Below are 56783 nucleotides of genomic sequence, written 5' to 3' on the forward strand. Positions count from 1 at the left end.
CAGTACGGCTCGCGTGATGGTGGGCGTCCGCCGTTCAACCGTGACGACCGTGGTGGGCGTCCGCCGTTCAACCGGGATGACCGTCCCGGTGGTGGTTACCGGGACAGCCGTGGTGGGGAGCGCCGGTCCTACGGCGACCGTGACGGCGGTGGGCGTCCGCCGTTCAACCGTGACGACCGTGGTGGGCGTCCGCCGTTCAACCGTGACGACCGTGGCGAACGGCCTTTTGGCAGCCGTGACGGTGGGTTCCGCGGTGAAGGGGAGGGTTCCCGTACCCGTTACAGCCGGGACGACCGGTTTACCGGCCGCGAAGAAGCCCCCAGCCGGGAACGTGAGGAGCTTCCCCCCCTCGCTCCAGACATCACCGCGGAGGAACTCGACAAGGAGGTTAGGGAAGAGCTGCGTTCTCTTCCGCTCGACCTCGCTGATCTGATCTCTCGCCACCTCGTCGCGGCCGAGCGTGCTCTGGGCGAGGGCGAAGCCGAGCAGGCCTATGAACACACCAAGGTCGCTCGCCGCTTCGCAGCCCGGATCGGTGTCATCCGCGAGGCCGTGGGCATCGCCGCCTACCACGCCGGGCACTTTGCCGAAGCACTGAGCGACCTGCGAGCGGCGCGTCGCATGACGGGTTCTGACGCGTTCCTGCCGATCATGGCGGACTGTGAGCGCGGCCTTGGTCGTCCTGAGCGCGCCCTCGACCTCGTCCGTTCCAAGGAGGCCGAGCGTCTCGATCGGATTGGCAAGATCGAGCTTGCCATCGTGGAGTCCGGCGCCCGCCGGGATCTCGGTCAGAAGGATGCCGCGGTCATCACTCTGCAGCGTCTACCGGAACTGCGCGACACCCGTCCGCAGCCCTGGTCGGCACGTCTGGCCTTCGCCTACGCCGACGCCTTGGCCGATGCCGGCCATGAGGAGCCTGCCACCGAATGGTTCGGCCGTGCCATGGCGTTCGACGAGGACGGAGAGACCGACGCGGCCGAGCGTTACGCGGAGCTGACCGGCGCTGTCATCGAAGACCTGGAGGAGGACGACGAGGACGCCGACGATCAGCTGGACATCGAGGACGCCGGCGACCTCCTGGACGTTGACCTCGACCTTCAGGACGAGGACATCGACGAAGAGGCGGACATCAAGATTGACGATGTCGCCACTCTCGACGCTGAGATCGAGGCAGAGGACGATCTCATCGATGGGCTCATCATCGACGAGCCCATCGTTGACGATGCTTACCAAGACGAGGCTCCGGCCGTCGAGGAAAAGGTCCACGACAAGCCCGAGGAGAAGGTCGAGACCGGTGTCGGCCCAGCCTTCATCGAGCCTGACTTCGGTGACATCCTCGACGATTCCGCTGATGGCGATGTTGACGCCGAGGAAGACAAGTCCGAGAAGAAGTAACCCTTCCCGTCTCGGGTGAACGGACCCGTTCACCCGAGACGGGAGTTTCCTACGGCTGGACCCGATCCAGCCAGTGCAGGATCCCTGCCACGTTGGATGGCGCGCCGCTGAGGAGTTCGAACTGCTCCGCGGTTGCGTCGTCGGCACTCAGCGCCGCGTAGCGTTCCCGTGTGCGCTCCTTGACCATGGCCACCGCGTGGTCCAGGTCCATGCCCTCTGAGCGTGCCTGGCGGGTCAGGTCGACCCAGATGCGCAACTCCTCCGCCGAGCGCCCCAGAGTCTCCTCGACGTCCGTCACCGGCCCGTAATGGCTGAAGAGTAGCCGCTGCGGACCAAGTGCTTCGAACAGGCCGATCGAGCCCAGTGCGGTCTGCAGGTCGAAGTCCGGTGGCGGTGTGGCGGGCCTTAGGTCGCCCGTCTGGGGGAGATACACTCCGGCGGCATCGCCAACGTAGAGATCGCCGGTGCCCGAGTCGATCAGCCCCACATGGTGCTTGGCGTGGCCGGGAGAGTAATGGCTGTCCAGCGTGCGCCCGTTACCGAGATCGACAACCCCTGTGTCGCCGAGGGCACGGATCCGTGAGGACTCCGTAGGCGACAGTTCACCGAACAAGGTATCCAGTTTGTCACCCCAGACCATCCGCGCGCTGGCCATCAGCCGGGATGGATCGGCGAGATGTCGTGCTCCCTTCTCGTGAACCACGATCTCCGCCTGCGGGTAGAACCCGGCGATGTCGCCGACTCCGCCCGCGTGGTCCAGATGGATGTGCGTGACGACGACTGTGGCGAGGTCGTTCGGACCCACTCCCAGGGAGGTCAGGGCGTCGCGTACCACCGGGGCGGAGGTGGAGGTGCCCGTCTCCACCAGGCAGGGGCGGTCTCCAAGGATCAGGTACCCCGCTGTGATACCAGAGTATCCGGCCATTCTTGTATCGATCTCATAGACGTCTCCGCCAAGATCGGTGATGTTGTCCACAGGCCACCTCAAAACTGGAACCGGCATCCCCAGAACGGCGTTCAGGCCACCTGGGCATATCTCACATCGTAAAGAGTCGTCCTCGATCGGCAGAGATCGGAGGAGGATTCGATGGATCGCAACGAGGTCATCCTGGTAGGCCGTCTGCCTGAGGTGGCGCGGATCAGGTCGCTGCAGAGCGGGAGCATGTTCGGCAGCTGGAGGGTGATCGTCCGGCGGCGACAACGCGGTCGAGGGACCCGCGTGGACACCATTCCCTGCGTGTCCTTCGAGCCCGAGGTCACCAGGACCGTAGCCGAATGGCTCCCTGACGACATGGTCGAGGTGGTGGGCTCCTTGCGCCGCCGATGGTGGGAGAGCGATGGATCCAAATCCTCCGGTTACGAGGTAGAGGTCCGCTCGGTGAGAAGTTTCGAACACCGGGCCACCACGCTTTCGGCCGGCGACGAGAGCATCCCGGCTCCGGTTCCCATCCCGCCGAGGCCGGTGCGTTCGCTTGTGCGAACTGAGGCCGGTGCGACAGGGGAGGAAAGGGCGCTCGGGGCCGATCGACTCCGAGCCGTTCCACGCCGCTGAGGAAAACGCGTCGGCGTCCGTCCTGAGCTTGGAGAAGAAAGGAGACCGGTCGACAACAGGTCAGTCGAAGGCGAACGTGCGCAGGACCAGTCCGGTGCGGGGTTTCGGACCGAAAGAGGTGGACTTACGAGGTACCCGCTCCCTCTGAGCCGCGACTGCGAGCACGTCGTCGACGGTCAACGGGTTCAGTAGCACCGCTGTCCCTCCGGACTCGCGTGCGAGCCGTACCGCTCTCTCCGGATCGTGGTGCACTATGCGTACCGACTGCTCGTCATCGTTCATCCCCCAGATCTTCGGCAGCAGGAACTCCGAGAGAACGGAGGTGTTCAACGCACGCCATCGGGCTGACCGGTCGGTGGGCATGGCCTGCTCCACCTGGTCCGGATCCGGGTTGGTGAGGAGGTGTGCCGCGCCTCCGGCGGACAGCAGGTAGGCGGGCCCGGTGGAGTCCTTCAACGCGGCCAGGCCCTCGGCCAGGCCGACATGCTCGTGCACCTGCCAGGCCCGCTTGGCCCTGGCCAGTGCCTCCTCCAGCGGCAGCCCCGGGATGACCCTGTGAATGGCCTTCAGGTCCGGCGGATAGGAGGTGGAGTCCACCAGGAGTGCCAGGCCGAAGTCCCAGGGGCCTGGCCGCACCGGAGGCTCGGGCGTGGTCGCGTCGTTTGCGCCGTCCGCCGAGGCGCGGTGCCCTCGCCTGAGGGTGTGGTGCTCGCGCTGAAGGGCGAGGTAGGTGGCGTAGCGATGATGGCCGTCGGCGATGAGGGCCTGACGGGTCCGGAGATCGGCGTTGAGAGAGGCGAGTTCGCGAGGGTCGGTGATGGCCCACAGCCGGTGCCTTACCCCGTCACCGGTCTCCGCTTCGATCAGTGGCGGCTGGGAGGCGGCAATCCGGTCCACGAGGAGGGTGGCCGTACCACCGTCGCCTTCGTAGAGCAGGAAGATGGGCTCCAGGTTGGCCTCGGTGGTGCGCATGAGTGCCAGCCGGTCGGCGACCGGTCCGGGCATGACGTCCTCGTGCGGCAGGATGACATGCTGCTCCGGGGTGGTCAGGCCAACGTCGCCGATAAGCCCTCGCTGCAGGACTCCCGGGCCGGTCTGCTCGTAGACGTACACGGCGGGTGTCTCGTCTGCGACCAGCACGCCGGAGGAGAGCCAGGTTCGAAGGGTCTCCCGTGCCTCGGCGTATCGATGGTGGTCGGCGCCGGGAAGGATGAGGCGCACCACGTTGTTGGGATGGGAGTCGAGCAAGTCTCGTACGTCGGCTTCGGTGATCAGGTCATAGGGCGGAGAGGTCACCTTGGCCAGGTTGTCAACTGTGAAACGTAGGCCATGAAATGGACGCAGCACCAGCCCGTCAGGCACCGGCAGTTCAGGATTCGCCATAGAGGGCATGCTGCCATAAAGGCCTGAAACGTCCGGGGACCGCTCCGATGGCGTAGCGGTGTCCGGGCCGTCAGGAAATCGGTCAGATCCGTCGTCTGTCGATGAAGGAGGCCTCACGTATGGCCCAAGGACGTAGCGGTCCGTCTGATTCCCCCCGCCCCGAGACGGGCGCTCCGGCCGGGGACGTCTATGACTGGTTCCAACGAGGAATGAAGTTGCTGGCCGAGGGGAGTCCGGCAGCGGCTGTCGCGCTACTGGGGCGTGCCGCCGATGCCGAGCCCGAGTCGCGGAGCATCCGAGAGGCACTCGCCCGCGCCCAGTTCAACTCCCGGCAGTACACCGACGCCGTCCACAGTTTCCGCTGGATCGTCGATGCCAATCCGACCGAGGACTACGCCTATTTCGGCCTCGGTCTCGCCCTGTGGCGTACCGGCGACATGGAAGGAGCTCAGGAGCCTCTGGCCATCGCGGTGGCCATGCGTCCCGACCAGCGGCATTACGTGTCGGCGCTGAAAAGCGTCCGGGCCACGTTACGTGCCCGCCGGATGTGACTCTGCGGAATGATGAAATGGGCATGTGGACGTAAAGACGCTGATTGACCCTTATGACACCCTTCTCCTCGATCTCGATGGGGTGGTGTATCTCGGGCGCGATGCCGTACCGGGGGCTCCCGGCGCGTTGCGTGCGGCGGTGGAACGTGGGGTGCGGCTCGCCTACGTCACCAACAACGCCTCGCGTACTCCGGGGGCGATAGCCGACCACTTGAGCGAGATCGGAGCACCGGCGACGCCAGAGGATGTGGTCACCTCGGCCCAAGCCGCCGCGCGGCTGGTGGCCGAGCGGGTCGAGCCGGGCGCGGCGGTACTGGTGGTCGGAGGGATGGGGCTGCGCAGCGCCCTGCGCGCGCACGGTCTGTGCCCGGTCAGCACCGCCATGGACGATCCGGTCGCGGTGGTGCAGGGCATCGCCCCGGGCCTCTCCTACGGTCTGCTGTCGGAGGGCGCGCTGGCCGTGCGGCAGGGGGCGCTGTTCGTGGCGGCCAACGCCGACTCGACCATGCCGACCGGCCGGGGTGAACTACCGGGAAACGGCGCGATGACCCGGGTGATCGCCACAGCGACCGGGGTGGAGCCGATCGTCGCGGGAAAGCCCGAGCCGCCACTGCACCGCGAGTCGATGCTCCGGACCGGATCGAAGCGGCCTCTGGTGGTCGGCGACCGTCTCGACACCGACATCGAGGGGGCCACCAACGCGGGAGTGGACAGCCTGCTGGTGCTGACCGGCGTGGCGAGCCCTCTTGATCTGCTGACCGCCGGCCCCCGGCACCGGCCCACCTACGTCGCCGCCGATCTGTCGGCCCTGCACAGGCCCTACCCGCGGGTACGGCGAGACGGGGACGGATGGGCCTGCGAGGGGTGGACCGCCCGATGGGAGGGCCGTCTCCGCCTCGAAGGACAGGGGGATCCGATCGACGGGCTCAGGGCGGCCGCCGCCGCGACCTGGGAGGCCGTCGGAGAGGGACAGGCGGATGAGGACGCGGTGAAGGCCGTGCTCGACTCCGCACGTGCCGGCCGTACGTCACCCCGCTGATTCCTCCGAGCGGCATCTTTCAGAGGAGCTTGCGGAGGCGGAGGAGATCGCCGAAGCTGGCGTCGACCTTGACCCGGCCACTGAACACGGCGCGTCCCATGTCGAGCTCGCCGTTTACCAGGGAGACCAGGTCATCGCTGCCGATGGTCAGCTTCACCTCTGCGGGCCTGCCGTCGGCAGGTGGCAGATCATCGAAGGGGCCGAGGCCGCCGTGGTGGATGCGGCCGTAGAAGGTGACGCCGAGATCGCGAATGTGGCAGCTGACGCTGCGCTCGACCACGTGCCTGCTGCGGCTCTCCTGGTCAACCTCCTCGAACTGCTCGGCGAGTTTGCGTAGTGCCACCCGGCACTCGTCGACGGTCGCCATCGCGCGGCGCTCCTTTCTGTTCGGACCGGCCCGAATCCCTTGAGCCTACGGACGGTAGCGTTCCACATGAATACAACCTGCGATCCGGCACGCAGGGAATGCGCCGGGGAGGAATCTTCTGTCATGGTGTTCGAAACGCTGCAACGATACGCGCAGGCGGCGACCGGTCTCACCGAGATGACAACGTGCGGAGCCCGTGCGGTGGTTCGCAGATCGCCTGCCTCCGGGACGACGAGTTTCGCGGCTTCCGATACGGTCAAGGCGTCCACGGGCAGAGTCGGCCGCGCGCCACGTGCCCGTGTGACCACCAAGACGACCAAGAACATCTGCGGAGGGGGCGCATGACGGACCTGCCGGAAGAGATCGGCGAGGAGCGGGTCGACACCGCGCTGGGCGGGCTTGCCCGGCTTGGTGCGATGCCCGTCTCGGCGCACGTGGGCGTGTTCGAGGAGGTGTTCATCGGGTTGGAGCAGACGCTCGCCTCGGTGGACGGTACCCCGGACCGGCAGCGGTGAGCCGGCGGACGCGTCTCGACAGCGAGCTCGTGCGCCGGAAACTGGCCCGTTCCCGGGAGCAGGCCGCCCAGCTCATCGAGGCAGGCAGGGTCAGCATAGGCGGCCGGTTGGCGTCCAAGCCCGCAACGCAGGTGGACACCGCCTCCGCCATCGTGGTCACCGAGGCCGCCGAAGGCCCCGACTACGTCTCGCGGGGGGCGCACAAGCTCCTCGGCGCACTGGAGGTCTTCGGCCCCCGGGGCCTGACCGTCGCGGGGCGGCGATGCCTGGACGCCGGGGCCTCCACTGGGGGCTTCACCGATGTGCTGCTCCGTAACGACGCGGCGCACGTGCTCGCAGTCGACGTCGGGTACGGTCAGCTCGCCTGGTCGCTGCGGACCGACGAGCGGGTCACGGTCATGGAGCGGGTCAACGTCAGGGATCTGACACCTGACATGGTCGGAGAGGCTCCCACGCTGGTCGTCGGCGACCTGTCCTTCATCTCGCTGCGCCTGGTGCTGCCCGCCCTGACCCGGTGTGCCGCCGAACGCGCCGACTTCGCGATGCTCGTCAAGCCGCAGTTCGAGGTCGGCAAGGAGCGGGTCGGCGCGGGTGGGGTCGTCCGTGATCCCACACTGCGGGCGCAGGCCGTGCAGGATGTGGCTGAAACCGCGCAAATGCTCGGCCTGACCGTGCGGGGCGTTACCGCGAGTCCGCTGCCGGGCCCGTCGGGCAACGTGGAGTACGTCATCTGGCTGGGCAAGGGAGAAGGCGCGCCGCCTGTCTCGGACCTCGGCGCCGAGATCGAACGCGCGGTGGTAGAGGGCCCTCAGTAGTAGTTATCCCCCTGAAAGAGTGAACATGACTACGAAGCGCACCGTACTGGTCACTGCCCATACCGGACGGGGTGCGGCCGTGGAGACCGCTCGGGTGGTCATCGGCCGGCTGGTGGATGCGGGGCTGAACGTGCGCATCCTCAACGACGAGGCGGACGCCATCGCGTGCGCGGGCGCCGACGTGGTGCCCGCGAGTGCCGCAGCCGCTCAGGACGCCGAGATGATGATCGTGCTCGGTGGTGACGGCAGCCTTCTGCGCGCCGCCGAACTCGCCCGTCCGGCCGGGGTGCCGCTGCTGGGCGTCAACCTCGGGCACGTCGGTTTCCTGGCCGAAGCCGAGGTGGAGGATCTGACGGTCACGGTGAACTGCGTGGTCCAGGGCCGCTACGACGTGGAGGAGCGGATGACCATCGATGTCACCGCCCGCCTCAACGGGCAGCTGCTGGCCGACACCTGGGCACTCAACGAGGCCACTGTGGAGAAGAGCGACCGGATGCTCGAGGCGGTCGCCGAGATCGACGGGAGACCGCTGTCGCGCTGGGGGTGTGACGGGATCATCTGTGCCACGCCGACCGGTTCCACTGCCTATGCTTTCTCAGCCGGTGGGCCGGTGGTCTGGCCGGAGGTGGAGGCGCTGCTGCTGGTTCCGATCAGCGCCCACGCACTGTTCGCCCGGCCGCTGGTGATCTCTCCCCGTTCCACGCTGGCGCTGGAGGTCCAGCCGGACACGGCCGGAGCGGTGCTGTGGTGCGACGGCCGCCGCCGGTTCGACCTGCCCGCCGGAGCGAGGGTCGAGGTCCGTCAGGGCGAGGTGCCCGTACGGCTGGCGCGGCTCCACGGCCTGGAGGACACCGGGGCGCCGTTCACCGACAGGCTGGTCGCTAAATTCGATCTTCCTGTGCAGGGGTGGCGTGGCCGTGCGCGGCCTTAGTGCGTCCGGGCGATTCCTGTCCCAAGCGCGTAGGATCGTGCCCGCGTACCGCACTGATGTTCGGTGAATTCGATGTGACGGGAGGGACCAGTGCGACCCAGGGTCGAGGAGGTCCGCATCCAAGGGCTCGGTGTGATCGATGAGGCCGTCCTGGTGCTGTCGCCGGGATTCACCGTGCTCACGGGCGAAACCGGTGCGGGCAAGACCATGGTGGTGACCGGACTGGGGCTACTGTTCGGTGGCAGGGCCGATCCTGCCCGCGTCCGCCCCGGCTCGGACAGGGCCACCGTCGAGGGCACCCTCATGGTCAACCCGGCGGGCCGGGTGGCTCAGCAGGTGCAGGATGTGGGCGGCGTGGTCGAGGACGGAGCGTTGATCATCTCGCGTACCGTCTCCGCCGAGGGGCGCAGCCGCGCCTGGCTGGGTGGCCGCGCCGTCCCCGTGGGCACGCTCACCTACCTCGCCGAGGACCTGGTCGCCGTGCACGGCCAGATGGACCAGCAGCGGCTGCTCCAGCCGGGCCGTCAGCGGGCCGCCCTCGACCGCTACGCGGGTGAGGACCTGGTCAAGCCGTTGCGGGCGTACGAACACACTTACAGACGGCACAAGCAGGTCGCCGACCAGCTGGCCGAGCTCACCGCCAGGGCACGGGACCGTGCTCAGGAGGCCGACCTGCTCAGGTTCGGGCTGGAGGAGGTCGAGAGGGCCGACCCCAAGCCGGGCGAGGACGCCGAGCTCCGCGAGGAGGTGGAACGGCTCTCCCACGCCGACTCCCTCAGGAACGCGGCGGAGACGGCGCACAGGGCACTGCTCGGCGATCCCATGTCCAGTGAGCAGGCCATGCAGGACGCCATCACGCTGGTCGGTCAGGCCCGCACGGCCGTCGAGGCGGTCCGGGAGTTCGACCCGGTGCTGGCCGGAATCGCCGACCGGCTCGCCGAGGCGGGCTATCTAATCTCCGATGTCGCCACCGAGCTGGCCGCCTACGCCGAGTCGGTCGAGGCCGACCCGGTCCGCCTTTCGGTGGCGCAGGAGCGTCAGGCCGTGCTGGCCGGCCTCGTGCGCAAGTACGGCCAGGACACCGGGGTGGTGCTCGCCTGGGCGGCCCAGGCCGCGCTGCGCGTCGCCGAGCTCGAAGGCGACGACGAGCGGATCGGTGACCTCACCCGAGAGCACGAGGAGCTCACCGGACGGCTCACCGAGCTGGCCGCGGAGCTGACCCGGGTCCGGTCCGTCGCCGCAGAACGGTTCGGGCGGGCCGTCACCGAGGAGCTCACCGCGCTGGCCATGCCGCACGCCCGGGTGGTGGTCAGCCTGACGGACGCTGGCGACTTCGGCCTGCACGGCGTCGATGAGGTGGAGCTGCGGATGTCCCCGCACCCCGCTTCTCCGCCGCTGCCGCTGAACAAGGGCGCGTCCGGTGGTGAGCTGAGCCGGGTGATGCTCGCCATCGAGGTGGTGTTCGCCGGTGCCGACCCGGTGCCGACATTCGTGTTTGACGAGGTCGACGCGGGTGTGGGGGGCAAGGCCGCGGTGGAGATCGGCCGCCGGTTGGCGCGGCTGGCCCGCACCGCGCAGGTGATAGTCGTCACTCATCTGCCCCAGGTGGCGGCATTCGCCGACCAGCATCTGGTCGTGGAGAAGGCCGGTGACGGCAGCGTGGTGCGCAGCGGCGTGGTCGCCCTCGACCAGGACGGCCGGGCACGGGAGCTTTCCCGTATGCTCGCGGGTTTGGAGGACTCGGAGCTGGGCCGTGCGCACGCGGAGGAGCTTCTCTCGATCGCCGCTGCGGACAAGGCCTGAGAAGGACTGTTTTACCTTTTTTGGGGGAGCGGCAACCTGTGGATATCTTCCATGACGGACCTGGCATATCGCCGGGGGTGGGCTTTCCTGGTCAATCGCTCTGGCAGGATGGTCGTGATGAAGGTGCCGATTGACGGGCTTCGAAGCAAGCTCAACGGTTACCTCCGCCAAAGGAAGGTCACAGACCTTCCCGGGGTGACGGCGGTGGCGAGAATCGACAGGCGGACCAAAGGGCTGACCAAACGCCTGCGGTCCGGGGAAATCGCGATTATCGATCACGTTGACGTTGACCGGGTGAGTGCGGAGGCGCTTGTCGCGTGCGGCGCGGCAAGCGTGATCAACATTGCCGCGGGCATCAGCGGCCGCTACCCCAACCTGGGCCCGCAGATCATCGTCGAGGCGGGGATACCGTTCATCGACAACGCCAGCCCCGAGCTGTTCGATCAGATCAAGGACGGCGATCTGGTCCGGGTGCACGAAGGGGTGGTCTACCTCGACGACGAGATGGCCGGCAAGGGCGACGTCCAGACGGCCGAATCCATCGAGGCCGCGATGGCCGAGGCGAGAGCCGGGCTGACCGTCCAGATCGAGGCGTTCGCGGCGAACACCATGGAATACGTCCGGCGCGAGCGCGACCTGCTCATCGACGGAATCGGGGTGCCCGACATCCGGACCGTCATGGAGGGGCGGCACGTCCTCATCGTGGTGCGCGGTTACCACTACAAGGAGGACATCGCCGTCCTGCGCCCCTACATCCGCGAATACAGCCCGATCATGATCGGCGTGGACGGCGGCGCCGACGCGCTCATGGAGGCCGGCTACCAGCCCGACATCATCGTGGGCGACTTCGACTCCGTCTCCACCAAGGCCCTCACCTCCGGAGCTGAGCTGGTCGTGCACGCCTACCGGGACGGCCGGGCGCCCGGCCTGGAGCGGGTTCAGCAGCTCGGCTGCGACGCCGTGACCTTCCCGGCGATCGGTACCAGCGAGGACATCGCGATGCTGCTCGCCGACGACAAGGGCGCCGACCTGATCGTCGCCGTCGGCACCCATGCGACCCTGGTGGAATTCCTCGACAAGGGCCGCTCCGGCATGGCCAGTACCTTCCTCACCCGGCTCCGGGTGGGCAGCAAGCTCGTCGACGCCAAGGGCGTCAGCCGGCTCTACCGCAGCCGTATCTCCACTCCCTCGCTGCTCCTGCTCGTGGCGACCACGCTGATCACCATGGGAGTCGCGATCTTCTTCTCCCCAGTGGGCAAGATCTGGGTGGACAGCGTCCGCGACGGCTGGAACGGCTTCATCTTCTGGCTGGTCGGACTTTTCTCGTGATCGATTTCCGTTATCATCTCGTCTCCATCGTGGCGATCTTCCTGGCGCTGTCGGTCGGCATCGTGCTGGGCACCAGCTTTCTGGAGGATCCCGCCATCAAGACGGCCCAGGCACTCGCCGAGCGTCTCAGCAAGGGAAACGACGAACTCCGCGGCCAGATCGAGAGCCTGCAGAAGCGTGAGGCGGGCACCGACGCCCTCATCGCCGCCGCGACCCCTCGCCTCGTCCAGGACGCGCTCGCGACCGAGCGTGTGGTGATCGTGGAGGCCCCCGGCGCCACGGCGGGCATGCGTGAGGCGGTGCAGGAGGTGATCGCCAAGTCCGGGGCAACGGTGACCGGCCGCGTCGTCCTGGCCGACACCTATGTCGACGCCACCCAGTCGGCCGCCATCGACAAACTGGCCACCGACGCCAAGCCCGCGGAGATGACCTTCGTCCCCGATGCCACGCCCTACGAGAAGACGGCGGCTGTCCTGGCCAGTGCGATCATGACCAGCGACCCCGGTCAGTTGGGTAAGGAGAACCCGGTCGCAGCCGGAGTTCTCGACGCCTTCGAGAACGGGGGCCTGCTCACCGTCAGCGGCCAGCCGGCCAAGCGCGCGGACCTGGCCGTGCTGGTGGCCCCGGCGGAGCCGTACACGGGGGAGAACGCCGTCCAGCAGGCGGGTGCGATCACGGCGATGGCCGTCGGCCTGGACGATGCCGGGCGAGGTGCCGTGCTGGCCGGTGCCCTGCCCGCCGCCGCGACCGGCGGGGTGATCGCCGCGCTGCGCGAGGACACCGCCGCCGCGGAGAAGGTGTCCACCGTGGACACCGCCGATATGCCCGCAGGCCGGGTCGTGGTGGTCTACGCTCTGCGGGAGCAATTGTTCGGTGTCGCCGGGCAGTACGGCCTCGGTTCCGGCGCCTCGGGGATCGAGCCCAGCGCGCCGCCGACCCCCGCTCCCGTTCCCACGGCCACCTCCGGAGGATGACCCGATGGCCCGTCGCGCTTTTCTCGGAGCTCTGGCCGGCGCCTTTCTCGGCGCGGTGGCCGCCCGTGCCGCCTATACCGCCTTCACCCGCAGGCCGCCGGTCGGAGACGCCGAGACCTGGAACCGGACCAACCACCGGGGTGAGCCGATCACCTTGCTTGAGGGGCCGGCCTTCGTCGCGGGTGCCGGTGCGGCCGCTGCCGCGGTTCCGGGGCTGCCCGGCAGGGTCCGCGCGGCCGTCCTGCTGGCCGTGGCCGGCGGCGGTGGTCTCGGGGCCTACGACGACCTGTACGGCACGACGTCGTCCAAGGGCTTCAAAGGTCACCTGAGCGCTCTGGCCAAGGGCGAGGTGACCAGCGGTGCCGTGAAGATCATGGGCATCGGGGTGACGGGTCTGGCCGCCGCCGCGCTGACCTCCCGCGGTCCTGTCGACACCGTGGTCAACGGCGTGCTGGTCGCGGGGGGCGCCAACCTGGCCAACCTCTTTGACCTGCGCCCGGGCCGTGCCATCAAGGTCGGCCTGCTCGCCGGCGCACCCCTGCTCGCCGTGGGCCTCTACCGGAACGCTCCGGTCTCGGCCACGCTGGCCGCGCTGCCGATCGGCGCGGCGGTCGCGCTCCTGCCCGAAGACCTCGGCGAGCGAGCGATGCTGGGTGACGCGGGGGCGAACGCGCTGGGCGCGCTGCTCGGCCTGGCCGCCTCCCTCACCCTCGGCCGCCCCGGTCGCCTGGCCGTGCTCGGCACCGTGGTCGCGCTGACCGCGGCCTCGGAGAAGGTCAGCTTCACCAGGGTCATCGCCGGTCACCCCGTGCTCAACCGCATCGACATGCTCGGCCGTCGTCCCGTGGAGCAGGCACCCGTCAACTGATGATCAAAAAGATCGGGCAGGGGATCGCCGGGGCGGCACTCCTCATCGGGATCGTGACCGTGGCGGCCCGGTTCGTCGGCTTCGGCCGCTATCTCGTCCAGTCGGAGACCGTCGGCAACCTCTGCCTGAGCACCTCCTACAACACTGCCAACTATGTGCCCAACATCGTCTTCGAGCTGGTGGCCGGTGGCGCGCTGGCCGGGATGGTGGTGCCGGTGCTGGCCTCCGCGGCGTCCCGGGCCGATACCGATCCCGAGGCCAGGGCGGAGGTCGGCTGGACCACGTCGGCGCTGCTCAGCTGGGTGATGATCGTCCTGGTGCCGCTGACCCTGCTCATCGCCGCGTTCGCCGGGCCGATCGTCACACTGCTGACCGGCAACCCCGACATGTGTGATGTGGCCCAGGTCGTCGAGGTCGGTACCAGCATGCTCGTCGTGTTCGCCCCTCGGATGATCTTCTTCGGCGTCGCGGTGGTCCTGTACGGCGTGCTCCAGGCTCACCGGCGGTTCATGGGGCCCGCCCTGGCGCCGCTGGTCTCCAGCCTGCTCATCGTGGTCTCCTACCTGCTGTTCGAACCGGTCGGGAACGGAGCCGCCGATGACCTGTCGAATCTCTCGACGGCGGGGCAGTTGACGCTCTCCCTCGGTGCGACGGTCGCCGCCGCGGCGATGGTGCTCACCGTGGTCGGCCCGGTGGCGCGGCTCAGGCTGCGGCTGCGGCCCTCGCTGTCCTTCCCGCCGGGTGTCGCGGCCCGGGCGCGGCGACTGGCCACCGCGGGGATCGCCGTGCTGATCACCCAGCAGCTCACGCTGACCGTCGTGGTCCGCCTGGCCAACAATCTGGGCGGGGCGGGGGCGACGGGGGTCTACACCTATGCCTGGGCGCTCTACCAGCTCCCCTTCGCGGTGCTCGTGGTGCCGATCGCCACCAGTTCGTTCCCGGTGCTGTCCGCCCGGGCCTCCGACGGCGACCGGGCCGGTTTCGACAGCCTGGCCTCCTCCGCCACGCGGGCGATCCTGCTGGTGACGGGGCTGGCGGCCGGGGTGATGGCGGCGGTCGCCATGCCCGTGTCCCGGGTGTTCCTGGAGGGCACACCGGGCGGGGAGCCCACGGAGATGGCCAGAGCCGTCGCGCTGTTCGCGCCGGGCCTGGTGGGATACGCGTTGATGCTTCACCTCGCGCGGGTCCTGTATGCCCACGGCCGGGGCAGGCCGGCGGCGGCCGCCTCGGTGGCGGGATGGGGTATCGCTTTGCTGTCCCAGATTCTGCTGGCCCACGCCGCCCAGGCTCCGCCGGACGTCGTGGGACAGCTCGCGCTGGGCAGCACCGTGGGCATGACCGTCGGCGGGGTCCTGCTGGTGCTCGCGGTGCTCAGAGCCGTAGGCGCGGCGGCGCTGGAGGGAACGTGGCGGGCGCTGCTGGCGGCCGTGCTCGGTGCGGCCGCCGCCTACGGGACCGGGCTGGCCGTGGTCACGGCCTTCGGCGATGTGTCACGGTGGATGTGTGTGGCGGTCGGGACGGGCGCCGCGGTAGCCGGCTCGGTGGCGTTCGCGACCGTGGCCGCGATGATCGACCGGCCGGATGCCAGGGCGCTGCTGGGACGGTTCAAGCGGGTGCCCATTCCAGAAGGGAGCCGTTCCAGTGGCTGACTCGGATACACGACTGGCGTTCGTGCTGGGGACCAGCACGGGCGGGGTGGGACGGCATGTGGCCATGCTGGCCGGAGGGCTGGTGCGAAGGGGGCACCAGGTGGTCGTGGCTGGGCCGCCGGATACCGAGGAGGCCTTCGGGTTCGGCCGGCTCGGAGCGCGGTTCGTGCCGGTGCCGATCTCGGATCGGCCTCGTCTGCGCGGAGACCTGCGCGCGGTGCGTGCCCTGCGGGCGCTACGCGGGGCGCACGCCGTACACGCTCACGGGCTGCGGGCCGGGGCGCTGGCCGCGCTCGCCCTGACCGGAACCCGGACCGGCCTGGTGGTGACTCTTCACAACGCGGCCACCGCGGGCGGTGCGATCGGCGCGGTCTACGGGATCCTGGAGCGGATCGTCGCCCGCCGCGCCGATCGGATCCTGGTGGTCTCTCCCGATCTGGGGGAGCGGATGGCGGGGCTGGGCGCCGGGTACGTCGAGGCGGCCGTCGTCCCCGCGCCCGCGCTGGTGCCGTCCGGGCGCCTGCCGGAGGAGGTCCGCGCCGAGCTCGGTACGGGGGACAGGCCCGTCCTCCTGACGATCGCCAGGCTCGCCCAGCAGAAGGGCCTGGAGGTCCTGCTCGACGTCGCCGCCACTCTCGGTCCGGGTCGCGGGCCGGCCGAACCCGCGGTCCGGGCGGTGTTCCTGGTCGCCGGGGACGGCCCGTTGCGCGAGGAGTTGCAGGGACGCATCGACAGGGAGAACCTGCCGGTGCGGCTCCTGGGTAACCGTGAGGACGTCGTGGACCTGCTCGGGGTCGCGCGAGCCCTGCTGGTGCCCAGCCGGTGGGAGGGGCAGCCGCTCAACGTGCAGGAGGCGCTGCGGGCGGGGACACCGGTGATCGCCACCGCGGTGGGGGGTATCCCGTCGATGGTGGGGGAGGCAGGGCTCCTGGTGCCGTACGGGGACGTTGCCGCGATGCGCGAGGCGGTGGGGAGGGTGCTCGCCGACGACGACCTCGCCAGGGCCCTGGCCGAGGCGGCGGCCAGGCGGGGCGGCGAGCTGCCCGGGCAGGAGCAGGCGCTGGATGCCGTACTGGCGGTGTACGGCGGCATCTCACGGGTCCGGTGAGGTGCAGGAACATTGGATTATGCCTGATTGTCTGATTAGGCGTAGCCAGTCCTCATACCTATACTGGCGGGGTTAGGAGGGGAGTATCCCTTCGTGACAGTCTCGTCATCACGGTGCTGCCTCGCTCCACGAGGCCCCCGGGGCTGTCGGTCCGCGCCATGTTTCCGCGGGCGGGAGAGACCTTCGGCAGTCATTTTTGCGTGCCGCCGGAGGGTTGTTGATCGTGGTTGTTCCTTTTTGGGCCTGGACTTCTGTCATCGTCGGTCTGATCGTCGTCCTCGCCCTGGACCTCTGGATCGTTGACCGGGGTGGGCCCCGCGAGTTCTCCCTGAAGCAGGCGGGTTACTGGGTCAGCTTCTACATCACGCTCGCCGTCGTCTTCGGCATCGGCTTGTGGATCCTCGTCGGGCCGACCCCCGCAGGCCAGTTCTTCGCCGGCTACATCACCGAGTACAGCCTGAGCGTCGACAACCTTTTCGTCTTCTACATCATCATGACCCGCTTCGCGGTACCGAAGATCCATCAGCACAGGGTGCTGTTGGTCGGCGTCCTGATGGCTCTGTTCATGCGCGGTGCCTTCATTGCCGTCGGGGCCGCCGCGCTGGCCAGCTTCGGGTGGCTGTTCTACGTCTTCGGCCTGTTCCTGATCTACACCGCGGTACAGATCATCCGCCAGCACGGTCAGGACGAGAGCGAGTTCACGGAGAACGCGGTCCTGCGCTGGGCGCGGCGGATGCTGCCGCATACCGACGACTATGTGGGCTCCAAGATCACCGTTAAGGTCGACGGCAAGCGCATGGTCACCCCCCTGCTGATCGTGATGGTCGCCATCGGCACCACCGACCTGCTGTTCGCGCTCGACTCGATTCCCGCGATCTTCGGGCTCACGACCGACGCCTTCATCGTCTTCAGTGCCAACGCGTTCGCCCTGATGGGGCTGCGCCAGCTCTACTTCCTGCTGGGCGGTCTGCTGCAGCGCCTGGTCTATCTGAGCTACGGTCTTGCGGTCATCCTGAGTTTTATCGGGGTTAAGCTGATTCTCGAGGCGCTGCACTCCAGTGGCGTGTCCTGGGCACCTGAGGTGCCGATCTGGCTGTCGCTGTCGATCATCGGCGTCACTATGGTGATCACTACTGTGACCAGTCTGATCAAGATCCGTCGCGACGGACGCGAAAGCAAGGGAATCACCCCCTCCGCGAGTGGTACAGAGGGCTAGCGGATCGGGACGTGAGAGGCTTTGCTTGTCTGGTTGCGCCATATAAGGGCAGAGAAGATGGGTAGCATCCTGCCTCAAGGTAGGTAGACATGCCGGTCTAATGCCGCAAGACATGACAAAAGGTTCCCCGTGTCCCACGATTCTGCAAGCCATCAGCCAGGCCGGATACGGCTGGCACGTGGCGTCTCCCCGTGGCTGCTCCCGACCGTGGCCGCCGCCGCAGCGACCTCGCTGCTCAGCCGCCGTGACCGGCGCTGGGCGCTGGCGGCGGCTCCCCTGACCGCGCTCACGGGTGGCATGCTCTGGTTCTTCCGCGACCCCGAGCGTACGCCGGGTCCCGCCCGGATCCTGTCGCCCGCCGACGGAGTGGTGCAGAGCATCGATCCCTGGCCGGACGGCCGCACGAGGGTGGCCATCTTCATGAGCCCCCTCAACGTGCACGTCAACCGTGCGCCGCTGGCCGGTACGGTCACCTCGGTGGAGCACGTGGCCGGAGGGTTCCTGCCCGCCTTCAACAAGGACAGCGACAAGAACGAGCGGGTCGTCTGGCACCTGGACTCCGCGCTCGGCGACATCGAGCTGGTCCAGATCGCCGGTGCGGTCGCACGTCGCATCGTGCCCTATGTGACGCCGGGGACGAAGGTGGCCAAGGCTGAAAGGATCGGTCTCATCCGGTTCGGCTCGCGCGTGGACCTCTACCTTCCCGAGGGAATCGCTCCTGCCGTGTCGGTCGGGCAGCGGACCGTCGCGGGGGTGACCGGACTTGACCACGGCTGACGCGAGCTGGCCACTGGATGAGACGGACGACGAGCCCCGGGGGCCCGTCGGCAAGGCGTTCCGGCTCTCGGCGGCGGACTCCCTCTCCCTCGGCAACGCCCTGTGTGGCTTCCTCGCCGTCTGTGTGCTGGCCTGGTCGGCGATCAACCAGCTGCAGACGGGCGGGAAGTTCGCGGCTGTCCCCCAGTTCTTCGGCACCGCGGTGGTGCTGCTCCTGATCGGTGCCACCTGCGACCTGTTCGACGGCCTGGTGGCCCGGAAGTTCCGCGCCTCGGCCATGGGAGCCGAGCTGGACAACCTGGCCGATGTGATCAGCTTCGGCTTCGCCCCCGCCTTCATGGTGGTCATCTGGGGTGGCTTCACGCATACGGTGCCGTTCCCGCTGGTGATGGTCGCCGCCGCGTCGGTGCTGCTGACCGGCGTCGTCCGGCTGGCCCGCTTCGCCTGTGTGAAGACCAAGAGCGGTGACTTCATGGGGCTGCCCATCCCGATGGGCGCCATGACGGTGGTCTCGATCGTGCTGCTGTTCCCGCCGTCGGTCGTGACCCTGCTGCCGATCTTCGGTGTGGCCTACCTCATGGTGAGCCGGATCGAATACCCCAAGCCCACGGGCAACCTGGCCGCCGCGGTGCTCGCCTGGATGATGATCAACGTCGCCTGCCTGACCATCTGGGCCGCGGGACTGGCCGGCGGCGACACGCTGATCAAGGTCGGCGCCGTCATGCAGGTGACCATCGTGGCCGCGATCCCGCTGCGCGTCCTGATGTTCAAGAGGGAGAAGCGCAGGGAGCGCAGGGAGTCCGAGAGCCTCACCTGACGAGCACGGTCGACACACGGCCTCCGACGCGGACCGTCGTGTGCCGATGCCCGTACGGCCGGCGCAGAGGGACGTTCACGGGCCGATCCGCACGGCTGACGCATCGCGCGCCGGCCGTGCGACGGCAGATGGCTACCAGCCGCGCTTCCGCCACTCCGGCAGGGAGGGCCGTTCGGCGCCCAACGTGGTGTCCCTGCCGTGCCCCGGATAGACCCAGGTCTCGTCGGGCAGCCGGTCGAAGATGCGCTCCGACACGTCCGTGAAGAGCTGGTTGAAGCGTTCCGAGTCCTTGTTGGTGTTGCCGACACCGCCGGGGAACAGCGAGTCTCCGGTGAACAGGTGGCCGGGGTGGTACAGGGCGATCGAACCCGGCGTGTGCCCGCGCAGGTGGATCACCTCCAGTGTGACCACACCGACGGTGACCTCGTCGCCGTGTTCGACCTCCAGATCCACCGGAACCGGCAGCGCGGCCGCGTCGAGCGGATGCGCGATCACCGTCGCGCCCGTCGCCCTGGCGACCTGCTCCAGGGCCTGCCAGTGGTCGCCGTGCTGATGGGTGGTGACGATCTTGCTGATCGGCCGGTCGCCGATCAGGGCCAGCAGCCGGTCGGCGTCGGCGGCGGCGTCGATGAGCACGCCGTCGCCGGTGTCGTTGCACCGCACCAGGTAGGCGTTGTTGTCGAACGGGCCGACGGCCAGCTTGGAGATCGTCAGGGCGGGCAGCTCGCGCACGTCGGCGGGGCCGCCGACCTGCACGTCACCGGTGTACGTCACGGATACTCCTCGGGAGGGACAGCGGGCAGGTGAGGAGGCGCGGGCATGGTCAGCCACGGCGGCGGCGCGGGCAGCGGCCCGGCGTCGACTCCGGCGGCCCGGTGGTCACGCGTCCCCTCCGGCATCACCCTAAGCCCCGCCCCCGCTGAGCGGCCGGTCAGCCACCCCAGCAGGGTCCAGGCATCGCCCTGCACCACAGGTCCCGATCCGAGTTCTCGCCAGACCTGAAGGTGCTCGTCGCCCTCCTTGACCTCCTCGACCACGATCTCGCTGACCGTGCCGAGCTCGCGTGGCCAGGACACCATCGCGTCGTGCAGCTCCCTGCGGACGAACACCTCCGGCCAGTCGGCGCACCCGTAGCCCGCCCCCAGGTCAACGTGGTGGATCTCGACCTCCCGCAGCCGGCGGACCAGCACGTACCAGGCCGGATGGGCGGGCGGGCGCATGCCGGAGACCATCGTGGCCCACCTCTCGGCGGGGACCGTGCCGATCGCCTCTGCCAGCCGCTCAGCGCTCTCCTCCAGGTCGGCCAGCTGCTCCTTCACGGGCCGTGCGGCTCCCGCCTCGACCATGGCGTCGCGCACCGCCGTACTGCTGTACTGCGGGGTCTCGACGCCGGTTCTGGCCCATGTCACGAGGTTGACGTGGCTGTCGGCGTTGCGCGCGATGTGGGCGAGCACATGCCCCCGGGTCCAGCCGGGCAGCCGGGAGGGCGCCGCGACGTCGTCGTCGGACAATCCGGCGGCGGTGGCGAGCAGACGGGTGGTTGAGACGGCCAGCTCGGCCTGAAGCGCTTTCAGAACGTTCACCAGGACTCCTTGAACGTGAGCCCCCACCTTCGGGCGGGGATGATGTCGCCTCTCCACTCCATCATCCGGGCAGGGTGCCGGGCCAGGGCATAAACGATCGTGTTCCCGTGGTTGGAAGATGTGGTTGCGACATCAGGCGGCCTGTATGACTTGTGGGGAGACCGTAGTCTGGAGACGGCGGGGAAACCCTTGACCCTCCGGACGCTGTTCCGAAAAATTGTCGGACCCCGTCGCTAGTCTTCCCGCGACCGCTCATAACCTTCTACATCGACGTCGGGATTGCTGTGGCTGACCGCCTCATCGTGCGTGGCGCACGCGAACACAACCTCAAGGACGTCTCGCTGGACCTGCCGCGAGACTCTCTGATCGTCTTCACCGGACTGTCCGGTTCGGGCAAGTCCAGCCTGGCCTTCGACACCATCTTCGCCGAGGGGCAGCGCCGCTATGTCGAGTCGCTGTCGGCGTACGCCCGCCAGTTTCTCGGGCAGATGGACAAACCCGACGTCGACTTCATCGAGGGGCTGTCGCCCGCGGTGTCGATCGACCAGAAGTCGACGAGCCGTAACCCGCGCTCGACGGTCGGCACGATCACCGAGGTCTACGACTACCTCCGGCTGCTCTGGGCGCGCATCGGCAAGCCGCACTGCCCGCAGTGCGGCCGCACGATCGCCCGGCAGAGCCCGGAGCAGATCGTCGACCGGGTGATGGAGCTTTCGGAGGGCACCCGCTTCCAGGTGCTCGCCCCGGTGATCCGCGGCCGCAAGGGCGAATACGCCGAGCTCTTCAGCCAGCTCCAGGCCAAGGGTTTCGCGCGGGCGCGTGTCGACGGCACGGTGGTCCGGCTGGACGAGCCGCCGACGCTGAAGAAGCAGGAGAAGCACGACATCGAGGTGATCGTCGACCGGCTGGCGGTCAAGGAGAGCGCGCGCAGCCGTCTCACCGGCTCGGTGGAGACGGCCCTGCAGCTTTCGGGCGGCACGATCACGCTGGAGTTCGTCGACCTCCCCGAGGACGACCCGAACCGCGAGCGCTTCTACTCCGAGCACCTCTACTGCCCCTACGACGACCTGTCGTTCGAGGAGCTGGAGCCTCGTTCGTTCTCCTTCAACTCGCCCTTCGGCGCCTGTCCCGAGTGCACCGGCCTCGGGGTGCGGATGGAGGTCGACCCCGAGCTGATCGTGCCCGACCCGGAGAAGGCGCTGGACGACGGCGCGATCTCCCCGTGGGCCGGTGGGCACACCAGCGACTACTTCATCCGCCTCGTCGAGGCCCTCGGCCTCACCATGGGATTCACGATCACCACCCCGTGGGAGAGGCTTCCGAAGAAGGCGCAGAACGCCCTGCTGCACGGCTACGGCGAGCAGGTCCACGTCCGCTACAGCAACCGCTACGGCCGTGAGCGCTCCTACTACACCACCTTCGAGGGGGCCATCCCCTGGGTGCAGCGCCGCCATGCCGAGTCCGAGAGCGACGGCATGCGGGAGAAGTACGAAGGCTACATGCGGGAGATCCCCTGCCCGGCCTGCAAGGGGGCCAGGCTCAAGCCCGTCTCCCTGGCCGTCACGGTGGACGGCCGCTCGATCGCCGAGGTCTCGGCGATGTCGATCGGCGACTGCGCGAGGTTCCTGGCCGGGCTGGAACTGTCCGACCGGGACATGCAGATCGCCGAGCGGGTGGTCAAGGAGATCAACGCCCGGATGGGTTTCCTGCTCGACGTGGGCCTGGACTACCTGACCATGGACCGGGCGTCGGGCACCCTCGCCGGTGGCGAGGCCCAGCGCATCCGGCTGGCCACCCAGATCGGCTCGGGTCTGGTCGGCGTGCTCTACGTGCTCGACGAGCCCTCCATCGGCCTGCACCAGCGTGACAACCAGCGCCTGCTGGAGACCCTGATCAGGCTGCGGGACATGGGTAACACGCTCATCGTGGTCGAGCATGACGAGGACACCATCGCCGCGGCCGACTGGGTGGTGGACATCGGTCCCGGCGCGGGTGAGCACGGCGGCCAGGTCGTCGTCTCCGGCACGGTGGCGGACCTGCTGGCCTCCGAGGACTCGATGACCGGCGCCTACCTGGCCGGACGCAAGAGCATCGCCATCCCCGCCCAACGTCGCAAGCGCGACAGGAAACGGCAGATCACCGTGAAGGGCGCCCGCGAGCACAACCTCAAGGGCGTGGACGTGGAGTTCCCCCTCGGAGTGTTCACCGCGGTCACCGGCGTCTCGGGATCCGGCAAGTCCACGCTGGTCAACGACATCCTCTACAACGCCCTGGCCAAGGAGCTCAACGGCGCGCGCACCGTCCCCGGCCGTCACTCGAGGGTCAACGGGATGGACCTCGTCGACAAGGTCGTGCACGTGGACCAGTCACCGATCGGCCGCACCCCCCGCTCCAACCCGGCGACCTACACCGGTGTCTTCGACAAGGTCCGCGACCTGTTCGCGCAGACCACCGAGGCCAAGGTCCGCGGCTACCAGAAGGGCCGGTTCAGCTTCAACGTCAAGGGCGGCCGCTGCGAGGCATGCTCGGGCGACGGCACCATCAAGATCGAGATGAACTTCCTGCCGGATGTCTACGTACCGTGTGAGATCTGTCACGGTGCGCGATACAACCGGGAGACCCTGGAGGTTCACTACAAGGGCAAGACGATCTCCGAGGTGCTCGACATGCCGATCGAGGAGGCCCTCGGCTTCTTCGACGCGATCCCGTCCATCAAGCGTTATCTCCAGACGCTCAACGACGTCGGCCTGGGCTACGTCCGGCTGGGCCAGCCGGCCACGACGCTGTCCGGCGGTGAGGCGCAGCGGGTCAAGCTCGCCTCGGAGCTGCAGCGCCGTTCCACCGGCCGGACGATCTACGTGCTGGACGAGCCGACCACCGGCCTGCACTTCGAGGACATCCGGCGACTGCTGGGCGTGCTCGGCAAGCTCGTCGACGGCGGCAACACGGTCATCGTCATCGAGCACAACCTGGACGTGATCAAGACCGCCGACTGGCTGATCGACATGGGCCCCGAGGGGGGCTCCCGAGGCGGCAGCGTTCTCGCCACCGGTACGCCCGAAGAGGTCGCCCTGGTCGACGACAGCCACACCGGCCGCTTCCTGCGCAAGATCCTCGGCACCTGAGGCCGGAGGGAGAAGCGGGCTACCCCGTCAATACCCTTGACGGGGTAGCCCGGTTTGGCGGGGGACGTTGCGAGAAGGGCCGCGATGAGCAGCAGTGAAGATTCCACCATGCCCACACGCAGGCATGTGATCGGCGCCACGGCCGTCGTGGCCTGCGGGGCGGCGCTCACTGGCTGCGCCGGCGGCGAACCCCGTCCCGGCATCGTGCCGCCGGGCATCAAGGGCAAGGTCATCGCCCAGACGGCGGACGTGCCGGTGGGTGGCGGCAAGGTCATAACCGAATGGAAGATCGTGATCACCCAGCCCTCGGCCGGGGTGTTCAAGGCGTTCACCGCCAGCTGCCCGCACAAGGGCTGCTCGGTCGGCCGGATCGCGGACGGGATCATCCGCTGCCCCTGCCACGGCAGCGAGTTCGCCGCCGACTCCGGCAAGTGCCTCAAGGGCCCGGCCGAGGCTCCGCTGGTCGAGTTCGCGCTGAAGGTCGACGGCGACGGCATCGTGATCGTCTGATCCTGTCGCCGGGGACATGGTCGCAGACGTGCCGGAGACGTCATTCCTCACAGTTTTCCGACAGGGGATACGACATGCTGAACCGGAAGTGGGGTGCCGGCCGTGTCTGAAGGTGAGGATGAGGATTCTGGAGGACGACCATGCATGATGCGACGCGCCGTGCGGTGATACTGGGCGCGGGAGGTGCGGGAATGGCGGCGGTGCTGGCCGCGTGCGCGGGTGACGGCGAGCCGGTCGCCGACGGCGCGCCCGCCACCGCGCCCACGGCACCCCCGTCCGCCCCGGGGGCGGGTCCGGCCGCGGAGGCGGACTCGGGGGCGAAGGCGCTGGCCAGGGCCGGTGACATCCCCGAGGGGGGAGGCAAGGTCTTCAAAGATGCCAAGGTGGTGGTGACCCAGCCGAAGGCCGGGGAGTTCAAGGCCTTCACCTCTGTCTGCACCCATCAGGGGTGTGATGTCGCCACCGTCTCGGGGGGCACGATCAACTGTCCGTGCCACGGCAGCAGGTTCAGGATCGAAGACGGCTCCGTCGCCAACGGTCCGGCCGGTAAGCCTCTGGCCGAGAAGGCCATCAAGGTCGACGGCGACTCCATCACCCTGGCCTGAGCACCGATCCCCGCGCCGGCACCACGGGGGCGGGTGCGGGGACCGCACGGCGCCGAAAGCCCGGGCCAGGTAGGGGCTCCGGCCCGGGCATCCTGTCGGTGCGGGCCGATAGGCTTTCCATGTGGCGAGATCTGTGGTTGGTCCGGTGAGTTTCCGGCCGAGTCCGGGGTCGATCCCCGAGTCACCCGGCGTCTACCGGTTCAGGGACGCCGATGACCGGGTCATCTACGTGGGCAAGGCCAAGAACCTGCGCCAGCGGCTCAACTCCTACTTCGCCGACTTCGCGGGCCTCCATCCGCGCACCCAGACCATGCTCATGACCGCCGTCGACGTCGACTGGACGGTCGTCGGCACCGAGGTCGAGGCGCTCCAGCTCGAATACTCCTGGATCAAGCAGTACGATCCGCGGTTCAACGTCAAATACCGCGACGACAAGTCCTATCCGTATCTCGCGGTCACCATGGGGGAGGAGTTCCCCCGGGTCCAGGTGCTGCGCGGGTCCAAGCGCAAGGGCACCCGTTACTTCGGCCCCTACTCCCACGCCTGGGCGATCAGGGAGACGGTCGACCTGCTGCTGCGGGTGTTCCCGATCAGGAGCTGCTCGGCGGGGGTGTTCAGGCGCGCCGGCCAGATCGGCCGCCCCTGCCTGCTGGGCTACATCGACAAGTGCTCGGCACCCTGCGTCGGCAGGGTCACCGCCCAGGAGCACCGGACGCTGGCCGATGACTTCTGCGACTTCATGGCGGGCAACACCGGCCGGTTCATGAAGCGGCTGGAACGCGAGATGCGTCAGGCGGCCGCCGACCAGGAATACGAGAGGGCCGCCCGGTTGCGCGACGACATCCAGGCGCTGCTGCGGGCGATGGAGAAGCAGGCGGTGGTGCTGGGGGAGGGCACCGACTGCGACGTGATCGCGCTGGCGGAGGATCCACTGGAGGCGGCGGTCCAGGTGTTCTACGTCCGTGGCGGCCGCATCAGGGGCCAGCGCGGCTGGGTGGTCGACAAGGTCGAGGAGGCCGGGCCCGGCGAGCTGGTCGAGCAGTTCCTGCTGCAGATGTACGGCGACGCGGCTCCCGAGGCGCTGCCCAGGGAGGTGCTGGTGGCCGCCCTTCCGCCCGACGCGGAGGCGGTCACCGAGCTGCTCAGCGAGCACCGCAGAGCCCGGGTGGAGATCCGCGTCCCGCAGCGCGGAGACAAGAAGGCGCTGCTGGAGACCGTGTGGCGCAACGCCATGGAGGCGCTGAAGCAGCACAAGCTCAAGCGGGCCAGCGACCTGACCGCGCGGAGCAAGGCGCTACAGGAGGTCGCCGACGCGCTCGACCTGGACCAGGCACCGCTGCGCATCGAGTGTTACGACGTCTCTCACATCCAGGGCACCGACGTGGTGGCCTCCATGGTGGTGTTCGAGGACGGCCTGGCCCGCAAGAGCGAATACCGCAGGTTCTCCGTCCGTTCCACCGAAGGTGACGTAGCCTCGATATATGAGGTGATTTCGCGCCGGTTCAAGCGTTATCTGGAGGAGCGCTCGGCCACCGGGGAACTCGACGCCGGAGCCGGGGCCGGACCGGGCGTCGACCTGGAGACCGGCCGGCCGCGCAAGTTCGCCTACCCGCCCAATCTGGTCGTCGTGGACGGCGGCCCGGCTCAGGCGGCGGCGGCCCAGCGTGCGCTGGACGGACTGGGTGTGGACGACGTGGCGGTCTGCGGCCTGGCCAAGAGGCTGGAGGAGGTCTGGCTCCCGGGAGAGGACCTGCCGGTAATCCTTCCCCGGGCGAGCGAGGCTCTTTACCTCCTGCAGCGTGTGCGTGACGAGGCCCATCGATTCGCCATCACCTACCATCGTTCGAAGCGGTCGAAAAGCGTCAAGGAAAGTGCCCTGGACGAGGTTCCCGGGCTCGGTCCGGCCCGCAGGCAGGCCCTGATCAAGCACTTCGGATCGGTGAAACGGCTGCGGGAGGCAACCGCGGCGCAGATCTGCGAGGTTCCCGGGATCGGCCCCGCTACGGCTGAGACGATCGTGTCGGCGTTGAAGGGGGAGAACCCATGAAAGGAAGAGAGACCGCGTTCGTCATCGTCACCGGAATGTCGGGGGCGGGACGGAGCACGGCGGCCAAGGCATTGGAGGACCTGGGCTGGTTCGTCATCGACAACCTGCCGCCGGGCCTGCTGTTCGCCATGGCAGAGGAGGCCGGGCGGGTCAAGCTGGCCGCCGACAAGGTGGCCGCGGTGGTCGACGTGCGCAGCCTGGCCTTCACCACCGACCTGAACGCCGCGATCGGGGAGCTCGACGGCCGAGGCGTCGCCGTACGCGTGGTGTTCCTGGAGGCCAGTGACGAGGAGCTGGTCCGCAGGTTCGAGAACGTCCGCCGCCCGCACCCGCTCCAGGGAGACGGCAGGCTGGTCGACGGGATCGCCCGCGAGCGCGGCATCCTGCGCGAGGTCCGGGCGGACGCCGACCTGGTCATCGACACCTCCAACCTCAACGTCCACGAGCTCCGCGGTAAGATCGTCGCCTTCTTCGGCGGCGAGGACCGGCCGGGCCTGCGGGTCAACGTGGTCTCCTTCGGCTACAAGTACGGCCTGCCCGTCGACGCCGACCTGGTCGTCGACTGCCGGTTCCTGCCCAATCCGCACTGGGTTCCGGAGCTGCGCCCGATGAACGGACTTGACGCCCCGGTGCGGGAGTACGTTCTCAACCAAGCGGGTGCGAAGGAGCTCCTGGACGCCTATGAGGAGGTGATCGGCATCATCGCGGCCGGTTACACCCGCGAGGGCAAGGGATATGCCACACTCGCCGTCGGCTGCACCGGCGGCAAGCACCGCAGTGTCGCCATGGCCGAGCAGATCGGTGGCCGACTGCGGGACCGGGGTGGTATGGAGGTACAGGTAAGCCACCGGGATGTGGGCCGGGAGTGATCGAAAGTCTCAAGGTCGTCGCGCTGGGTGGAGGGCATGGGCTGTACGCGTCGCTGTCGGCGCTGCGCAGGGTCACCTCCGAGGTGACGGCGGTGGTCACGGTGGCCGACGACGGGGGATCGAGCGGGCGGCTCCGCCGCGAGCTCGGCGTGCTGCCGCCGGGAGACCTGCGGATGGCCCTGGCCGCACTCTGTGGTGACGATGAGTGGGGACGGACCTGGAGCGAGGTCGTCCAGCACCGTTTCCGCAGCGAGGGCGACCTGCACGGGCACGCGGTCGGCAACCTGCTGATCGTGGCGTTGTGGGAGAAGCTCGGCGACACGGTCGCCGGGCTCGACTGGGTCGGGCGGCTGCTCGGCGCGCACGGACGGGTGCTGCCGATGGCCTCGGTGCCGCTCGACATCGCCGCGGAGGTCGAGCTGGACGGCCGGGTGAGCACCGTGCACGGCCAGGTGGCCTGCGCGCTCACTCCCGGCCGGGTCCAGGCCATCTCGCTGGTTCCCGAGGATCCGCCCGCCTGCCCCGAGGCGGTCCAGGCGGTCCTGGACGCCGACTGGGTGGTCTTCGGCCCCGGATCGTGGTTCACCAGCGTGCTGCCCCATCTCAAGGTGCCCCAGCTGGCCGAGGCTCTGCACGCCACCGAGGCACGCCTCCTGGTGGCGTTGAACCTGGCGCCGCAGCCGGGGGAGACCGACGGTTTCTCTCCCCAGGAACATCTGGAGGTGCTGCGCCGGCACGCGCCCTCCCTGGAGATCGACGTGGTGCTCGCCGACACCGGGGTGGCCGAGGACCGGGGGGAGCTGGAGAAGGCGGCGGCCGAGCTCGGCGGGCGGCTCGTCCTGGCCGCCGTGGCCGATGGGGACGGCTCGCCGCGGCATGATGCGCAACGTCTTGCCTCCGTCCTGGACGAGATTTTCCGTGAGAAGCGTTGATCCTGGTCAGCGCTGCTCAGGAGTGCGAGAAACTTCTGTGAGCCTGGTTTATCTCGGGCCGCATGAGGTCTGTATGGGGGAGGACGAACGCACATGGCGATGACAGGTGTGGTCAAGGACGAGCTGAGCAGGCTGCCGGTCCTGAAGCCTTGCTGCCGTAAGGCCGAGGTGTCGACGCTCCTGCGGTTCGCGAGCGGGCTGCACCTGGTGGGCGGACGGATCGTGATCGAGGCGGAACTGGACACCAATGTCACGGCCAGGCGGCTCATCAAGGACATCGGCGAGGTGTTCGGCCACAAGGCGGAAGTGCTCGTCCTGGCCCCCGCGGGACTGCGCAAGGGGTCCCGCTACGTGGTGCGCGTCTACCGCGACGGGGAGGCCCTGGCCCGTCAGACCGGACTGATCGACAACCACGGCCGCCCGGTCCGCGGTCTGCCGCGCCAGGTCGTCGCGGGGGCGACCTGCGACGCCGAGGCCGCCTGGCGCGGGGCCTTCCTGGCGCACGGCTCGCTCACCGAGCCGGGCCGTTCCATGTCACTGGAGGTCACCTGCCCGGGACCGGAGGCCGCGCTCGCGCTGGTCGGGTCCGCCCGCCGGCTGAAGATCCATGCCAAGGCCCGTGAGGTCCGCGGTGTCGACCGGGTCGTGGTCCGCGACGGCGACGCGATCAGCGCGCTCCTGACCCGGCTGGGCGCCCACGACAGTGTGCTGGCCTGGGAGGAGCGGCGGATGCGCCGCGAGGTGCGGGCGACGGCCAACCGCCTGGCCAACTTCGACGACGCCAACCTGCGTCGTTCGGCCCGGGCCGCGGTCGCCGCCGGGGCGCGGGTCCAGCGCGCACTGGAGATCCTCGGCGAGGACGCCCCCGAGCACCTGGTGATCGCCGGCCGTCTCCGTGTCGAGCACAAGCAGGCCTCCCTGGAGGAGCTCGGCCAGCTCGCCGAACCGCCGCTGACCAAGGACGCCATCGCCGGACGCATCCGCCGTCTGCTCGCCATGGCCGACAAACGTGCCCAGGACATCGGCATCCCCAACACCGAGGCGAACCTCACGGTGGACATGCTGGCGCCGTAGGCCCGTGCGCGCGCGGGCCCGGAGCGACGTCCTCCCGCTCCGGAGCGACGTCCTCCCGCTCCGGAGCCGGACCGCCTCCACCCCACGATTCCTTCATATCACCGCAGGTCCTGCGGGTGCTGGGGACATCTGGAGTGACGATTCGGGCACCCCGCTTTAATGGTGCGATACGTGCCCATGGACTAAGCGACAACACACTTCACCCCACCAGTGGTCTACACCAATTTGGGTCCGATAGGGTTTGGGTTGAGGTTTCAGCCCGCCCAAGTCGCCGGTCAGGTGGACCGGCGCACCGACGTACGAGGAGATCGGCACCGTGACCATCCGCGTAGGCGTCAACGGATTCGGCCGTATCGGCCGCAACTTCTGGCGTGCGGTCGCTGCCAGCGGCAAGGACATCGAGATCGTTGCGGTCAACGACCTGACCGACAACGCCACGCTCGCCCACCTGCTCAAGTACGACAGCATCCTCGGCCGTCTGCCGTACGAGGTGAGGAGCACCGCCGACGAGATCGTCGTCGACGGCAAGTCGATCAAGGCTTTCGCCGAGCGCGATCCCGCCAAGCTGCCCTGGGGTGACCTGGGAGTGGACGTCGTGGTGGAGTCGACCGGCTTTTTCACCGACGCCAACAAGGCCCGGGTGCACGCCGACAACGGCGCCAAGAAGGTCATCATCTCGGCTCCGGCCAAGAACGAGGACGTCACCATCGTGATGGGCGTCAATCACGACACGTACGACCCGGCCAGCCACACGATCATCTCCAACGCGTCGTGCACCACCAACTGCCTGGCTCCGATGGCGAAGGTCCTCAACGACACCTTCGGCATCGAGAAGGGCCTGATGACCACCATCCACGCCTACACGCAGGACCAGAACCTGCAGGACGGCCCGCACAGCGACCTGCGCCGTGCCCGTGCCGCCGCGCTGAACATCGTGCCGACCTCCACCGGCGCCGCCAAGGCCATCGGCCTGGTGCTGCCCGAGCTCAAGGGCAAGCTCGACGGTTTCGCGCTGCGCGTGCCGATCCCCACCGGTTCGGCCACCGACCTGACCGTGGAGGTGGGTCGCGAGACCACCGTCGAGGAGGTCAACGCCGCGATGAAGGCCGCCGCCGAGGGCGTGCTCAAGGGCTTCCTGACCTACACCGAGGACCCGATCGTCTCCAGTGACATCGTCACCGACCCGTCCTCCTGCATCTTCGACGCGGGCCTGACCAAGGTGATCGGCAACCAGGTCAAGGTCGTCGGCTGGTACGACAACGAGTGGGGCTACTCCAACCGTCTCGGCGACCTCATCGAGCTGGTCGGCGCCGACCTCTGATGAAGGACCTCTCTGAGTTCGACGTGAAGGGTCGGCGCGTACTCGTCCGCGCCGACCTCAACGTCCCCCTCGACGGGGACGTCATCACCGACGACGGCCGTATCCGGGCCTCGGTGCCGACGATCAGGGAGCTCGCCGGCAAGGGCGCGCGCGTGATCGTCTGCGCTCACCTGGGGCGCCCGAAGGGTGAGCCCAACCCGAAATACTCGCTGGCCCCCGTGGCCCAGCGGCTCGGCGAGCTGCTGGGCGCCGAGGTCGCCTTCGCGACCGACGTGGTCGGGGAGTCGGCCCAGGGCATCGTGGAGGCCCTCCAGGACGGTCAGGTGGCCCTGCTGGAGAACCTGCGGTTCGAGCCGGGCGAGGAGTCCAAGGACGACGTCCGGCGCAGGGCCTTCGCCGAGCGGCTGGCCGCCCTCGCCGAGATCTACGTCGGTGACGGCTTCGGCGCCGTGCACCGCAAGCACGCCAGCGTCTACGACGTTCCGCTGCTGCTGCCGCACGCGGCGGGCAGGCTCGTCGTGGCCGAGGTCGAGGTGCTCAGGAAGCTGACCGACGACCTCGCCAGGCCGTACGCCGTGGTGCTCGGCGGCGCCAAGGTCTCCGACAAGCTCGGCGTCATCGGCAACCTGCTGACCAAGGTCGACCGGCTGCTCATCGGCGGAGGCATGGCCTACACCTTCCTGGCCGCCCAGGGCTATGAGGTAGGCCGGTCACTGCTCCAGGCCGACCAGCTCGACCAGGTGCGCGAGTTCCTCAACGAGGCGATCAAGCGCGGTGTGGAGCTCGTCCTGCCGGTCGACGTGCTGGCGGCCACGGAGTTCGCCGAGGACGCCGAGTACGAGGTGGTCGACGCCACCGCGATCCCGGCTGACCGGCAGGGGCTCGACATCGGCCCGCGCAGCCGCGAGCTGTTCGCGAGCAAGCTGACCGACGCCAGGACGGTGTTCTGGAACGGCCCGATGGGCGTCTTCGAGTTCGAGGCATTCTCGGGGGGAACCCGGGCCGTCGCCGAGGCGTTGATCCAGTCGGAGGCCTTCACCGTCGTCGGCGGCGGTGACTCGGCCGCAGCCGTGCGTAAGCTCGGCCTTCCCGAGGACGGGTTCTCGCACATCTCCACCGGTGGCGGCGCCAGCCTCGAATACCTGGAGGGCAAGACCCTGCCCGGACTCGTCGCGCTGGAGGCATAGGAGTGGACCGACGCAGTGAGCATCGTGTGACCCGGGCCTGCCCGCGGCACGACGGCTCGGTAGGGACAGACGATCCGCAGAGCAACCGAGGAGCGAGGAGCGACAGGTGAGCACAGTGCGCAAACCGCTCATGGCGGGTAACTGGAAGATGAACCTCAACCACCTTGAGGCCATCGCCCACACGCAGAAGCTGTCGTTCGCCCTGAACGACAAGGACTTCGACCGGGTCGAGGTGGCGCTTCTGCCGCCGTTCACCGATCTGCGCAGCGTGCAGACCCTGGTGGACGGCGACAAGCTGCGGTTCGTGTACGGCGGGCAGGACCTGTCGCCGCACGACGGCGGCGCCTACACCGGAGACATCTCCGGGGCGATGCTCGCCAAGCTCGGCTGCACCTTCGTCCTGGTCGGCCACTCCGAGCGCCGGCAGTACCACCACGAGGACGACGACCTGGTCAACACCAAGGTGCAGGCGGCCTACCGGCACTCGCTCACGCCGATCCTGTGCGTGGGTGAGGGCCTGACGGTCCGCAGGGCCGGGGGGCAGGTGGCCCACAGCGTCTCGCAGCTCGACGGGGCGCTCCGTAAGGTCACCGCCGACCAGGTCAGGTCCATCGTGCTGGCTTACGAGCCGGTCTGGGCGATCGGCACCGGCGAGGTGGCCACGCCGGCCGACGCGCAGGAGGTCTGTTCGGCGCTGCGTTCCCGACTCGCCGAGCTTTATGACGGTGAGGTGGCCGCCGCTGTCCGTATCCTTTACGGTGGCTCGGTCAAGTCTGACAACATCGCCGGCATCATGGCTCAACCCGATGTGGACGGTACCCTGGTTGGTGGTGCCAGTCTCGACCCGGGTGAGTTCGTCAAGATCTGCCGCTTTGGCGAAATGTCCGCCTGAGTAGGGCTGTTCGGAGGGTACGACTTGGCATCGCGTCGTACCCTCTTAGAGCAAGTTTGAATCGTCACGCCATAGGCGTCGTAACAGAGTCGCGCCCGGACGCGGGCCGCGCGTAAACAGGGAACAGGTCAACGGTGACAATCGGAATCTCCATCGCCCTCATTCTGGCGAGCATGCTGATGATCCTGCTTGTGCTGCTTCACAAGGGCAAGGGCGGTGGTCTGTCGGATCTGTTCGGTGGCGGCTTCTCTTCGTCGTTCGGAGGCTCCTCGGTCGTAGAGCGCAACCTCGACCGGCTCACCATCATCACCGGTGTAGTCTGGTTCGTTTGCATCATCGCGCTGGGTCTGCTTCTTAGGCCCTGACTCTCAAGCCCTGGCCTGGCTTTTGCGAAGCGTGACAGTGGTTCAGCCCCCCGTATCCAACCGAACGGCGGGGCCATCGAGCGAGGAGTTCATCCGTGGGTAGTGGCAACGCGATCCGTGGCAGCCGTGTCGGCGCCGGCCCGATGGGGGAGGCGGAGCGTGGTGAGGCGGCTCCCCGTGTAAGGGTCCCGTTCTGGTGCGCGAACATGCATGAGACGCGCCCCAGTTTCGCCAGCGACGCGGCCGTGCCGGAGTTCTGGGACTGCCCCCGATGTGGTCTCCCGGCCGGTCAGGACGAGGCCAACCCGCCCGCGCCACCGCGTAACGAGCCTTACAAGACGCACCTCGCGTATGTGAAGGAGCGTCGCAGCGACAAGGACGGCGCCCAGATCCTGGCTGAGGCCCTGGAGCGGCTGCGTTCCTCCTCGCGCCCGATCTACTAGGCACGGCCCGCCGAAGGTCCCCGTGGAGACCCTCCGCGGGGACCTTTCGCGTGTCCCTGGCCGGCGGGCGGTGGCCGTACCCGCCCGGAATTGGATCTTCATAGCGACTCCGGTAGCGTGCGCGGGGCCGTTGAGCGCTTCGGCGCGGCCGAGACGCACGGATGATCGCAATCCTGGAAGGACCCGCACGTATGAACGCCGGAAACCAACGTCCCCTGCGCATGCTCGTCACGGGAGGGGGGACCGGCGGCCACACCTACCCCGCGTTGACCACCGTCGCGGCCGTCCGTGAGCAGGCCGCCGGTCGCGGGCTGGACCTCGACGTGCTCTGGGTGGGTACGGCCACCGGCCTGGAGGCCCGCATCGCCGCCGAGCACGGCATCCCGTTCCGGGCGATCAAGGCGGGCAAGCTGCGCCGCTCGCCCAGCCCCCGCGAGCTGCTCACCAACCTCGCCGACATGTTCCGGATCCCGGTCGGGGTCATGCAGGCATTCGGCGTCGCCGCCCGCTACCGCCCCGATGTGGTGCTGTCCACCGGAGGGTATGTGTGCGTGCCGCTGGGGGTCGCCTCCCGGATGCTCGGCCGCCCGCTCGTGATGCACGAGCAGATCACCGCGCTGGGCCTGGCCAACCGCATCCTGGCCCGGTTCGCCACCCGGATCGCGCTCACCCATCCGTCGTCGATCGAGCACCTGCCCGCTTCGGCGCGGGACCGGGCCGTGGTCACCGGCAACCCCGTCCGGCCCCATCTGCTGGACGGCAACGCCCCGTCCGGCCGGTGGCACTTCCGCCTCTCGCCCGAGCTGCCCCTCGTCTACGTGACCGGCGGCGCCCAGGGGAGCCGACAGATCAACACCATGGTCGAGGCGGTCCTGCCCTCGCTGCTCACCCGGGCGCAGGTGCTCCACCAGTGTGGTCCCGGCTGGATCGATCAGCTCACCCAGACCGCCGCGGGTCTGCCCGAAGAGCTCGCGGGCCGATACCACCCGGTGCCCTACGTCGGCGACGAGCTGGCCCACGTGTTCGCCGCCGCCGACATCGTGGTCTCCCGCAGTGGCGCAGGCATCATCGCCGAGCTGACCGCCATCGGCAAGCCGTCCGTCCTGATCCCCCTGGTCCCGTCCGCGGGAGACGAGCAGCGTCAGAACGCCCGCTACCTGGCCGAGGCGGGAGCGGCCCGGGCGCTCCTCGAAACCGGCCCCCAGGCCGACCAGCTCCTCGCCGAGCTCGACGTCCTGCTCGCCGACCCGCACGCCCGTGACATCATGGCCAAGTCCGCCAGGTCACTCGGCCGCCTGGACGCCGCCGACGCCCTCGCCCGGGTGATCCTCCAGGAGGCGGGCGCCGCCGGCCTCGGGTGACCGGCTCACCGTCTCCCAGGTGGACCGAGCCGCCCCTGCCCGCTACCCGGTGGCCGCTGTGTGATGCTGGCAACGCGCGTGGGCTTTTCGGTGTTAGTGGCTGTGTGAGGCGATGTGACTGTGGCCGCGACGTCGGTCCGTCGCCCTGGACCGGAGCCAGTTGGCTCGGGGAGGGGCGCCAGGCTTCCGATGTGGTTGATGACTGCCCGTAGTCCGGGGCTCGGTGTGGCCCCGGAGAGGTCGTCACCACCGTCGGTGCACGGTTGCCTTACTGCCGGTCACCAGGCTTGCCGGCGGAACGTCATCGGCCACGACCGCGCCAGCGGCGACCACGGCATCACGGCCAATGCTGACACCGGGCAGGATCGTGGCACCGGCGCCGATCCACACGTTCTCCGCCACGTCGATGGGCGCGCCGCTTAGCCACCCCCGTCGCTCCTCAGGATCGACCGGGTGACCGACGGTGATGAACGTGGCCTTTGGTCCGACCATCACGCGCTCGCCGAGCCGGATGCCGGCGTAGTCCAGGAACGTGCAGTTCTGGTTGATGAACACGCGCTCCGCGAGGTCCAGGTGAAGGCCGTGGTCCGTGTAGAAGGGCGGATAGATCGTGACTCTCGTCGGCAGCGGCTTGCCGAGGATCTGTTCGAACAGTTCCGCCTTGCCTGCTTCGTTCTCGAAGGGCAGGACGTTCAGGCGGGAGGTGAGCTCGGTGACCCGCAGGACCCTCTCGGCCATGGCCTGGAACTCGGCGCTGTGGATGCGCATGAGACGGTCGCTGGACATGCCACGATCCTTTCTGGTGTACCGGTGACTGGATAAGACTCACTAGGCGCTGGTGGAGGCTGCTATCAGCAGCCGGTCGAGTCACCTTTGTCGGGGTTGGGACCTGTGAGCATGTGCGATGCCGCTGTCGCCGCGCCGTGGCGTCGTTGCCCAGGACGGGAGCCAGACCGTCTCAGGGAGCCTTGGCAGGCTTCCGAGGTGGGTGATGATTCCACGGAGTCCTGGATGTGGATTCGTTCTGGGGAGGATGAGCGAGAGTGGGTATGCGAGGGTCGGATTCACGATAGGGATGCGGCGTAGGTCGTGGTTCGCCGGCCAGATGTACCGGTCGCGTGCCCCAACGAGGGTGGCCACGTCCGCGGAGTCCGCGAGGGTGTCCAGGAGTACTTCGTCTCCGAAGTGCGGGCCTGCCGCGTCGATGCGTAGGTCGAAGTCGGTGGCGAGTTGATCGTAGAACTCTGCCCATTCGCTTCGGGGCGCGATACCCGGCACCCATATCCGGTGCTTACGCAACTGCGGTGGCGTCAGTCTTCGCGCGGAGGCGAGCGGATGTCTCGGGCCGACGAGAAGTTCCAGCGGGGAGTCGAACGCGTGGATCATTTGCACGTCGGGCGGCAGTGTGTCCGGGTCAGTGACGGTACGGAACGAGGCGTCGATATCGCCTGCTTCGACGGCGGCGACCGCCACGCGTGGGTCGTTGACCCTGAGGGTCACCACGTCGAGGTTGATTTCGGGATGCGACCGCCAATAGTCGTGCAGAACAACGGCCTGCGCGCTTCGCAGGCCGAGAACGTCGATCCGAAGGGCCCGGGAGCCCGGCCTGACCGCGGTGATGGCGCGCTCGACACCCGCGACGATGCTCCGCGCGTGGGGGAGAAATGCCTGACCATCGAGCGTCAGCTCAACTCCTCGGGCGGTACGTGTGAACAGACGGACTTCCAGCTCGCGCTCCAGGGCGGCGATCCGCTTGGAGACTGCCTGCTGCGTCACGCCCAGCTCATCGGCCGCATGTTGCAACTGTCCGAGCTCGGCCGCCCGGACGAACGATCGCAATGCCTCGGTGTCCACTGGTTCACCTTAGGCGTGCACAACTGATCGTTGTGGCTCGCCGTGGATCGGTTGTTTGATCACGCTCCAGCGTGGCTGACGTGATTCAAGCATCCAAACCGTCGGTTGTCGCGAGGAGCCATGTGCGTGTGAGATTGGGGCCCAGCTTCGGGTGGCTGTGGTCGGCCTACGCCGTCAGCACATACGGCATGTGGATCGCTTTCGGGGCATTCCTGCTCATCGCGGTCCGGGTGCTGCACTCGCCGATATTCGCCGTCTCGCTCCTGGAAGCTGCCGGCCTTGCCGTTGCCGCGATCGTTGCGGTCCCACTCGGGCCGTGGGTCGAGCGCCGGGCCAAGCGCCCCGTGATGATCGCGATGGACCTGATCCGCTTCCTCGCCATGGCGAGCGTTCCGATCGCATACCTCCTCGGCCTGCTGTCCTACGGCCAACTGCTGGTCGTCTTGGTCATCTCCGGAACGGCGAGCATCGCCTTCACCGCCGCATCCGGCGCGTACCTGAAGTACCTCGTCAACGCAGACCATCTCCTCGTCGCAAACGGGAGATTCGAGGGCACGAGCTGGGTGGCGACCGCAGCCGGCCCGCCTCTCCGCGCGCCTCGTCACCCGCTACGGCCGGCACCGCATCATGATCGCCTCCGGCTGGCTGCGCTCGATCTTCCCGCTCGGACTCGCACTAACCCGCCCCGGCATCCCCGGACTCCTCACGGTGATCATCGTCGAGACCCTGCTGATCACCAGCATGGGCATCTTCAATCCCATCAACGCGACAGAGCGCCTGCAACGCACTCCCGCCGATCACGTCGCACAGGTCCTCAGTGCGTGGAGCATCAGCTCCAAACTCGCACCCGCCACCCTCATGGTGATCTGGGGCGTGATCGCGACACTCACCAGCCCGCCCACCGCAATCACCATCTCTGGCACCCTCCTGCTCGCCACCCCTCTCTTGTTGCCGAAGCGCGCGCACATGCCCGCCTCCGTGGCAGCATCACCGTCCGAAGACGTCCGGTCCGCATGACTCACCGCAACGCCCCGCTCACGCCTGAAGGCAGGCGCCGATTCGTCGAGCGCTGCCGCACCCGCCCGGTCGCGCATGTTGCGGCGGAGATGGGCATCTCGCGCGCGACCGCATCGAAGTGGGTGAACCGCTACCGTCGGTATGGCGAGCTCGGGCTGCTAGATCGCTCGTCCGCCCCGCACCGACAGCCGACCGCTACGCCGGGCCGGCTGGTCGAGCGCATCGAGAGGATGCGGCGCGAGCGCAAGTGGTCGGCCTCCCGAATCGCGTTCGAGCTCGAGCAGGACGGCGTGGCCGTCAGCCGCCGTATCGTCAGCAGACTGCTCGCACAGCTTGGCTTGAATCGGCGTCGATTCATCGATCCCGACGGCCAACCGCCCGCATCACAACTCAGCGCAAGCGTCAGCAACGTCCTGGCCTCCTACACCTAGGCGGTTGCCGCGAGCCGATCCCGCAAATACTCCCTCAGCACCACGGCGTTGTTGTGCTCGGTGTCCTTCGCCGCGTAGAGAAGCGTGATCGGCCCGTGGCGTGCGGCGTCCAGCAGCGGGCGCACGGCATCCGGGTTGCTGTCCAGTTCCTGCCGGTAGCGGGCACGGAACTCCTCGAACCGCTCCGGGCGGTGTCCGAACCAGCGTCGTAGATCCGCCGAAGGGGCGAGGTCGTGGACCCATCCGTCGAGTTTGAGGTCCTGCTTGCGGATGCCGCGCGGCCAGATCCCGTCCACGAGGAAGGCTGTCTCCGTCTCCCCGCCGTGGTCCGCCCCGTACACCCGCCTGATGATGATGTCCCCCATCTCCCATGTCTACCCAGGCCGCGTGTCTCGGAGCGGAAGGCTCGCCGTGCCCGCCGGCGGGCACGGTTGATGGATCCCCGGCAGCGGATCCTCCTCGAAGTCGCCTGGGAGGCGCTGGACCTCCGTGAGCCGAGCGTGGCCGTGCATCAGACACGCCGCATTGCCGAGCAGAGCATGTCCTCAACCGCTATGTCCTGATTTAACGGATTATTCAGACGTCTACCAGAAAGATCCGTAAACTACGTGGCTTCCTGACACGTCTGTGACTTGGGGGCCAGTAGTGACAACAGGTATGACCGGGCTTACGCGCCGTCGCCTTCTCCAGGCGGGCGCCGGGGTCGTCCCCGCCCTCGCCCTGGGGGCGAGCCCCGCGTGGGCGGCCGCGGATCCGATCGTCACCGGGGTGGTCCCCACCGCGCTGGCGGGGTTCGACACCGTGATGAAGAAGTACATCGCGGAGCGCGAGATCAGCTGCGCGCAGCTCGCGGTCGCCCGGAACGGCAAGATCCTGCTGGCACGCGGTTACGGAACGTACACGATTCAGACCGGACAGAAGCTGCCGTTGATGACGGTCGTACAGCCGACCTCGCTGTTCCGCGTCGCCAGCCTGAGCAAGCACATCACATCCGCGGCGATCATGCGGCTGGTCCAGGACGGCAAACTCAGCCTGTCCACTCCGGTCACCACGCTGCTCGGGCTCTCCACGGGGGCCGACCCCCGGCTCGCGCAGGTGACCGTTCTGAGACTGATGCAGCACCTGGGCGGATGGGACAGGGACGTCTCGAAGGACCAGCTCTGGGCGGATCACACGATCTCCGCGGCGCTCGGCGTGCCGCTGCCGATCAGCCACGCGGACATCATGCGCTACGCCACGGCCCGTCCCCTCGACCTCGCCCCCGGCTCCAAGATGGTCTACAGCAACTACGGCTACCTGCTGCTCGGCCGGATCATCGAGAAGGTCTCCGGCATGAGCTACGAGTCGTACATCAAGCAGAAGCTCCTCACCCCTGTCCGCATCAGCAGGATGCGACTCGGCCGCAGCCTCAGGACGGAGTCTCCGACCAACGAGGTGAACTACAGCTCGAAGTACACCAACAAGTCCGTCGTGGACGGGTCGGGCACCGTCGTGCCGTACCCCTACGGCGGCTTCAACATGCCCAACCAGGACGCCAACGGCGGCTGGACGGCCTCGGCGGTCGACATGGTGAAGTTCGCCATGGTCTTCGACGCCGCCGGCCCGGTGCTGAACGCGACCTCGATCGCCAAGGTGTTCGCCAAGCCCGAGACCGGGGTCAACAGCAGCGGATCTTGGTACGGCGGCGGCTGGTGGGTCCGGTCGGCGGGTAGCGGAATCAACACCTGGCACACCGGATCGATGCCCGGCACGTTCAGCTTCCTGGCCCGGTTGAACACCGGCGTCTCCTACTGCGCCGTGTTCAACCGCCGGGGGGAGGACGGATCGCCCGACTTCGACGTGATCGACTCGCTCCTCTTTCAGGCGGCGGGCGCGGTGAAGTCGTGGCCGACGACCGACCTCACTCCGCAGTACTTCTGAGGCCCGCCCGTAAGGGCGGCCCTCATGGGCCGCCCTTACGGGCCGGAGGCGGGCGTCGCCGTTCGCCGCGCGTGTGGTCAAGCGGGGCCACCGCCATCGGCCGCCGTACGGATCACCGTGCCGGGTGGTCGTTTCCCCGTCGTTTCGGCTGGTGGGTGGAGGCGGACAGCCCTCTAACGGGCTGCGGCTTCCTCCAGTGTCCGTTTCATGTCCTCTGCACCCCGCTCGATGCGGGCGCGGACCTCCGTCGCGAGCGCGTTCGGCAGCAGGTCGGTTATCCAGACGAGCCGACTGCGATCGGAACCTTCGGGAAAGACCTGAAATGAGGCGTGATGGTGGGTAAGGGACGGCTGCGCGCCTTCGACTACTGCGTAGGCGAGCCGACGGGTCGTGTCGTCGACATCGATGATCAGCTCGCGGATGACCCTGCCGTTGGGGAAGATGAGAATCCTGACATCGCCCTCAAGCCGGGTGTCGGCAACGCGGTCCGGCAGGAGGCGCTGGTGCACCGCGCCCACATCGCTTATCGCCGCCCACACCTGCTCCGGGCGGGAATCAATCACGATTTCCGTGTGGATGGAAGCCATTTCCTGATCTCCTGTCTGCGTGATCCTTGGTCATTCCCTCGGCCTGGCTCAGATGCTGGGAGAGGCGGTGCTGGTTGTCGGTGAGGCGCAGGCACAGGTGCCGCAGCTGGGTGAGCTCGGCGGGAGTGAAGTCCCGGAAGATCGCCGCCATGGCGGCCTGGGTCGGCCGGCGGAAGGATTCGATCCATGCCCGCCCGGCGGGGGTGATCCGAGCCAGGACGGAGCGTCGGTCATGTTGATCGGGGACCCGCTGCGCCAGGCCGTCGCGTTCGAGGGTGTCGACCAGTCCTGTGACGTTACGGGAGCTCACTCCGGCCGACTGGGCAAGCTCGCCGATGCTGATCCCGTCGTCGGCCGAGGCGCTCAGGCGCATCAGGATGTCAAGCGCCCCCGAGCTCAGCCCGCGGCCCTGGGCCCCATGGGCACGTATGCGCTCGACGGCGTGGAAGGCGGTGCGGACGGCGGTCGCGGCTTCGAGGGCGAGGGTGTCGTCTCCGGCGGTGAACTGGGTCATGGCGGCCCTTGCTCGGGGGTCGAAGAGGGAGCCATCGGGATCGCGATCGAAGCTGGTCGAGGATTTATGTACGTCCTTCATAATGAAGGAGTACTTTAATACGCGCTCCACTGGTTGTCGATGCCGAGAGAGCTCTCGAGGGCCTGGAGGCCGCGCGGCTGGACAGGCGGTTGTGCGGCTTGCGGAGTCCGGAGAAGTCCGCCTCGGTCACTGGGGCGGAGAGTCGTCCAGGGCGTAGGAGAGGTAGCGGTCGGCGGAGCGGCGGACGGCCTCGGTGCCGTCGGTGTGCACGACCCGCTTCCACCAGCCGCCGTAGACGCGGTCGAAGGGGTACGGCTCCAGCAGCGACAGGGCGCGGCGGATCGTTCTGGGGCGTTCGGGGATGAGGTTGGGATAGCTGTACATGAAGCTGACCCAGCGGCGGTCGGCCACCACCTGGAGGATGTCGCCGGAGAACAGGGCGCCCCGGCCGTCCTCGGCGTCGCGCCAGTGCATCACCTGGCCGCCGTCGAAGTGCACCCCGGCGTTGATCAGGGTCAGTCCCTCGTGGATCTCGTGGGTGTCGCCCTCCCAGAAGACGACGGACTCGTCGGGGCGGGCCACCCAGTCGCGGTCGTTGGCATGGATGTAGACCGGCGCGTCGAAGGCGTGCGCCCACTCGACCATCGAGCCGTAGAAGTGCGGGTGGCTGATCGCGATGGCGTCGATCCCGCCGAGGTCGTTGACCTGCCTGATCATGTCGTCGTCGAGGTGGGTGACCATGTCCCACAGCACGTTGCCGGCGGGGGTGCGGACGAGCAGGGCGCGCTGGCCGATGGCGGTGGAAGGGTCGCTGCCGACCCCGACGACCCCCGCGCCCTCCTCGGCGATCATCGGTCTGTGCCCGCTCAGGCGCAGCTCGGCGAGGGAGGTCCAGCGCTGGCCCTCCCAGCCGACGTACTGCCGCTCGTCCTCGCAGATCGGGCAGTTCCGCCGCGGGCCGGCGTACTGGACCCCGCAGGTGACACAGATGGGCAGATCATGCATGACGTCCTCCCTCGATCATCCTGTTCAGGAAACGTTATGGTGCCACCCTTCGATAACGCCGGACCAGAGGGCCGGCGGCGGTAGACGAGTTCCCCACCGCCGAGATGGGCATGTGCTGGGAGTCGCTCGGGAAGCACCAGCGGGCGGCCGACCGCGCGGAGCCGGCGGTGCGTGAGTTCGCAGAGAAGCGTCCCCGCTCGGCGCAGCTCAACTAGGCACCGAGTGCTCGGGGGCAGGCCGGCGGATGGGGGTGAGGAGCGCGGTTGTCGCGATCAGTAGGCAGGCGGTGCCGGCGAGGAGGCAGATCACGGTGACGCCGTAGCTGCCCGCCCCCCAGGTCAGGACGGCCGCGCCCACCGGGCCCAGGGAGAAGTGGATCGTCCAGAACGCCGAGGTCACACGGCCGAGCAGATGGTCCGGGGTCACCTGCTGGCGCAGGGACATCGAGCAGATCCCGGCCATGCTGACGCCGCAGAGGTAGATGGCCATCAGGGCAGCGATCACCGGGGCGCGACCGGAGACGCCGACGCACGCCATGGCGAGCCCGCTGGCCGCGATGGCGCCGATCCACGTGGCGCCGAAACCGAACTTGCGGCGGACGGGCGCCACGAGCAGGGCTCCGGCGATCGTGCCGGCCGCGGCGACCGCGAGGACCGTGCCGACGGCGCCGTCGGACCGGCCGAGATCGTGCTTGAGGTGGTAGATCAGGACGTCGGTCATGCCGAGCGTGAAGAAGATGAAGAAGGAGAGCAGGATCGTCAGGGAGCGCAGCACCGGGTGCCGCCAGAGGAATCGGGCACCGGCCAGCAGCTCCTGCCAGGGTTTCTGGCGCGGCGGGGCGGGCTCACCGACCTCGGGCCCGTTGAACCGGACGAAGTAGAGGCCCGCCGCCGACAGTGCGAAGCTCGCCGCGTTGATGGCGATCGCCGCGGTCGGGCCGAACTGTCCCGAGACCACGCCGGCGAGCAGCGGGCCGCCGACACCGGCCGCCGCGGCGGTCGCGTAGAGCCGGCCGTTGGCCTCGGTGATGCGCTCACCGTCGACCAGGTTGCGCACCGCGGTCACGTAGGTGACCTGGAAGACCATCCCGATCGCCTCGCTGATCGGCAGCACCACGTACAGCAGCCAGACCTGAGGGCCGAACGCCCAGGCCAGCGGGATGAGTCCGTACAGCACCATGCGGGCGAGGTCGCAGTAGATCAGCAGGGTCCGCCGGTCGAGCCGGTCTGCCAGGATCCCGGCGAGGATCCCGGCACCGACCGACGCGGCACCGGCCACGCCCGTCAGCAGGCCCATCTGCGCGACCGACCCGGTCACGTGCAGCACCAGCAGCGGGATGGAGATGTAGGCGAACGAGTCTCCGGCGACGGAGAGCGTCTGGGAGACCCAGAAGACGTTGAAGTTCCGGTCCCGCCACAGCGGGCGCGCGGGCCCGATCTCTGTTCCCCCTGTTCGCGTCACGAGGAGACTATCCGCCACCTCGGGTGATCTTTTCCAATGGTTAAAGGATCACTTCGGAGGCGAGTCGTCCAGGGCGGAGCTGAGGTAGCGGACGGCTTTGGTGCCGTCGGTGCGCACGACCCGCCTCCACCAGCCGCCGCAGACGTGGTCGAAGGGGGAGCACCCTGGCCGATGGCGGTGGTCGGGGTCGGTGCCGACCCCGACCACCCCGGTGCTTCCGCTCGCGCGGGAAGGTCAGCGGTGGTAGACCTGCTCTCCGCCGACGAAGGTCATCGCGACCTCGGTCCGCCAGATGTCGCCCTGGGGCTCGGCGAACGGGTCGCGGTCCAGGACGACCAGATCGGCGCGGTTGCCGGGAGTGATGGTGCCCGCGTCGTCGTCGTGGTTGATCCACGCCGAACCGGCGGTGTAGGCGGTCAGGATGGTGGCCAGGTCCAGGCTCTGGCCGGGCAGGAACGGGGTCTGCGCCGTCGGGTAGTCCGCGTGGACAGAGCTGCCCGGCTCGGTGCGGTTGACCGCCACGTGCATGCCCTGGATCGGGTCGGGGTTGGAGACCGGCCAATCGCTGCCCGCGCAGAAGCGGGCGCCCGCCCGCTGCAGGTCGGCGAAGGGATACTGCCAGGAGGAGCGTTCGTCACCCAGGAACGGGATCGTCAGCTCGTCCATCTGGGCGTGGTGGGTGGCCCAGAGCGGCTGCAGGTTGGCCGTCACGCCGAGGGCGGCGAAGCGCGGCACGTCGGACGGTTCGATGATCTGCAGGTGCGCGATGTGATGCCGGTTGGCCGGGTCGGTCCCGGTGAAGCTGTCCAGCGCCTCGCGGACGGCCCGCTCGCCGATCGCGTGGAAGTGCACCTGGAAGCCGTGCCGGTCCAGCTCGGCGACGTAGGTGTTCAGCAGCTCGGGCTCCACGTATGACAGGCCGGTGCCGCCGCAGCGGCAGTAGGGCTCGATCACCGCGGCGGTGAAGTTCTCGGTGATGCCGTCCTGCATGATCTTCACCGAGGTGGCTCGGAACCGCTCCAGTCCCTCCGCCGAGGCGCGGCGCTCCACGAGCTCGGGGATCTGCTCGGCGCCGCGTGTGCGGTCCCACCACAGCGCGCCCACGACACGGGCCTTCAGCCGCCCCGAGGCCGCCGCCGCGACGTAGGTGGGCAGCTGGTCGTCGGAGCCCGCGTAGGAGCCGACGATGGCGTCCTGCCAGCCGGTGATGCCCTTGGAGAACAGGTGGGTCTGGGCCGAAAGCAGCGCGTCGGTCAGGTCCCGGGCCGTGGGGCGCGGGGTGAGCAGGCCCACCAGGTCCATCGCGCCCTCGTGCAGCACGCCGCTCGGCGTGCCGTCGGCGTCGCGCTCGATACGGCCGTCGGCGGGGTCGGGGGTGTCGCGGGTGATCCCGGCGAGCTTCAGTGCCCGGGTGTTGACCCAGGCGGCGTGGTGGTCACGCTGGATCAGATACACGGGCCGGTCGAGGAAGTCGATCTGCGAGCGGTGCGGGAGACCGCCGGGGAAGGCCGCCATGTCCCAGCCCCCGCCCTCGATCCACTCGTTGCGGGTGTGGGACTCGGCGTAGGCGATGATCCGTTCCAGATACTCCGGCAGGCCGTAGACCTCGGCCAGGTCGCACCTGGCCCGCTCCAGCCCTGCCTGGACCGGGTGCATGTGGGAGTCGGTGAAGCCGGGAGTCAGCAGGCCGCCGCCGAGGTCGACGGTCTCGTGGCCGGGGGCCGCCCGCCGTACGACGTCGGACTCCGCGCCCACGGCGGCGATCCGGCCGTCGCGGACGAGCACCGCCTCGGCGAAGGCGCCGGCGGCGAGGAAGGCGCGGCCGCCGCGGAACAGGATGTCGCTCACGTGACGTGGCTCCTGCGGGGCGTTTCGTGGATCACCCACGCGCCGGGTTGGTCGTCGGGCAGGTAGGTCATGGCTCTCCTAACGTCCGGTGATGGAGTCGGCGACGCGTGCCAGGACGGAGGTGCGGCCGAGTCCGGCTTTCTCCCTCGCGTCGGCCCGGCGGTACAGGTCGTACATGGCGTGCACGCCGATCCACCGCAGCGGCTCCACCTCCCAGCCTCGCACCTTGCGGTCCACCCAGGGCAGTGTGGTCAGCTCCGTGTCCTCGCGCAGGATCAGATCGCGCAGGGTACGGGCCGCCAGGTTGGTGGTGGTCACCCCGTGGCCGGTGTAGCCGCCGGCCCAGCCGATGCCGGTGGTCTGGTCGACGTGCACGGTGGCGCACCAGTCGCGCGGCACGCCGAGCACCCCGGACCAGGCGTGCGCCACCGCGGAGGCCCGCACGGTGGGGAACATGCCGGTCAGCAGCTCCCACAGCGCCTCGATGGTCCAGGTGTGGGTGTGACCCCGCTCGTCCACCCGGGAGCCGTACAGGTAGGGCTTGCCGCGCCCGCCGAACGCGATCCGGCCGTCGGCGGTGCGCTGAGCGTACATGTAGTAGTGCGCCATGTCGCCGAGCAGCTCGTGGCCCTCCCAGCCGATCGCGTCCCACAGGTCGCCCAGCGGCTCGGTGACGATCATCGAACTGTTCATCGGCAGCCAGGCGCGGTGGTACTGCTTCAGCCCGGCGGTGAAGCCCTCGGTGGCGCGGATGACGTAGCCGGCGCGGACCGTGCCGTACGGCGTGCGGGCCTCGTGCGGGGCGATCTCGGTGACCGGGGTGCGCTCGAAGATCTCCACTCCGAGGTCCCGCACGGTCCGGGCCAGGCCGCGGGCCAGCTTGGCGGGCTGGATCCGGGCGCAGTGCGGGCTCCAGATAGCGCTGACCGCGCCGTCCACCCGCAGGCGGCTCTCCCGCTCTGCCGCGTCCAGTAGCCGGACGTCCTCCTCGGTCCAGCCCCAGTGGCGCTCGTGGGCGAGCAGCTCTCGCAGCCGCCGGTCCTGGGCGGCGTTGGTGGCGACCGTGGTGACACCGCCCTTGACGATGTCGGCGTCGATGTTCTCGTCCGCGGCGACCGCGATGACCTCGTCGACCGCCTCGAACATCACGCGCTGGAACCGCTTGGCCGCGTCGGCGCCGTGCGTCCGGGCATAGCGTTCGGGGGTGCCCGCGAGTTCGCCCACCAGCCAGCCGCCGTTGCGCCCGGACGCGCCGTACCCGGCGAACTCCTTCTCCAGCACCACGACGCGCAGACTCGGGCTGGCTTTCTTCAGGTAGTAGGCGGTCCACAGGCCGGTGTAGCCGGCGCCGACGATGGCCACGTCGGCGTCGAGGTCGCCGCTCAGGGCTTCGCCGGCTGCGGGGAGGCCGAGGGAGCGGTACCAGAAGGAGACGTCCCCGTTGACAAAGTCCTCAGCCAGGGGAACACGCGTACTCATGACCTCGTATCCTGCTATATCCGTCAATTAGGGCGGGCCTTCCAACGGAAATCGTTGCAGAACCGCATCATGACTGATCTTCCCAGACGTAACGACGGGCTCATCCCTGTGTAGCAGTCCTGTAACAGGCCTGCGTCAGGATGTGCCCAACGGAGGGAGTGTTCTGATGGGATTTCTGCGGATCCGTACGACGGTGGACGAGCGGCCGGGACGGCTGGCCTCGCTGGCCACGGCGCTCGCCGACAGGGGAGGCAACATCCTGGGCCTGAGCGTCCAGTCCGACACCGACGGCACCGTGGACGAGTTCGTGGCGGAGATCCCCGCCGGCCCCGAGGCCGTGCGTGAGGCGCTGGAGGCGGCCGGCGGACGCCGGGTCCAGGTCGTCCCCGCCACCGCCCACCAGCTCACCGACGAGCCCACCCGCGCGCTCCTGCTCGCCTCGCGGCTGCGCGCGATGCCCTGGCGGCTCCCCGAACTGCTGGGGGAGTTGCTGCGCGCCGACGACTCCCGCTGGGTCTACGGTGCGGACATGAGCGACCTGCCGGACCCGACGCTGCTGACCGTGCCCGTGGCCCCGCGCCACGCCATCCGGGTGCGCCGGGCCGAGCTGCCCTTCACCCTGACCGAGGCCGCCCGGGCCGCCTCCTTCGTACGGCTGGCACAGCCCCCGGCCCGCCAGCCGACGGGGATCGGGCGGGCCGTCATGCTGTCCGACGGCACCGAGACCCAGATCCGCCCGCTCACGCAGCTCTACCGCGAGGCGGTCCGCGACCTGCACGACCGCTGCTCGCCGGAGTCGCGCCGGTTCCGCTACTTCACCTCAATGCCCGTGCTGCCGCCCCGCGTCTTCGACCGGCTCTGCGACCGCACCCGCGGTCACTCGCTGGTCGCCGGATACGACGGTCAGGTTGTCGCGCTGGCCAACCTGATGTTCACCCCCGACCCCGGCATCGCCGAGATGGCCTTCCTGGTCGAGGACCGCTGGCAGGGCCGGGGGATGGGCGCGGCGCTGGCCAGGATGGTCGTCACCGAGGCCCGGGACCTGGGCTTCGCCGAGGTCAGGGCCACCCTGCTCACCGACAACGTGCGCATGCACAGGCTCCTGGTCTCGCTGGGCGCGACGCTGAGCCCCACCGAGGACCCCGGCATGGTGGAAGCCAGGCTGGCCGTGGGCGTGATGGCGACGGCATCCCCGAGCTGAACCCATCACGTCGCCTCCCCGGTCCGGGATCGCTCAGGGGCCTCGGACCGGGGAGGCCTCACCCGTCGGGTGGGCGATCCCCGCCCTGATCGTCGGGGGGACCCGGGTCCGGAGGCGCGCCCATGGCGTCCAGCCGGCGTTCGATCCGGTCCAGGCTCTCCTGGATCCGCTCCAGCTTCGCGCCGGATGACGGCCCGGTGCCGTAGAAGCCCTCCTCCAGGCTCAGGAGGCGGTCGGGACCACGCCGCCCGATGAGTGTGATCACCTGCGCGCGTACGGCGTCCAGGCGCGCGCCCTGCTTGGTGAGCACCTGGGCCGCGACGCCCTGACCCTCCCGGATCAGGCCGAGCAGGATGTGCTCGGTGCCGATGTAGTTGTGGTGCAGGTTGAGGGCCTCCCGCAGGGACAGCTCCAGCACCTTCTTGGCCCGCGGGGTGAACGGGATGTGGCCGGCCGGGGCGTCGCCGCCCTGACCGATGATCTTTTCGACGTCGTCGCGCACCTGCGCGCGGCCGATACCGAAGGACTGCAGCGCCCGGCCGGCGACGCCGTCCTCCTCTCCGAGAAGGCCGAGCAGGATGTGCTCGGTCCCGATGTAGTTGTGGCTGAGCCGCCGGGCCTCCTCCTGAGCCAGGACCACGACACGGCGGGCACGGTCGGTGAAGCGCTCGAACACGAGTGGCCTCCGTGAGGGATGCCGAGTTGCCTGCACCCACTATGCGTCAGGTTTCCCGATAAAGGGGAGGACATATCGCTACTCGCCACGGAATCCTTTTCCCAGGGTGAGGGCCGCAGGCGGTCATGTCGTATCAGGGCGAGGAGGGGCGGCCCAGGGAGGCGGGGATCTTGGAGGCGGACGCCCGGTCCAGCAGGAACAGCGTCCCCTGGCGGCCACGCGCACCCGCCGCCGGGACCTGCATCGTCCCGGAGTCCGACAGGGCCAGCCGTACGGCTCCCGCCTTCTCCTGACCGCCGGCGATCAGCCATACCTCACGCGCCCCCTGGATGACCGGGAGCGTGAGCGAGATGCGGGTGGGCGGAGGTTTCGGGGCGCCGTGCACCGCCACCACCGGGCGCGTCTCGTACAGCGACGGCATGCCCGGGAACAGCGACGCCACGTGGCCGTCCGGGCCCATGCCGAGCATCAGGACGTCGAACGACGGCGCGGGGCCGTGGTCCTCGGGACGGGCGGCCCTGCGGAGCTCCTCGGCGTACGCCTCGGCCGACTCCTCGGCGGTCATGCCCGAATCGGGACCGCGCATCACATGGACACGGGCCGGGTCGACGTCGACGTGGTCGAGGAGGGCCTTACGCGCGCCGGTCTCGTTGCGCTCGGGATGGCCGGAGGGCAGGAAACGCTCGTCGCCCCACCAGATGTCCAGGTTGCGCCAGTCGATGGCGTCACGGGCAGGGCTGGCGGCGATCTCGGCCAGCGTGGCGATGCCGATGGTGCCGCCGGTCAGCACCAGCGAGGCCGAGCCCTTGCTCGACTGCGCGTCGACGGTGCGGGTGATCACCCGGGCGGCCGCCGCCTTGGCGAGCATGTCGGCGTCACGATGGATGACCACATGGGGAACGCTCACGGGACTTCTCTTTCAGCGGGCTTCGATGGGGAGAGCGCCCCGCGGTCGGCCGCGGGGCGCGCAGGTCAGGACCTGTGGGTCCGGGCGAGTCTCCGGATCGCGGCCCCGTAGATCTCGTCGGGGTCCAGGCGGCGGAGCTCCTCGGCGAGCAGTTCCGCCTTCTGACGGCGGATCAGGGCGACCTGGCGATCCGGCTGCTCCGGGCGCGACAGCGTGGCCAGGCGGCCGTCGCCACGGCTGATGGAGATGTCGCCGTCGGCCGTGACCAGCTTGACCGCGGTCAGACCGGGACCGGCGGACTCGGTGACCTTTATCGGGGCGCCGAGGCGTTCGCCGAGCCACGCCGCCAGCAGCAGGGCGCTGGCGTGGCCGGGAACGGCCTCCACGACACCCCTCTTGACCTTGCCCACCGGCCGGTCGAACGCGGCGGCCAGCAGGCTCCGCCAGGTCGTCAGCCGGGTCCAGGCCAGATCGGTGTCACCGGGCACGTAGCCGCGCGCTCGGCTGGTGATCGCCTTCACAGAGTCGGCCGACGCCCGCGCGTCGACGATCCGGCGCTGGGCGAGCACGCCGATCGAGTCCTTGGCGGGCACGTCCGGGCAGTCGCCCGGCCACCAGGCCACCACCGGGGTGTCGGTGAGCAGCAGCGGGCCGACCACGGAGTCGGCGTGCTTGGTGAGCTCGCCGTACAGGCGCAGCAGGATCACCTCGCCCGGTGTGGACTCGCCGAGCCGCATCTCGGCGTCGAGCCGGTTCGGCTCGTCCGGGTCGCGGACGATGACGACCAGTATCCGGGAGGGGTGCTGCCTGGCCGCCTCGGTCGCGGCCTGGACCGCGTCGTACTGGTTGCTCTCGTCGCAGATCACCACCAGAGTCAGCACCATGCCGACCGCCGGGGTGCCCATCTGGTGGCGCAGCTGGGTGAGCTGGGAGGAGATCTTCGACGCGGTCGTGTTGCTGAGCATGAAACTCGTCATCTACAGCCTCCTCCAGGCACGTCCGTCGCGGGCCATCATCTCGTCGGCCGACTTGGGGCCCCATGTGCCCGCCGGATACTCCTGCGGCGGCCCCTGGGAGGCCCAGAAGTCCTCGACCGGGTCGAGGATCCTCCATGACAGCTCGACCTCGCGCTGGTGCGGGAAGAGCGGCGGGTCGCCGATCAGCACGTCCAGCAGCAGCCGCTCGTAGGCCTCGGGGGAGGACTCCATGAACGACTCGCCGTAGGCGAAGTCCATCGAGACGTCCCTGACCTCCATGGCGGTGCCGGGCACCTTGGAGCCGAACCGCACCGTGATGCCCTCGTCCGGCTGGACCCGGATGACCAGGGCGTTCTGTCCCAGTATCTCGGTGTCGTCCTTGCTGAACGGCAGGTGCGGGGCCCGCTGGAACACCACGGCGACCTCCGTCACCCGGCGGCTCAGCCGCTTGCCGGTACGCAGGTAGAACGGCACCCCGGCCCAGCGGCGGTTGGCGATCTCCAGCTTGATGGCGGCGTAGGTCTCGGTGATGGAGTCCGGCGAGATGCCCTCCTCCTGCGTGTAGCCGATCACCGGCTCGCCGCCCTGCCAGCCGGGCCCGTAGCGGCCGCGCGCGGTGGAGTCCGCCAGGTCCTGAGGTAGCCGCAGCGCCTGGAGGACCTTCTCCTTCTCCCGGCGCAGCGAGTTGGCCCCGAAGGACGTCGGATCCTCCATGGCCACCAGGGCGAGCAGTTGCAGCAGATGGTTCTGGATCACGTCACGGGCCGCGCCGATGCCGTCGTAGTAACCCGCCCGGCCGCCGATGCCGATGTCCTCGGCCATCGTGATCTGGACGTGGTCGACGTAGCTCCGGTTCCAGATCGGCTCGAACAGGTTGTTGGCGAACCGCAGCGCCAGGATGTTCTGGACGGTCTCCTTGCCCAGGTAGTGGTCGATGCGGAACACCGAACTCTCCGGGAAGACCGCACTGGTGATCGCGTTGAGCTCCTGTGCGCTCTCCAGGTCGTGCCCGAAGGGCTTCTCGATCACCACCCGGCGCCAGGACCCCTCGGGGCCGTGCGCCAGTTCGGTCCGCTTGAGCTGCTGGACCACGATCGGGAAGAACTTCGGAGGGACCGAGAGATAGAAGCCGTAGTTGCCGCCGGTGCCCCGGGTCTGGTCGATCTCCTTGAGCATCATGGCCAGCGCGTCGAACGCGCCGTCGTCGGTGAACTCACCCGGGCAGAAGAAGATGCCCTCCGACAGCTGCTTCCAGACCTCCTCGCGGAAGGGTGTGCGCGCGTGCTCCTTGACGGCGTCGTGGGCGAGCTGCGCGAAGTCCTGGTCCCGCCAGTCGCGGCGGGCGAAACCGACCAGGGAGAAGCCGGGCGGCAGCAGCCCCCGGTTCGCCAGGTCGTAGATCGCCGGCAGCAACTTCTTGCGTGCCAGGTCACCGGTCACGCCGAACAGCACCAGCACGCACGGCCCCGCCACGCGGGGCAGGCGCTTGTCACGCGGGTCGCGCAGAGGGTTGGACTCCACGAGATCCTCGGTGGTCGAGACGGTTGCGACCCTCGAGGAGGCGACGGCGGCCGACTCCTCGGCGGGTGTCGCGGTGGTGGGTACTCCGTCGGCGTGCGCGGCGTCGGCCTGTGCCGTCTCGCCTTGCACCGCGGAGTATTCCTTGCTCATTCAGACCTCCCGCGCTGCCTCGAGCAGACGCGCGACCCCTGCCGCGCGATCGGTCAGGTGCAGACGTACGGTGGGACGCCCGCGCCTGGCCAGCGCGCCGTGGTCGCCCAGAGCCTGCGCGAGCTGGAGACGGCCCAGCGTGTACGGCTTGCCCGGCACCTCGACGTCCTCGTCCACGGCACCGGTGATCTGCAGGAACACACCGTTCTGCGGACCGCCCTTGTGGTACTGGCCGGTGGAGTGCAGGAACCGGGGACCCCACCCGAAGGTGATCGGCCGCTCGGTCCGTATCGCGAGCTGCGCGCGGAGCGTGGCAGGGTCGGCCGCGCTCCACGCGTCGGTCATCTCCTCGAACGAGGCGCCGTCGGCGTGGGGGGCGTCGAACGCGGCCTCCCGGTCGAGGTAGGCCATGATCGCGAGGTAGCCGTCGGCGGGGATGGCCTCCAGCAGCCGGGTGAACACCTCCGGCAGATCCTTGGGAGCCTCGGAGCCGGGCAGTTCGCCGTACACCTCCACCGGGCCGTCGACCAGGAGCGGCGAGCCGGCCGGCAGCTCCGTCCGGTCCAGCAGCTTGCCGGTGTTCTCCTTGGACTCGGCCACGTTCGGCTGGTTGAACGGGTCGATGCCGAGAACGCGGCCGGCGATGGCAGTGGCGTACTCCCAGATCAGGAACTGCGCGCCCAGCGGACCGCCGACGGTCACGGCGCCGTCGGAGTCGATCCCGGCGATCAGCTCGTCCTCGGCCTCGCCCGGATCGGCACCGACGACCGGCAGGATGCCCCTGCCCTGCTTACCGGTGGACTCGGCGACCAGCTGCTCGATCCAGTCGGGCAGGCCGTTGATCTCCGAGAGGCTGTCCTCCAGCACGAGCTTGTCACGGCCGGAGACCGCGGCGGCGCCGAGGGCGGCACCGAGCTCCAGGCCGGGGTTGCCCTCGGCCTGCGCGAGCAGCGGCTGCACCGCGGCCGCGTCGTCGAGCAGTTGCTCGACGTCGGCCCCGGCCAGCGCGCTGGGCACCAGGCCGAAGGCGGACAGAGCGCTGTAGCGACCGCCCACGTTGGGGTCGGCCAGGATGACCGGATAGCCCGCCTCGACGGCGGACTGCTCCAGCGGCGAGCCCGGGTCGGTGACCACGACGATCCGCTCGGCGGGGTCGATCCCCGCGTCACGGAAGGCCTGCTCGTAGATCCGCCGGTGGCTGTCGGTCTCGACCGTGCCGCCGCTCTTGCTGGCCACCACCAGGATCGTCTGGTCCAGGCGGTCGTCGAGCGCCCGGCGCACCTGGCCGGGGTCGGTGGTGTCGAGCACGGTCAGCGACACGTCGGCCGTGGCGGTGATGACCTCGGGGGCGAGCGAGGAGCCGCCCATGCCCGCCAGGACCACGTGGTCCAGGCCCTGGGCACGGGCGCGCTCGACGAGCCTGCCGATCTCGGGGAGCAGCTCCCTGCTGGTCTGCGGGAGGGTGAGCCAGCCGAGGCGGATCGCCGCCTCGGCCTCGGCCTCCGGGCCCCACAGAGTGGGGTTGCCCTTGGCCAGGGCCTCGTGGACCCCTTCGGCGACGAGCCGCCTGGCCGTCTCCGTGGCCTGCTCGGCCAGCCTCTCCTCGTTGAACGTCACGGACACGTTCATCCGGCGGCCTTCCGTAGTTCGGCGGAGACAGTGGCCAGGAGCTCTCTCCAGGATGCCTCGAACTTCTCCACGCCCTCCTCCTCCAGTACCCTCACCACGTCGTCGTAGTCGATGCCGATCTCCTTGAGCGCGGACATGGTGTTCCAGGCGTTCTCGTAGGAGGAGCGGACGGTGTCGCCGGCGATCCGGCCGTGGTCGGCGACGGCGTCGAGGGTCTTCTCGGGCATCGTGTTGACCGTGCCCGAGGTGACGAGCTCGTCGACGTAGAGGGTGTCGGGGTAGTTCGGGTCCTTGGTGCCGGTGGAGGCCCACAGCGGGCGCTGCGGACGGGCTCCGGCCTCGGCCAGGGCACGCCAGCGCGGCGAGTTGACCACGTCCTCGAAGGCAGCGAAGGCGAGGCGGGCGTTGGCGACCGCCGCCTTGCCCTTGAGCGCCTTGGCCTCGGGCGTCCCGGTCTTCTCCAGGCGCTTGTCGATCTCGCTGTCCACGCGGCTGACGAAGAAGGAGGCCACCGACTCGATGCCGGCCAGGTTCAGCCCGTTGGCCCGCGCGCGCTCCAGGCCCGTCAGCCAGGCGTCCATCACGGCACGGTAGCGCTCAAGGGAGAAGATCAGCGTGACGTTGACGCTGATCCCCTCGGAGATCGCCTGGGTGATGGCCGGCAGTCCCTCGACCGTCGCCGGGATCTTGATGAACAGGTTGGGCCGGTCGACCATCCACCACAGCGCGCGCGCCTCGGCGATCGTCTTTTCGGTCTCCCTGGCCAGGCGCGGGTCCACCTCGATCGAGACCCGGCCGTCCACGCCACCGGTGGCGTCGTAGACCGGTCTGAGCACGTCGGCGGCCCAGCGGATGTCGTAGGTGGTGATGGCGCGGACCGCCTCCTCGACGTCCACGCCGCGCACGGCCAGATCGTGGAGCTGGGTGCCGTAGGCGTCACCCTTGCTCAGCGCCGAGGCGAAGATCGTCGGGTTGGAGGTGACGCCGACCACGTGCTTGTCGCGGATCAGCGCCTCCAGGTTGCCGGTGCGCAGACGCTCGCGGCTGATGTCGTCCAGCCAGATGGAAACGCCGTGATCGGAAAGGGCCTTCAGAGTCTCACTCATGATCAGTTTCCCGTCGTCTTGTCCTTGTCGGCCCCGGTCCGTGCGAGGCTCGCCTTGGCGGCGGCGACCACGCGCTCGGCGGTGAGGCCGAACTGCTCGTAAAGGGTCTTGTAGGGAGCCGAGGCGCCGAAGTGCTCCAGGCTGACCACTTCCCCCCCATCTCCAACGAACTGCCACCAGCCCAGCGCGACTCCCGCCTCGACGGCGACGCGCGCGCGGACGGCCGTGGGCAGCACCGTCTGCCGGTAGGCCGCGTCCTGGGCCTGGAACCACTCGACGCACGGCATCGACACGACCCGGGTCGGGATGCCCTCGGCCTCCAGGAGTTCACGGGCACCCACGGCCAGTTCGACCTCGGAGCCGGTGCCGATCAGGATCACCGCGGGCCGGCCGTTGGAGGCGTCCTCCAGGATGTAGGCGCCGCGGGCGACCTTCTCGGCGTCCGCCGTGCCCGCGTAGACCGGGAGGTTCTGCCGGGTCAGCGCCAGCGCGGCGGGGCGGTCGTTGTGCTCCAGCACGGTCCGCCACGCGGCGGCCGTCTCGTTGGCGTCGGCCGGGCGGACGACGTCCAGGCCCGGGATGGCGCGCAGCGCCCACAGGTGCTCGACCGGCTGGTGGGTCGGGCCGTCCTCGCCCAGACCGATGGAGTCGTGCGTCCACACGTAGGTGACCGGCAGCTTCATCAGCGCCGCGAGCCGTACGGCGGGGCGCATGTAGTCGCTGAAGACCAGGAACGTGCCACCGTAGGGCCGGGTGCCGTTGTGCAGGGCGATGCCGTTGAGGATCGACCCCATGCCGTGCTCGCGGATGCCGAAGTGCAGCGTCCGGCCGTAGCGGTTCCCGGGGAACTCCTTGGTCTGGTACTCCTCCGGGATGAAGGACGGCTCGCCCTTCATCGTGGTGTTGTTGGACTCGGCCAGGTCGGCCGAGCCGCCCCACAGCTCGGGCAGCACGGGCGCGAGGCTGTTGAGCACCTCGCCGGAGGCCTTGCGGGTGGCGATGGAGGCACCCGGCTCGAAGGACGGCAGCGCCTCGGTCCAGCCGGTCGGCAGCCGCCGGGCGCTGATCCGGTCGAA

53 protein-coding genes and 2 pseudogenes (1 of these 55 running past the window's edge) are annotated in these 56783 nt (G+C 69.0%); 33 read left to right on the top strand and 22 right to left on the bottom strand.

Annotated features, from left to right (window positions below; genetic code table 11):
• Window positions 1-1395: hypothetical protein (locus ACIN94_RS22870; RefSeq protein ID WP_400709248.1), on the top strand; the 1395-nt coding region annotated here is incomplete at its 5' end.
• A 49-nt stretch (window positions 1396-1444) separates the two neighbouring features.
• Here the strand turns inward: ACIN94_RS22870 and ACIN94_RS22875 are convergent.
• Window positions 1445-2398: an MBL fold metallo-hydrolase gene (locus tag ACIN94_RS22875; protein ID WP_400709251.1), complete on the bottom strand. Its 954-nt coding sequence runs from the start codon at window positions 2396-2398 to the stop codon at window positions 1445-1447.
• 84 nt (window positions 2399-2482) lie between these two features.
• On the opposite strand from ACIN94_RS22875, the gene ACIN94_RS22880 reads away from it, so the two are divergent.
• A complete protein-coding gene (locus ACIN94_RS22880) occupies window positions 2483-2947 on the top strand; it encodes a single-stranded DNA-binding protein (RefSeq protein ID WP_400709254.1) in 465 nt (154 codons plus the stop codon).
• A gap of 60 nt (window positions 2948-3007) precedes the next feature.
• On the opposite strand, the gene ACIN94_RS22885 is transcribed toward ACIN94_RS22880, so the two are convergent.
• Window positions 3008-4330: a DUF1015 family protein gene (locus tag ACIN94_RS22885; RefSeq protein WP_400709257.1), complete on the bottom strand. Its 1323-nt coding sequence runs from the start codon at window positions 4328-4330 to the stop codon at window positions 3008-3010.
• 119 nt (window positions 4331-4449) lie between these two features.
• On the opposite strand from ACIN94_RS22885, the gene ACIN94_RS22890 reads away from it, so the two are divergent.
• Both ACIN94_RS22890 and ACIN94_RS22895 read left to right on the top strand, forming a co-directional pair.
• On the top strand, window positions 4450-4881 hold the full coding sequence (locus tag ACIN94_RS22890) for a tetratricopeptide repeat protein (protein ID WP_400709260.1): 432 nt from the start codon (window positions 4450-4452) through the stop codon (window positions 4879-4881).
• Window positions 4882-4906: 25 nt separating this feature from the next.
• Window positions 4907-5920, top strand: coding sequence for an HAD-IIA family hydrolase (locus ACIN94_RS22895; RefSeq protein ID WP_400709263.1), 1014 nt, complete (start codon window positions 4907-4909; stop codon window positions 5918-5920).
• Between the two features lie 19 nt (window positions 5921-5939).
• Here the strand turns inward: ACIN94_RS22895 and ACIN94_RS22900 are convergent, their stop codons facing one another.
• On the bottom strand, window positions 5940-6287 hold the full coding sequence (locus tag ACIN94_RS22900) for an SCP2 sterol-binding domain-containing protein (RefSeq protein ID WP_400709266.1): 348 nt from the start codon (window positions 6285-6287) through the stop codon (window positions 5940-5942).
• 341 nt (window positions 6288-6628) lie between these two features.
• Here ACIN94_RS22900 and ACIN94_RS22905 point away from each other — a divergent pair, with 341 nt between their 5' ends.
• The 12 genes from ACIN94_RS22905 to pssA all read left to right on the top strand — a co-directional run bounded on the left by ACIN94_RS22905 (window position 6629) and on the right by pssA (window position 19089).
• Window positions 6629-6802 (top strand): hypothetical protein, encoded by a 174-nt coding sequence (locus ACIN94_RS22905; RefSeq protein WP_400709269.1) that lies wholly within the window; start codon window positions 6629-6631, stop codon window positions 6800-6802.
• Complete coding sequence (locus ACIN94_RS22910; protein ID WP_400709272.1) at window positions 6799-7617, top strand: TlyA family RNA methyltransferase; 819 nt, start codon at window positions 6799-6801, stop codon at window positions 7615-7617. Before ACIN94_RS22905 ends, ACIN94_RS22910 begins: the two co-directional genes overlap by 4 nt.
• A gap of 25 nt (window positions 7618-7642) precedes the next feature.
• Window positions 7643-8548, top strand: a complete 906-nt coding sequence (locus ACIN94_RS22915; protein ID WP_400709275.1) for an NAD kinase — start codon at window positions 7643-7645, stop codon at window positions 8546-8548.
• Between the two features lie 90 nt (window positions 8549-8638).
• A complete protein-coding gene (gene recN, locus ACIN94_RS22920) occupies window positions 8639-10351 on the top strand; it encodes a DNA repair protein RecN (RefSeq protein WP_400709278.1) in 1713 nt (570 codons plus the stop codon).
• 117 nt (window positions 10352-10468) lie between these two features.
• Entirely contained in the window at window positions 10469-11680 is a 1212-nt protein-coding gene (gene steA / locus ACIN94_RS22925; protein WP_400709281.1) for a putative cytokinetic ring protein SteA, read from the top strand.
• Window positions 11677-12654 carry a copper transporter gene (locus tag ACIN94_RS22930; RefSeq protein WP_400709284.1) on the top strand — a complete coding sequence of 326 codons (978 nt, stop codon included), beginning with the start codon at window positions 11677-11679 and terminating at the stop codon, window positions 12652-12654. Before steA ends, ACIN94_RS22930 begins: the two co-directional genes overlap by 4 nt.
• A 4-nt stretch (window positions 12655-12658) precedes the next feature.
• Window positions 12659-13522, top strand: a complete 864-nt coding sequence (locus tag ACIN94_RS22935) for a hypothetical protein (protein ID WP_400709287.1) — start codon at window positions 12659-12661, stop codon at window positions 13520-13522.
• On the top strand, window positions 13522-15171 hold the full coding sequence (gene murJ, locus ACIN94_RS22940) for a murein biosynthesis integral membrane protein MurJ (RefSeq protein ID WP_400709290.1): 1650 nt from the start codon (window positions 13522-13524) through the stop codon (window positions 15169-15171). The genes ACIN94_RS22935 and murJ overlap by 1 nt, the downstream gene beginning before the upstream one ends.
• A complete protein-coding gene (locus ACIN94_RS22945) occupies window positions 15164-16279 on the top strand; it encodes a glycosyltransferase family 4 protein (protein WP_400709293.1) in 1116 nt (371 codons plus the stop codon). Before murJ ends, ACIN94_RS22945 begins: the two co-directional genes overlap by 8 nt.
• Window positions 16280-16502: 223 nt before the next feature.
• Window positions 16503-17495 carry a TerC family protein gene (locus tag ACIN94_RS22950; RefSeq protein WP_400709718.1) on the top strand — a complete coding sequence of 331 codons (993 nt, stop codon included), beginning with the start codon at window positions 16503-16505 and terminating at the stop codon, window positions 17493-17495.
• Window positions 17496-17624: 129 nt separating this feature from the next.
• Window positions 17625-18272 carry a phosphatidylserine decarboxylase gene (locus ACIN94_RS22955; RefSeq protein WP_400709296.1) on the top strand — a complete coding sequence of 216 codons (648 nt, stop codon included), beginning with the start codon at window positions 17625-17627 and terminating at the stop codon, window positions 18270-18272.
• Window positions 18259-19089, top strand: coding sequence for a CDP-diacylglycerol--serine O-phosphatidyltransferase (gene pssA, locus ACIN94_RS22960; RefSeq protein WP_400709299.1), 831 nt, complete (start codon window positions 18259-18261; stop codon window positions 19087-19089). The genes ACIN94_RS22955 and pssA overlap by 14 nt, the downstream gene beginning before the upstream one ends.
• Window positions 19090-19221: 132 nt before the next feature.
• Here the strand turns inward: pssA and ACIN94_RS22965 are convergent, their stop codons facing one another.
• Window positions 19222-19863 carry an MBL fold metallo-hydrolase gene (locus tag ACIN94_RS22965; RefSeq protein WP_400709302.1) on the bottom strand — a complete coding sequence of 214 codons (642 nt, stop codon included), beginning with the start codon at window positions 19861-19863 and terminating at the stop codon, window positions 19222-19224.
• Window positions 19860-20672: a maleylpyruvate isomerase family mycothiol-dependent enzyme gene (locus ACIN94_RS22970; RefSeq protein WP_400709305.1), complete on the bottom strand. Its 813-nt coding sequence runs from the start codon at window positions 20670-20672 to the stop codon at window positions 19860-19862. Before ACIN94_RS22970 ends, ACIN94_RS22965 begins: the two co-directional genes overlap by 4 nt.
• A 284-nt stretch (window positions 20673-20956) precedes the next feature.
• On the opposite strand from ACIN94_RS22970, the gene uvrA reads away from it, so the two are divergent.
• The 13 genes from uvrA to ACIN94_RS23035 all read left to right on the top strand — a co-directional run bounded on the left by uvrA (window position 20957) and on the right by ACIN94_RS23035 (window position 35403).
• Entirely contained in the window at window positions 20957-23797 is a 2841-nt protein-coding gene (gene uvrA, locus ACIN94_RS22975; protein WP_400709308.1) for an excinuclease ABC subunit UvrA, read from the top strand.
• Window positions 23798-23881: 84 nt separating this feature from the next.
• Window positions 23882-24307: a Rieske (2Fe-2S) protein gene (locus tag ACIN94_RS22980; RefSeq protein WP_400709311.1), complete on the top strand. Its 426-nt coding sequence runs from the start codon at window positions 23882-23884 to the stop codon at window positions 24305-24307.
• Between the two features lie 140 nt (window positions 24308-24447).
• Window positions 24448-24912 carry a Rieske (2Fe-2S) protein gene (locus tag ACIN94_RS22985; protein ID WP_400709314.1) on the top strand — a complete coding sequence of 155 codons (465 nt, stop codon included), beginning with the start codon at window positions 24448-24450 and terminating at the stop codon, window positions 24910-24912.
• Between the two features lie 133 nt (window positions 24913-25045).
• Window positions 25046-26959: an excinuclease ABC subunit UvrC gene (gene uvrC / locus ACIN94_RS22990; protein WP_400709721.1), complete on the top strand. Its 1914-nt coding sequence runs from the start codon at window positions 25046-25048 to the stop codon at window positions 26957-26959.
• Window positions 26956-27828 carry an RNase adapter RapZ gene (rapZ, locus tag ACIN94_RS22995; RefSeq protein ID WP_400709317.1) on the top strand — a complete coding sequence of 291 codons (873 nt, stop codon included), beginning with the start codon at window positions 26956-26958 and terminating at the stop codon, window positions 27826-27828. The genes uvrC and rapZ overlap by 4 nt, the downstream gene beginning before the upstream one ends.
• The gene (gene yvcK / locus ACIN94_RS23000) at window positions 27825-28760 is read left to right on the top strand and encodes a uridine diphosphate-N-acetylglucosamine-binding protein YvcK (protein WP_400709320.1); all 936 of its coding nucleotides are present in this window, start codon (window positions 27825-27827) and stop codon (window positions 28758-28760) included. Before rapZ ends, yvcK begins: the two co-directional genes overlap by 4 nt.
• 93 nt (window positions 28761-28853) lie before the next feature.
• Window positions 28854-29834 carry a DNA-binding protein WhiA gene (whiA, locus tag ACIN94_RS23005; protein WP_400709323.1) on the top strand — a complete coding sequence of 327 codons (981 nt, stop codon included), beginning with the start codon at window positions 28854-28856 and terminating at the stop codon, window positions 29832-29834.
• Between the two features lie 316 nt (window positions 29835-30150).
• Complete coding sequence (gene gap, locus ACIN94_RS23010; protein ID WP_400709326.1) at window positions 30151-31155, top strand: type I glyceraldehyde-3-phosphate dehydrogenase; 1005 nt, start codon at window positions 30151-30153, stop codon at window positions 31153-31155.
• A complete protein-coding gene (locus tag ACIN94_RS23015; protein ID WP_400709329.1) occupies window positions 31155-32342 on the top strand; it encodes a phosphoglycerate kinase in 1188 nt (395 codons plus the stop codon). The genes gap and ACIN94_RS23015 overlap by 1 nt, the downstream gene beginning before the upstream one ends.
• Before the next feature lie 130 nt (window positions 32343-32472).
• Window positions 32473-33234, top strand: a complete 762-nt coding sequence (tpiA, locus tag ACIN94_RS23020) for a triose-phosphate isomerase (RefSeq protein WP_400709724.1) — start codon at window positions 32473-32475, stop codon at window positions 33232-33234.
• Between the two features lie 134 nt (window positions 33235-33368).
• Window positions 33369-33599: a preprotein translocase subunit SecG gene (gene secG, locus ACIN94_RS23025; protein WP_400709332.1), complete on the top strand. Its 231-nt coding sequence runs from the start codon at window positions 33369-33371 to the stop codon at window positions 33597-33599.
• A 95-nt stretch (window positions 33600-33694) separates the two neighbouring features.
• On the top strand, window positions 33695-34042 hold the full coding sequence (locus tag ACIN94_RS23030; RefSeq protein ID WP_012892502.1) for an RNA polymerase-binding protein RbpA: 348 nt from the start codon (window positions 33695-33697) through the stop codon (window positions 34040-34042).
• A 191-nt stretch (window positions 34043-34233) separates the two neighbouring features.
• Window positions 34234-35403 (top strand): UDP-N-acetylglucosamine--N-acetylmuramyl-(pentapeptide) pyrophosphoryl-undecaprenol N-acetylglucosamine transferase, encoded by a 1170-nt coding sequence (locus ACIN94_RS23035; RefSeq protein WP_400709337.1) that lies wholly within the window; start codon window positions 34234-34236, stop codon window positions 35401-35403.
• A 243-nt stretch (window positions 35404-35646) separates the two neighbouring features.
• Here ACIN94_RS23035 and ACIN94_RS23040 read toward each other — a convergent pair whose 3' ends face one another.
• Entirely contained in the window at window positions 35647-36189 is a 543-nt protein-coding gene (locus ACIN94_RS23040; RefSeq protein WP_400709340.1) for a DapH/DapD/GlmU-related protein, read from the bottom strand.
• 81 nt (window positions 36190-36270) lie between these two features.
• Window positions 36271-37257 carry a LysR family transcriptional regulator gene (locus ACIN94_RS23045; protein WP_400709343.1) on the bottom strand — a complete coding sequence of 329 codons (987 nt, stop codon included), beginning with the start codon at window positions 37255-37257 and terminating at the stop codon, window positions 36271-36273.
• Window positions 37258-37884: 627 nt separating this feature from the next.
• Between ACIN94_RS23045 and ACIN94_RS23050 the strand changes: the two genes are divergently transcribed.
• Together ACIN94_RS23050 and ACIN94_RS23055 are read left to right on the top strand one after the other, a co-directional pair.
• Entirely contained in the window at window positions 37885-38274 is a 390-nt protein-coding gene (locus ACIN94_RS23050) for a hypothetical protein (RefSeq protein ID WP_400709346.1), read from the top strand.
• Window positions 38271-38648: pseudogene (locus ACIN94_RS23055) on the top strand (helix-turn-helix domain-containing protein); the annotation flags it as partial. The gene ACIN94_RS23050 and the pseudogene ACIN94_RS23055, both read left to right, overlap by 4 nt.
• A gap of 53 nt (window positions 38649-38701) precedes the next feature.
• Here the strand turns inward: ACIN94_RS23055 and ACIN94_RS23060 are convergent.
• Entirely contained in the window at window positions 38702-39070 is a 369-nt protein-coding gene (locus tag ACIN94_RS23060) for a DUF488 domain-containing protein (RefSeq protein WP_400709349.1), read from the bottom strand.
• Window positions 39071-39362: 292 nt separating this feature from the next.
• On the opposite strand from ACIN94_RS23060, the gene ACIN94_RS23065 reads away from it, so the two are divergent.
• On the top strand, window positions 39363-40625 hold the full coding sequence (locus tag ACIN94_RS23065; RefSeq protein WP_400709352.1) for a serine hydrolase domain-containing protein: 1263 nt from the start codon (window positions 39363-39365) through the stop codon (window positions 40623-40625).
• A 173-nt stretch (window positions 40626-40798) separates the two neighbouring features.
• Here the strand turns inward: ACIN94_RS23065 and ACIN94_RS23070 are convergent, their stop codons facing one another.
• The 7 genes from ACIN94_RS23070 to ACIN94_RS23100 form a co-directional block, all read right to left on the bottom strand.
• On the bottom strand, window positions 40799-41212 hold the full coding sequence (locus tag ACIN94_RS23070; RefSeq protein ID WP_400709355.1) for an SRPBCC family protein: 414 nt from the start codon (window positions 41210-41212) through the stop codon (window positions 40799-40801).
• Entirely contained in the window at window positions 41181-41726 is a 546-nt protein-coding gene (locus tag ACIN94_RS23075) for a MarR family winged helix-turn-helix transcriptional regulator (protein ID WP_400709358.1), read from the bottom strand. Before ACIN94_RS23075 ends, ACIN94_RS23070 begins: the two co-directional genes overlap by 32 nt.
• A 207-nt stretch (window positions 41727-41933) precedes the next feature.
• Complete coding sequence (locus ACIN94_RS23080) at window positions 41934-42752, bottom strand: MBL fold metallo-hydrolase (protein WP_400709361.1); 819 nt, start codon at window positions 42750-42752, stop codon at window positions 41934-41936.
• 207 nt (window positions 42753-42959) lie between these two features.
• On the bottom strand, window positions 42960-44213 hold the full coding sequence (locus ACIN94_RS23085; protein ID WP_400709364.1) for an MFS transporter: 1254 nt from the start codon (window positions 44211-44213) through the stop codon (window positions 42960-42962).
• A 48-nt stretch (window positions 44214-44261) separates the two neighbouring features.
• Window positions 44262-44420 carry a hypothetical protein gene (locus ACIN94_RS23090; protein WP_400709367.1) on the bottom strand — a complete coding sequence of 53 codons (159 nt, stop codon included), beginning with the start codon at window positions 44418-44420 and terminating at the stop codon, window positions 44262-44264.
• A 27-nt stretch (window positions 44421-44447) separates the two neighbouring features.
• A complete protein-coding gene (locus tag ACIN94_RS23095) occupies window positions 44448-46061 on the bottom strand; it encodes an amidohydrolase (RefSeq protein ID WP_400709370.1) in 1614 nt (537 codons plus the stop codon).
• Window positions 46062-46139: 78 nt separating this feature from the next.
• Window positions 46140-47540 carry an NAD(P)/FAD-dependent oxidoreductase gene (locus tag ACIN94_RS23100; RefSeq protein ID WP_400709373.1) on the bottom strand — a complete coding sequence of 467 codons (1401 nt, stop codon included), beginning with the start codon at window positions 47538-47540 and terminating at the stop codon, window positions 46140-46142.
• Window positions 47541-47706: 166 nt separating this feature from the next.
• On the opposite strand from ACIN94_RS23100, the gene ACIN94_RS23105 reads away from it, so the two are divergent.
• Window positions 47707-48741: a GNAT family N-acetyltransferase gene (locus ACIN94_RS23105; RefSeq protein ID WP_400709375.1), complete on the top strand. Its 1035-nt coding sequence runs from the start codon at window positions 47707-47709 to the stop codon at window positions 48739-48741.
• A gap of 250 nt (window positions 48742-48991) precedes the next feature.
• Here the strand turns inward: ACIN94_RS23105 and ACIN94_RS23110 are convergent.
• The 7 genes and pseudogenes from ACIN94_RS23110 to tkt all read right to left on the bottom strand — a co-directional run.
• Window positions 48992-49417 (bottom strand): annotated as a pseudogene (locus ACIN94_RS23110) (Clp protease N-terminal domain-containing protein); the annotation flags it as partial.
• A gap of 133 nt (window positions 49418-49550) precedes the next feature.
• Window positions 49551-50324, bottom strand: coding sequence for a 6-phosphogluconolactonase (gene pgl, locus ACIN94_RS23115; RefSeq protein WP_400709378.1), 774 nt, complete (start codon window positions 50322-50324; stop codon window positions 49551-49553).
• A 65-nt stretch (window positions 50325-50389) separates the two neighbouring features.
• On the bottom strand, window positions 50390-51301 hold the full coding sequence (locus ACIN94_RS23120) for a glucose-6-phosphate dehydrogenase assembly protein OpcA (protein ID WP_400709381.1): 912 nt from the start codon (window positions 51299-51301) through the stop codon (window positions 50390-50392).
• On the bottom strand, window positions 51302-52972 hold the full coding sequence (gene zwf / locus ACIN94_RS23125) for a glucose-6-phosphate dehydrogenase (protein ID WP_400709384.1): 1671 nt from the start codon (window positions 52970-52972) through the stop codon (window positions 51302-51304). It lies immediately after the preceding gene.
• A complete protein-coding gene (locus tag ACIN94_RS23130; RefSeq protein ID WP_400709387.1) occupies window positions 52973-54601 on the bottom strand; it encodes a glucose-6-phosphate isomerase in 1629 nt (542 codons plus the stop codon).
• Window positions 54598-55707, bottom strand: coding sequence for a transaldolase (gene tal, locus ACIN94_RS23135; protein ID WP_400709390.1), 1110 nt, complete (start codon window positions 55705-55707; stop codon window positions 54598-54600). The genes ACIN94_RS23130 and tal overlap by 4 nt, the downstream gene beginning before the upstream one ends.
• A gap of 2 nt (window positions 55708-55709) precedes the next feature.
• On the bottom strand, window positions 55710-56783 hold the 3' portion of the coding sequence (gene tkt / locus ACIN94_RS23140; RefSeq protein ID WP_400709393.1) for a transketolase. 1023 nt of this gene lie beyond the right edge of the window; 1074 of the gene's 2097 nt are visible here — the last part of the coding sequence; its start codon lies beyond the right edge, outside the window; it ends in the stop codon at window positions 55710-55712.

Source organism: Streptosporangium sp. NPDC087985 (assembly GCF_044741965.1).
Lineage (GTDB): Bacteria > Actinomycetota > Actinomycetes > Streptosporangiales > Streptosporangiaceae > Streptosporangium.

Excerpts from the sequence above, each read along its gene's own strand:
- ACIN94_RS22875 (WP_400709251.1), bottom strand. The coding sequence starts at position 2,398 with ATGCCGGTTCCAGTTTTGAGGTGGCCTGTGGACAACATCACCGATCTT.
- ACIN94_RS22880 (WP_400709254.1), top strand. The coding sequence starts at position 2,483 with ATGGATCGCAACGAGGTCATCCTGGTAGGCCGTCTGCCTGAGGTGGCG.
- ACIN94_RS22885 (WP_400709257.1), bottom strand. The coding sequence starts at position 4,330 with ATGGCGAATCCTGAACTGCCGGTGCCTGACGGGCTGGTGCTGCGTCCA.
- ACIN94_RS22890 (WP_400709260.1), top strand. The coding sequence starts at position 4,450 with ATGGCCCAAGGACGTAGCGGTCCGTCTGATTCCCCCCGCCCCGAGACG.
- ACIN94_RS22900 (WP_400709266.1), bottom strand. The coding sequence starts at position 6,287 with ATGGCGACCGTCGACGAGTGCCGGGTGGCACTACGCAAACTCGCCGAG.
- ACIN94_RS22905 (WP_400709269.1), top strand. The coding sequence starts at position 6,629 with ATGACGGACCTGCCGGAAGAGATCGGCGAGGAGCGGGTCGACACCGCG.
- ACIN94_RS22915 (WP_400709275.1), top strand. The coding sequence starts at position 7,643 with ATGACTACGAAGCGCACCGTACTGGTCACTGCCCATACCGGACGGGGT.
- steA (WP_400709281.1), top strand. The coding sequence starts at position 10,469 with ATGAAGGTGCCGATTGACGGGCTTCGAAGCAAGCTCAACGGTTACCTC.
- ACIN94_RS22935 (WP_400709287.1), top strand. The coding sequence starts at position 12,659 with ATGGCCCGTCGCGCTTTTCTCGGAGCTCTGGCCGGCGCCTTTCTCGGC.
- murJ (WP_400709290.1), top strand. The coding sequence starts at position 13,522 with ATGATCAAAAAGATCGGGCAGGGGATCGCCGGGGCGGCACTCCTCATC.
- ACIN94_RS22980 (WP_400709311.1), top strand. The coding sequence starts at position 23,882 with ATGAGCAGCAGTGAAGATTCCACCATGCCCACACGCAGGCATGTGATC.
- ACIN94_RS22985 (WP_400709314.1), top strand. The coding sequence starts at position 24,448 with ATGCATGATGCGACGCGCCGTGCGGTGATACTGGGCGCGGGAGGTGCG.
- rapZ (WP_400709317.1), top strand. The coding sequence starts at position 26,956 with ATGAAAGGAAGAGAGACCGCGTTCGTCATCGTCACCGGAATGTCGGGG.
- whiA (WP_400709323.1), top strand. The coding sequence starts at position 28,854 with ATGGCGATGACAGGTGTGGTCAAGGACGAGCTGAGCAGGCTGCCGGTC.
- ACIN94_RS23015 (WP_400709329.1), top strand. The coding sequence starts at position 31,155 with ATGAAGGACCTCTCTGAGTTCGACGTGAAGGGTCGGCGCGTACTCGTC.
- tpiA (WP_400709724.1), top strand. The coding sequence starts at position 32,473 with ATGGCGGGTAACTGGAAGATGAACCTCAACCACCTTGAGGCCATCGCC.
- ACIN94_RS23035 (WP_400709337.1), top strand. The coding sequence starts at position 34,234 with ATGAACGCCGGAAACCAACGTCCCCTGCGCATGCTCGTCACGGGAGGG.
- ACIN94_RS23040 (WP_400709340.1), bottom strand. The coding sequence starts at position 36,189 with ATGTCCAGCGACCGTCTCATGCGCATCCACAGCGCCGAGTTCCAGGCC.
- ACIN94_RS23050 (WP_400709346.1), top strand. The coding sequence starts at position 37,885 with ATGATCGCCTCCGGCTGGCTGCGCTCGATCTTCCCGCTCGGACTCGCA.
- ACIN94_RS23060 (WP_400709349.1), bottom strand. The coding sequence starts at position 39,070 with ATGGGGGACATCATCATCAGGCGGGTGTACGGGGCGGACCACGGCGGG.
- ACIN94_RS23065 (WP_400709352.1), top strand. The coding sequence starts at position 39,363 with ATGACCGGGCTTACGCGCCGTCGCCTTCTCCAGGCGGGCGCCGGGGTC.
- ACIN94_RS23070 (WP_400709355.1), bottom strand. The coding sequence starts at position 41,212 with ATGGCTTCCATCCACACGGAAATCGTGATTGATTCCCGCCCGGAGCAG.
- ACIN94_RS23075 (WP_400709358.1), bottom strand. The coding sequence starts at position 41,726 with ATGACCCAGTTCACCGCCGGAGACGACACCCTCGCCCTCGAAGCCGCG.
- ACIN94_RS23080 (WP_400709361.1), bottom strand. The coding sequence starts at position 42,752 with ATGCATGATCTGCCCATCTGTGTCACCTGCGGGGTCCAGTACGCCGGC.
- ACIN94_RS23100 (WP_400709373.1), bottom strand. The coding sequence starts at position 47,540 with ATGAGTACGCGTGTTCCCCTGGCTGAGGACTTTGTCAACGGGGACGTC.
- ACIN94_RS23105 (WP_400709375.1), top strand. The coding sequence starts at position 47,707 with ATGGGATTTCTGCGGATCCGTACGACGGTGGACGAGCGGCCGGGACGG.
- ACIN94_RS23120 (WP_400709381.1), bottom strand. The coding sequence starts at position 51,301 with ATGACGAGTTTCATGCTCAGCAACACGACCGCGTCGAAGATCTCCTCC.
- zwf (WP_400709384.1), bottom strand. The coding sequence starts at position 52,972 with ATGAGCAAGGAATACTCCGCGGTGCAAGGCGAGACGGCACAGGCCGAC.
- ACIN94_RS23130 (WP_400709387.1), bottom strand. The coding sequence starts at position 54,601 with ATGAACGTGTCCGTGACGTTCAACGAGGAGAGGCTGGCCGAGCAGGCC.
- tal (WP_400709390.1), bottom strand. The coding sequence starts at position 55,707 with ATGAGTGAGACTCTGAAGGCCCTTTCCGATCACGGCGTTTCCATCTGG.